At 61.2% G+C, this 57,671-nt stretch carries 43 protein-coding genes and 1 pseudogene (1 of these 44 running past the window's edge); 24 read left to right on the top strand and 20 right to left on the bottom strand.

Translation table 11 applies throughout. The annotated features are described in order from the left end of the window. Positions 1–5, top strand: the 3' portion of a protein-coding gene (locus HOP59_RS21430; RefSeq protein ID WP_234255542.1) for a DUF294 nucleotidyltransferase-like domain-containing protein. Its footprint begins 1,120 nt before the window's first position; the window shows 5 of its 1,125 coding nt (coding positions 1,121–1,125); the start codon falls outside the window, past its left edge; its stop codon occupies positions 3–5. Positions 6–35: 30 nt separating this feature from the next. On the opposite strand, the gene HOP59_RS21425 is transcribed toward HOP59_RS21430, so the two are convergent. The 7 genes from HOP59_RS21425 to HOP59_RS21395 form a co-directional block, all read right to left on the bottom strand. Further along, positions 36–1,259 carry an EAL and HDOD domain-containing protein gene (locus HOP59_RS21425; protein WP_234255541.1) on the bottom strand — a complete coding sequence of 408 codons (1,224 nt, stop codon included), beginning with the start codon at positions 1,257–1,259 and terminating at the stop codon, positions 36–38. 175 nt (positions 1,260–1,434) lie between these two features. Continuing rightward, positions 1,435–3,432: a methyl-accepting chemotaxis protein gene (locus HOP59_RS21420; protein WP_234255540.1), complete on the bottom strand. Its 1,998-nt coding sequence runs from the start codon at positions 3,430–3,432 to the stop codon at positions 1,435–1,437. 294 nt (positions 3,433–3,726) lie between these two features. Continuing rightward, complete coding sequence (locus HOP59_RS21415; RefSeq protein WP_234255539.1) at positions 3,727–6,492, bottom strand: sensor histidine kinase; 2,766 nt, start codon at positions 6,490–6,492, stop codon at positions 3,727–3,729. A 4-nt stretch (positions 6,493–6,496) separates the two neighbouring features. Continuing rightward, on the bottom strand, positions 6,497–6,703 hold the full coding sequence (locus tag HOP59_RS21410; protein ID WP_010628859.1) for a hypothetical protein: 207 nt from the start codon (positions 6,701–6,703) through the stop codon (positions 6,497–6,499). After that, positions 6,694–8,757 (bottom strand): 3'-5' exonuclease, encoded by a 2,064-nt coding sequence (locus HOP59_RS21405; RefSeq protein WP_234255538.1) that lies wholly within the window; start codon positions 8,755–8,757, stop codon positions 6,694–6,696. Before HOP59_RS21405 ends, HOP59_RS21410 begins: the two co-directional genes overlap by 10 nt. After that, positions 8,757–9,128, bottom strand: a complete 372-nt coding sequence (locus tag HOP59_RS21400) for a response regulator transcription factor (RefSeq protein WP_010628857.1) — start codon at positions 9,126–9,128, stop codon at positions 8,757–8,759. Before HOP59_RS21400 ends, HOP59_RS21405 begins: the two co-directional genes overlap by 1 nt. A 147-nt stretch (positions 9,129–9,275) precedes the next feature. After that, a complete protein-coding gene (locus HOP59_RS21395; RefSeq protein WP_010628856.1) occupies positions 9,276–9,563 on the bottom strand; it encodes a hypothetical protein in 288 nt (95 codons plus the stop codon). Positions 9,564–9,858: 295 nt separating this feature from the next. Here HOP59_RS21395 and HOP59_RS21390 point away from each other — a divergent pair, with 295 nt between their 5' ends. The 5 genes from HOP59_RS21390 (at position 9,859) to HOP59_RS21370 (ending at position 14,422) form a co-directional block, all read left to right on the top strand. Then, positions 9,859–11,535: a carbon starvation CstA family protein gene (locus HOP59_RS21390; RefSeq protein ID WP_010628855.1), complete on the top strand. Its 1,677-nt coding sequence runs from the start codon at positions 9,859–9,861 to the stop codon at positions 11,533–11,535. 15 nt (positions 11,536–11,550) lie between these two features. Further along, positions 11,551–11,853, top strand: coding sequence for a cory-CC-star protein (locus tag HOP59_RS21385; RefSeq protein WP_010628854.1), 303 nt, complete (start codon positions 11,551–11,553; stop codon positions 11,851–11,853). 36 nt (positions 11,854–11,889) lie between these two features. Beyond that, on the top strand, positions 11,890–12,897 hold the full coding sequence (locus HOP59_RS21380; RefSeq protein ID WP_010628853.1) for an ArsA family ATPase: 1,008 nt from the start codon (positions 11,890–11,892) through the stop codon (positions 12,895–12,897). A 182-nt stretch (positions 12,898–13,079) separates the two neighbouring features. Further along, positions 13,080–13,490, top strand: a complete 411-nt coding sequence (locus HOP59_RS21375; RefSeq protein ID WP_234255537.1) for a ketosteroid isomerase-related protein — start codon at positions 13,080–13,082, stop codon at positions 13,488–13,490. After that, positions 13,490–14,422 carry a carbon-nitrogen hydrolase family protein gene (locus HOP59_RS21370; RefSeq protein ID WP_234255558.1) on the top strand — a complete coding sequence of 311 codons (933 nt, stop codon included), beginning with the start codon at positions 13,490–13,492 and terminating at the stop codon, positions 14,420–14,422. The genes HOP59_RS21375 and HOP59_RS21370 overlap by 1 nt, the downstream gene beginning before the upstream one ends. A gap of 13 nt (positions 14,423–14,435) precedes the next feature. Here HOP59_RS21370 and HOP59_RS21365 read toward each other — a convergent pair whose 3' ends face one another. The 5 genes and pseudogenes from HOP59_RS21365 to HOP59_RS21345 form a co-directional block, all read right to left on the bottom strand. Next, positions 14,436–15,185, bottom strand: coding sequence for a YdcF family protein (locus HOP59_RS21365; protein ID WP_234255536.1), 750 nt, complete (start codon positions 15,183–15,185; stop codon positions 14,436–14,438). A 4-nt stretch (positions 15,186–15,189) separates the two neighbouring features. Then, on the bottom strand, positions 15,190–16,251 hold the full coding sequence (locus tag HOP59_RS21360) for a hypothetical protein (RefSeq protein WP_010628849.1): 1,062 nt from the start codon (positions 16,249–16,251) through the stop codon (positions 15,190–15,192). 161 nt (positions 16,252–16,412) lie between these two features. Next, positions 16,413–16,736 (bottom strand): annotated as a pseudogene (locus HOP59_RS21355) (endonuclease III); the annotation flags it as partial. 49 nt (positions 16,737–16,785) lie between these two features. Then, a complete protein-coding gene (locus HOP59_RS21350; protein ID WP_234255535.1) occupies positions 16,786–17,349 on the bottom strand; it encodes a GlxA family transcriptional regulator in 564 nt (187 codons plus the stop codon). Positions 17,350–17,465: 116 nt separating this feature from the next. Continuing rightward, complete coding sequence (locus HOP59_RS21345) at positions 17,466–17,822, bottom strand: type 1 glutamine amidotransferase family protein (RefSeq protein ID WP_234255534.1); 357 nt, start codon at positions 17,820–17,822, stop codon at positions 17,466–17,468. Positions 17,823–18,500: 678 nt separating this feature from the next. Between HOP59_RS21345 and HOP59_RS21340 the strand changes: the two genes are divergently transcribed. From HOP59_RS21340 to HOP59_RS21315, 6 genes are all read left to right on the top strand, one after another. Then, on the top strand, positions 18,501–19,526 hold the full coding sequence (locus HOP59_RS21340) for a TRAP transporter substrate-binding protein (protein WP_234255533.1): 1,026 nt from the start codon (positions 18,501–18,503) through the stop codon (positions 19,524–19,526). Beyond that, positions 19,526–20,038, top strand: coding sequence for a TRAP transporter small permease (locus tag HOP59_RS21335; RefSeq protein WP_234255532.1), 513 nt, complete (start codon positions 19,526–19,528; stop codon positions 20,036–20,038). The genes HOP59_RS21340 and HOP59_RS21335 overlap by 1 nt, the downstream gene beginning before the upstream one ends. Positions 20,039–20,064: 26 nt before the next feature. Beyond that, positions 20,065–21,369 (top strand): TRAP transporter large permease, encoded by a 1,305-nt coding sequence (locus HOP59_RS21330; protein ID WP_234255531.1) that lies wholly within the window; start codon positions 20,065–20,067, stop codon positions 21,367–21,369. Between the two features lie 198 nt (positions 21,370–21,567). After that, on the top strand, positions 21,568–22,641 hold the full coding sequence (gene dctP / locus HOP59_RS21325; protein ID WP_234255530.1) for a TRAP transporter substrate-binding protein DctP: 1,074 nt from the start codon (positions 21,568–21,570) through the stop codon (positions 22,639–22,641). Positions 22,642–22,703: 62 nt separating this feature from the next. Continuing rightward, complete coding sequence (locus HOP59_RS21320; protein WP_234255529.1) at positions 22,704–23,207, top strand: TRAP transporter small permease; 504 nt, start codon at positions 22,704–22,706, stop codon at positions 23,205–23,207. After that, complete coding sequence (locus HOP59_RS21315) at positions 23,207–24,493, top strand: TRAP transporter large permease (protein WP_234255528.1); 1,287 nt, start codon at positions 23,207–23,209, stop codon at positions 24,491–24,493. Before HOP59_RS21320 ends, HOP59_RS21315 begins: the two co-directional genes overlap by 1 nt. Positions 24,494–24,903: 410 nt before the next feature. Here HOP59_RS21315 and nth read toward each other — a convergent pair whose 3' ends face one another. The 4 genes from nth to metG all read right to left on the bottom strand — a co-directional run bounded on the left by nth (position 24,904) and on the right by metG (position 30,310). Further along, complete coding sequence (gene nth / locus HOP59_RS21310; RefSeq protein ID WP_010628848.1) at positions 24,904–25,542, bottom strand: endonuclease III; 639 nt, start codon at positions 25,540–25,542, stop codon at positions 24,904–24,906. Between the two features lie 28 nt (positions 25,543–25,570). Beyond that, complete coding sequence (locus HOP59_RS21305; protein ID WP_234255527.1) at positions 25,571–26,353, bottom strand: RnfABCDGE type electron transport complex subunit B; 783 nt, start codon at positions 26,351–26,353, stop codon at positions 25,571–25,573. A 139-nt stretch (positions 26,354–26,492) separates the two neighbouring features. Further along, positions 26,493–28,079: a sensor domain-containing diguanylate cyclase gene (locus HOP59_RS21300; protein ID WP_234255526.1), complete on the bottom strand. Its 1,587-nt coding sequence runs from the start codon at positions 28,077–28,079 to the stop codon at positions 26,493–26,495. Between the two features lie 188 nt (positions 28,080–28,267). After that, a complete protein-coding gene (gene metG / locus HOP59_RS21295) occupies positions 28,268–30,310 on the bottom strand; it encodes a methionine--tRNA ligase (RefSeq protein ID WP_234255525.1) in 2,043 nt (680 codons plus the stop codon). Between the two features lie 232 nt (positions 30,311–30,542). On the opposite strand from metG, the gene HOP59_RS21290 reads away from it, so the two are divergent. From HOP59_RS21290 to HOP59_RS21275, 4 genes are all read left to right on the top strand, one after another. Continuing rightward, the gene (locus HOP59_RS21290; RefSeq protein ID WP_010628844.1) at positions 30,543–30,815 is read left to right on the top strand and encodes a hypothetical protein; all 273 of its coding nucleotides are present in this window, start codon (positions 30,543–30,545) and stop codon (positions 30,813–30,815) included. A 326-nt stretch (positions 30,816–31,141) separates the two neighbouring features. After that, a complete protein-coding gene (locus HOP59_RS21285) occupies positions 31,142–32,287 on the top strand; it encodes an alpha/beta hydrolase family protein (RefSeq protein ID WP_234255524.1) in 1,146 nt (381 codons plus the stop codon). A gap of 77 nt (positions 32,288–32,364) precedes the next feature. After that, positions 32,365–33,168 (top strand): penicillin-insensitive murein endopeptidase, encoded by an 804-nt coding sequence (gene mepA, locus HOP59_RS21280; protein ID WP_234255523.1) that lies wholly within the window; start codon positions 32,365–32,367, stop codon positions 33,166–33,168. A gap of 40 nt (positions 33,169–33,208) precedes the next feature. Next, positions 33,209–35,611 carry a DNA polymerase II gene (locus HOP59_RS21275; RefSeq protein WP_234255522.1) on the top strand — a complete coding sequence of 801 codons (2,403 nt, stop codon included), beginning with the start codon at positions 33,209–33,211 and terminating at the stop codon, positions 35,609–35,611. A gap of 10 nt (positions 35,612–35,621) precedes the next feature. Here HOP59_RS21275 and HOP59_RS21270 read toward each other — a convergent pair whose 3' ends face one another. Then, positions 35,622–36,761 carry an LBF_2804 family protein gene (locus HOP59_RS21270; protein WP_234255521.1) on the bottom strand — a complete coding sequence of 380 codons (1,140 nt, stop codon included), beginning with the start codon at positions 36,759–36,761 and terminating at the stop codon, positions 35,622–35,624. A gap of 199 nt (positions 36,762–36,960) precedes the next feature. Between HOP59_RS21270 and HOP59_RS21265 the strand changes: the two genes are divergently transcribed. The 3 genes from HOP59_RS21265 to HOP59_RS21255 all read left to right on the top strand — a co-directional run bounded on the left by HOP59_RS21265 (position 36,961) and on the right by HOP59_RS21255 (position 41,654). Then, on the top strand, positions 36,961–37,236 hold the full coding sequence (locus HOP59_RS21265; RefSeq protein ID WP_010628839.1) for a hypothetical protein: 276 nt from the start codon (positions 36,961–36,963) through the stop codon (positions 37,234–37,236). 259 nt (positions 37,237–37,495) lie between these two features. Continuing rightward, entirely contained in the window at positions 37,496–38,551 is a 1,056-nt protein-coding gene (locus HOP59_RS21260) for an efflux RND transporter periplasmic adaptor subunit (protein WP_234255520.1), read from the top strand. 13 nt (positions 38,552–38,564) lie between these two features. After that, on the top strand, positions 38,565–41,654 hold the full coding sequence (locus HOP59_RS21255) for an efflux RND transporter permease subunit (RefSeq protein ID WP_234255519.1): 3,090 nt from the start codon (positions 38,565–38,567) through the stop codon (positions 41,652–41,654). On the opposite strand, the gene HOP59_RS21250 is transcribed toward HOP59_RS21255, so the two are convergent. From HOP59_RS21250 to HOP59_RS21240, 3 genes are all read right to left on the bottom strand, one after another. Continuing rightward, a complete protein-coding gene (locus tag HOP59_RS21250; protein WP_234255518.1) occupies positions 41,594–44,815 on the bottom strand; it encodes a transglycosylase domain-containing protein in 3,222 nt (1,073 codons plus the stop codon). The genes HOP59_RS21255 and HOP59_RS21250 overlap by 61 nt on opposite strands. Positions 44,816–44,909: 94 nt before the next feature. After that, positions 44,910–46,385: a tRNA uracil 4-sulfurtransferase ThiI gene (gene thiI / locus HOP59_RS21245; RefSeq protein WP_234255557.1), complete on the bottom strand. Its 1,476-nt coding sequence runs from the start codon at positions 46,383–46,385 to the stop codon at positions 44,910–44,912. 157 nt (positions 46,386–46,542) lie between these two features. Beyond that, positions 46,543–46,827, bottom strand: a complete 285-nt coding sequence (locus HOP59_RS21240) for a hypothetical protein (protein WP_010628834.1) — start codon at positions 46,825–46,827, stop codon at positions 46,543–46,545. Positions 46,828–47,269: 442 nt separating this feature from the next. Between HOP59_RS21240 and HOP59_RS21235 the strand changes: the two genes are divergently transcribed. The 5 genes from HOP59_RS21235 to HOP59_RS21215 form a co-directional block, all read left to right on the top strand. Continuing rightward, positions 47,270–49,525: a TolC family outer membrane protein gene (locus HOP59_RS21235; RefSeq protein ID WP_234255517.1), complete on the top strand. Its 2,256-nt coding sequence runs from the start codon at positions 47,270–47,272 to the stop codon at positions 49,523–49,525. 111 nt (positions 49,526–49,636) lie between these two features. Continuing rightward, entirely contained in the window at positions 49,637–51,808 is a 2,172-nt protein-coding gene (locus HOP59_RS21230) for a type I secretion system permease/ATPase (protein ID WP_234255516.1), read from the top strand. Then, the gene (locus tag HOP59_RS21225; protein WP_234255515.1) at positions 51,808–53,259 is read left to right on the top strand and encodes an HlyD family type I secretion periplasmic adaptor subunit; all 1,452 of its coding nucleotides are present in this window, start codon (positions 51,808–51,810) and stop codon (positions 53,257–53,259) included. The genes HOP59_RS21230 and HOP59_RS21225 overlap by 1 nt, the downstream gene beginning before the upstream one ends. After that, positions 53,259–53,870: a response regulator transcription factor gene (locus HOP59_RS21220; RefSeq protein ID WP_035591373.1), complete on the top strand. Its 612-nt coding sequence runs from the start codon at positions 53,259–53,261 to the stop codon at positions 53,868–53,870. The genes HOP59_RS21225 and HOP59_RS21220 overlap by 1 nt, the downstream gene beginning before the upstream one ends. Before the next feature lie 249 nt (positions 53,871–54,119). Then, positions 54,120–57,671, top strand: a 3,552-nt coding sequence (locus HOP59_RS21215) for a retention module-containing protein (RefSeq protein WP_234255514.1), incomplete at its 3' end; no start/stop codon positions are given.

Here is a 57,671-nt window from a genome sequence, read left to right as displayed (position 1 = left end):
GATAGCGGCTGGCACCGAGGTGGCGAATCTCTGGCTCACCTCACCGCGGCGAGTGTGGCAAGCAGCTCGAAAGCGGTGTTATGGGCGTGGCAATATAACGTCATCAGCTGATCCTTTTCACCGGAAAGCCCTGATTCACGCATGGCAAAGTGGCGCTCCGTCGCTTCGATGCGCTGCAAGACGCTCCCATAGTCTCCCTTGCGATGCACAATGGCCTCGGTCGTTGCGGCATCCAGCTCGAGGCATTCGAGAAACTCTTCCCGGGAAACACCGAGCAACAACTCTGCCGTGGATATCAGGCCGATGAAATAGGCATCCTGTTCTCGCAGTGCATCCTGTTTCGCCAGCATTTCGCACGCTTTAGCTCGCGTCAGCGCCAACTCGGCATGTTCCGACTTTGCATCACCGAGTAATCCGAACAAGGCGACCCAACTGGTCAACTGACGTAAGCCCAGGTGCGTAACGACACCATGCAATGAATTGATAGGAGCACGAGGGCGATAGAAGGCACTGTTAGCCACCCGGGTCAATTTGAGAGCCAACTCCGGGTCGGCCTCTACCAGTGCGATGATTTCATCGATGCCGGGTTCCGGTTGGTGCAGGACGTGAAGCAAGGCGGTCGCGTGGAGCGAGGCGGTAGGAATTTTCTTGCCATATACCGGAGTGGGGCGCGCATAGTAATATCCTTGAAAGAGATCGAAACCCAACTGTAGGTAGATATCCCGCTCTTTCAGGGTCTCGATGCGTTCTGCCACCCATTTGAGATTCAGGTGGGAAAGTCTCTCTTTATGTCGCTTTACTTCTGCTGGTGCTACGGACGAGATATCGACCTTGATGTAGGAGGCCATGCTGATCAGGGGCTCCCAGCTGGGTTTGAAGGCAAAATCGTCCAGTGCGAACCGATACCCTCGAGCATGGAGACACTGTACGGCTTCGATCAACTCCTGGGTGGGCTGCAGGCGCTCTACCAGCTCGACCACGATATGGTTGGGCGTTAGAGGCAGGAAATGTGGCGACAATAGAATCTCAGCGGATACGTTGACGAAGGCAGGCACCTTGAACGCATTGACTCTCTGCGTGATGGCGGTGCAGAGCTGATACACCACTTCTGCAGTTGCGACATCCTCGCCGACATCCGCCACGCTAAGCCCGGTTTCGCTGCGGTACAAGAGTTCGACTGCATTTATCTTGCCATGCCGGTCGAAGATCGGCTGTGAGGCCAACAGAAGGCTAGTTGCACTACCGGTTCCCTGTGTCATACCCATGCTCTCGGATTGCCGCTCCTCCTGATGAGATCGGCTGAAATGAATTTTTCTTTAACTCAGGTTAAGAAAATATGACCCTTTGTGAAAAGCTGGTTCGGCCAGCGTGGCAGCCAAGTCTGCGGGAAACGGGCGGCAGGTCTAACTGCGACGACCTGCCGTCCGGCAGGTGCTAGAAGGTTGCCCACTCCTCTTCGGATTCCTTCTCACGCTTCCGGGGCTGTGGCTTCGGATCCGCCGGCCGTGACATGGCGGAGGAAGGTGCCGGAAGTGCGCTGCGTGATGGGGCACGAGGCGTCGCAGTGCTGCAGGCAGGCGCATCGCCCAGGACGAAAGTGGACATCAGCTCGTCGAGCAGGCGTGCATTCTCGTGCATGGTGGCTGCCAGGCTGGCGCTCTGATTGACCATGGCGGCGTTCTGCTGCGTCATGGTGTCCATCTCGGCCACTGCCGTATTCACCTGGTCGATGCCCGCGGTCTGCTCCCGCGCGCCGGCAGTGATCTCGCTGATCACATCCGAAACCTGAACCACGCTCTGGCGCAGCTCCATCATCCTCTCGACGACCTCTTGTACGATCTTGCCGCCCTCCTGGGTGTGCTTGACCGAGGTGTCGATCAATCCGCGGATGTCCTTTGCCGCATCGGAGGAGCGACTGGCCAGGTTGCGCACTTCCTGTGCCACCACGGCGAAACCGCGTCCGTGCTCGCCGGCACGAGCCGCCTCCACTGAGGCGTTGAGGGCCAGAATGTTGGTCTGGAAGGCGATGGAGTCGATCAGGCCAATGATGTTGCTGATCTTGTTGGCCGATTCATCGATGGCTGCCATCTTGCTTCGCATTTCGGTCATGGCCTCGTTGCCGCGTTCGGCCACGCTCGCTGCATTCACGGCCAGACCATTGGCCTGTTCGGAGGCCTGAGCCGTATGCGACACGGTGGAGTGGATCTCTTCCATGGAGGCAGAGGTCTCCTGAAGATTGGCCGCAGCCTGCTCGGTACGCGATGAGAGTTCCTGAGTGCCATCGGCGATGTCGCCTGCGCCGGCCAGCACCGTGCGAGCGTTCTCGCGTACTTGGAGCAACGTATTCTGCATACGTTCGACGAAGGCGTTGAACTGGTGGGCGAGCTGACCCACTTCGTCCTTGCTGTCTACCTGCAGGCGCTGAGTCAAATCGCCCTTGCCCTGGGCGATGTCGGCCATGGCCAGCGTGGTCCGGCGGATGGGAGCGAGCACCTTGCGCGCCGAGATCGCGACGATGGTCAACAGCAGCGCCAGCGTGGCCACACCGGCGAGCAGCAGCGAGAAGAGCAGATTGCTGCTGACACGGGTGAAAACGGTATTGGGAATGGCGGCAGCCAGCACCCAGCCATCGGTTCCGTCTATGGGATGCCACACCATCGTGACGGCACCGCCGAAGGGCGAGATGACCCGGCCGATACCTGGCTCGCCCGCCATCATCTGCTGGCCCAGCGCATTGGCTCCCGTGAATCCGGCCTGGTCGGCTTCGGTAACTCGTAGCTCCATACGAACTTCGGGATCCGGGTGGGCAACCACCACGCCTGTGCGGTCGACCATGTAGCCGTAGCTGCCTTCACCAACGTCGATGGCTGAGGTGATGTCGGAAACCGCCGCCATGGAGAGAGTGATGCCAAGCAACCCGATACGGTTGCCGCGGGCATCGAAGATCGTCTCGGCGATGATGGCCGTCGGCTTGCCGCTGACCAATGAGAGCACCGGGTTGCCGAGCAGCCGGTCAGCCGTACCGTCGACGACCAGATCCTTGAAGTATCCGCGCCCGGAGATGTCGGCCCGGGCGCCGGTATGGGTAATGGTGTCGCCGGTGGCATCGGCAAAGTAGAACGACTCGATAGTGGCATCGCCCGGGTGACGGGACTTCAGCCATTCGAGATGCGACTCGACGTTGACGGGTACGGCCAGGCGTTCGTCCTTGGCCAGCCCGCTCAACAGGGTGCGGTAGCCGGCGATCCAGCGTCCGATCTCATCGGCGCGGGCTTCCACCTGGCGCATGCTGGTGTTCTCCACCATCGGCGGAATGGTGGCGTTGAGCTGGGTATGGACGATCACGCCAAGGGCCAGGAAAGCCGCCAGCAGCGGCAGGCCGATGGCGCCGAGCAATTTTTGCGTAAGGGTCAAGCGGGACAATGCTCTCATTTAGGGCTCTCTTGCAGGCTCTTTTCTTTGGTCGGGTCCCGTTCCGTCGGCGCAACGATTGCGGTGGCGCGCGGCCGCCTTCCACCCTGGGGTGGGGAGGTGCGCGGAATCGGTTTGATCTGTTTTTGTTATGGAAACGCGAGGAACGGTCTGGGTGAGAGAGGCCGAAGCCACTCTACACGGACGCTATCGGCTAAAGCCTAAGTAACTTTAGGGATCGGTAAGAAAACTGTCATGAAAATCCAAGAAGCCTCTTGGACTGCTGACGAACAAGGCGCTGGCCCCTGAGGCAATTCAGTCGCAGCCTTGCACTTCTCTGGGCTTGGCTTCCGTGGCTGCTATAGGCAGTTCCATGACCAGGCAGGCGCCCTTCAGCGTGGTGGCGTCGTCGACCCATAGCTGGCCACCAAGATGGCTGATGATGCCGCGGCTGATCGGCAGACCCAGCCCGCTGCCGCGCGGGCGGCCGCGGGCCTTGCCGCTGGCGCCGCCATAGCGCTTGATCTGATGGAACTTCTCGAACACCCGCTCGCGCTCCTCGGGACCGATGCCCGGTCCGTTGTCCTCCACGCTCATGCGGAAGCACTGGTCGTGGCGGGTCAGGTGAAGGCGCACTCTGGGGGTGTCGTCGTCGGCGAACTTGCCGGCGTTGTCGAGCAGATTGATGATCACCTGCTCCAGGCGGTCGGGGTCGCCGATGATGGGGGCCTCTTCGAGTTCCAGGTCGACCTCGAGGGAAACGCCGCGGTCCTCCTGCAGCCGGTGCACGGCATCCACGCTATGGCGTATCAATGCCACCAGGTCGAGACGCTGGGGGCTCAGCGTCAACCGTCCGCTCTCCAGACGTGCCAGATCGAGGATCTCCTCGATCAAGCGCGACAGGCGCTGACTCTCCAGCACCACCACCTCGAGAAAATGCACGCGCTTCTCTTCGGGAAGATCCTTGCCGTCGCGCAGGATCTCGGCGAAGGCGCGTATCGAGGTGAGCGGGGTGCGCAGTTCATGGCTGACCATGGCCACGAATTCGTCTTTCAGCCGATCCAGTTCCCGCAGGCGCTCGTTGGCGGCGCGTAGCTCCTCGCCGATCCGTGCCAGTTCGTGGGACTTCTGCTCCAGGCGACGGTTGTACTCCAGAGTCTGGGAGGTGGTATCGAGAATGCTGAGAATGGACTCCAGGTCCAGCGCCTCGCCGCGTACCACCGAGTTGATCAATACCCGTGCGGAGGCGCTGCCCAGCGCCCCCGAAAGGGCCTGCTCAGCGCGGGCGATCAGGGCCGGAGGGGCAGGAGCATCGTCGGCGAGGTTGCCGTGCTGGTCGGCCAGGATTCTGCCCGTGGCGCTGGCACCCAGGTAGCGGCTGAGCAGGCTCTGCAGCTCGCCGCGTGTGGTCTGGCCGCGCCACAGCGAAGTGTGCTGCAGCCCCGGATTCATCGCCTCGGTAAACAGCGCCGCCTGGGTCTGTTCCACCGGGCTCTGACGGGTGAACAGTGAAACCCCTACCAGCAACCCTACGTTGGCCAGCAGGCTCCACATCAGCGAGTGGCTGTAGATGTCGAAACCCTCCAGGCCGAACAGCGCATAGGGGCGCAGCCACGCCTGACCCAGCAGGCCCTGTTCCAGGAAGGTAGCATCCAGCCATCCCGACTGGGCGAAGCCCGGCAGCAGCAGGGTGTAGAACCAGATGATGAAGCCGGCCAGCAGGCCCAGCGTGGCTCCGGCGCGGGTCGCTCCGCGCCAGTACATGCCGATCAGCATGGCCGGGGCGAACTGGGCGGCGCCGACGAACGAGACCAGGCCGATGGTCACCAGGCTGTAGGAGTCGCCGATCAGCGCGTGATAGAGATAGCCCATTAGCAGAATCAGCACGATGGCCACCCGGCGAATACCGAGCAGCCAGCCGGCGAGCTCCCCCTGAGAGCTCAGATGCAGCCGCTTGGAGCGCAGCAGCAGCGGCATCATCAGCTGGTTGCTGACCATGGTGGAGAGCGCGATGGTTTCCACTATTACCATGCCAGTGGCGGCTGAAAGCCCGCCGATGAATACCAGCAGAGGGATACCTTCGATGCCCGCCGAGAGCGGCAGCGTGAGCACAAAGCTGTCTGGGTCGCTGTTACCCACCGGCAGCAGCAGTCCCGCCATGGCAATGGGAATGACGAAGATATTGATCGCCACCAAGTAGAGAGGAAACAGCCAGCTGGCGCGTTCCAGGTGGCGCTCGTCGACGTTCTCCACCACCAGCACCTGAAACTGGCGGGGCAGGGTGAGGAAGGCGAGAAAGGCGAGCACCAGCGTGCCCACCCAGCCAATGGCGCCACCGGGCACGGCATCGAGCCCCAGTACTCCGGAGAGCTCGGGGCTGTCCGCTACCTGGCGGAACAGATCGCCCGGGCCGTTGAACAGCACGAAGACCACGAACACCCCTACCGTGAGGAAGGCAACGAGCTTGATCAGCGACTCGAAGGCGATGGCGGCCACCATACCCTCGTGGCGCTCGCTGGCGTCCAGGTGTCGGGTGCCGAACAGAATGATGAAGACCGCCAGCACCAGCGCTACCCAGAACGATTTGTCGACCCAGAAACTCTCGTCGGTAAGGCGGAATTCAGCGGCATCGGGGTAGTTGACCAGCACCGCGTGGCTGAGGGTGATCGCCTTGAGCTGCAAGGCGATGTAAGGCGTGATGCCGATCAGGGCGATGATGGCCACCAGTGCACCCAGGCCGGAGCTCTTGCCATAGCGGGCGCTGATGAAGTCGGCGATGGAGGTGATGCGCTGGGTGCTGGCGATTCTGACCATCTTGCGGATCAGCATCGGCGCCATCAGCATGGCCAGGGTCGGTCCCAGGTAGATCAGCAGGAAACTCGGGCCGAATTCCGCTGCCCGCCCTACGCTGCCGTAGAAGGTCCAGGCGGTGCAGTAGACGGCGATCGACAGGGCATAGACGGTGGGCGAGCCGATGATGGAACGGCCTTGCTCGGCGCGCCGGTCGCCCCAGGCGGCGATCACGAACAGCAGTGCCAGGTAGCCGAAGGCGACCGTCAGCACCGTCGGATCGGTTCTCATCGTGTCAGTCGTCCTCCCGACGATGCTCCATCAGCCAGGCAGCCAGGGCAATCACCAGCAGCCAGGCCACGAAAATATAGAGAGGCAGCCACGACAGGGTGGCAGCAGGAGAGCGGTCGAAGATCAGCACCAGCGGTGGCGAAAAGAGCAATAGCGCCAGGCCGATCAGCGCCATCAGCCGGGCCCGCGGGGTGGAGGAGTCTATGTGCATGCGTCCTCCTTGTCGAAGGCGGTGGCCTGCAGTGCCAGTACTTGCTCCAGGGTATCGATGCCACGCGCCTCCAGCCGCGGCAGCAGCGCAAGCCACAGCTCGGCCGTCACGCGAGCATCACCGAGGGCCGTATGGCGCGTGCCCGGCGGGAAGCTAAGGTCGTAGCGTTCGGCCAGGGTGTCCAGGTCGTGCCCGTCCAGGCTTTCGTCCAGCGCCCGCGAGAGCAGCAGGGTATCGAGCACCGGCATCTCGAGCGCGGCACCGCTGCCTGGCGATTGCAGGGCCAGCAGATCGAAGGCGGCATTGTGGGCCAGAATCACGGCATCGCCGATGTAGTCGCGAAAGCGGGGCAGTACGACCGGCAGCGGCGGAGCGCCCGCCACGTCGTCGTCGGTGATGCCGTGTATTGCCGTACTGGCGGGTGGGATCGGCTTGCCGGGGTCGACGCGTACGTCGAAGATGTCGCTGGCCAGCAGTCGCGCGTTGACGATGCGGCAGGCGCCGATGCTGATCACGGTGTCGCCCCGGCGCAGCTCGAGGCCGGTGGTTTCGGTATCGAAGGCGACGATTTCAAGCGTGCGCAGAGTGCGGCGTGCCAGTTCGGCATCTGGCGGCGGCAGGTCGGCAATACCAAAGTCATGGAACTCCGGCCGCGGCGGCAACTGGCTGGGTGGGGCGCCGACGCGCTCCATCGCCGGCAGTGGCAGCCGTAGCCGGGCATGCTTGCCGTCAGGGTCCGCCAGGCTCCAGGCATCGCTGGCGTGCTGGCGCAGCAGGTCGCCGACCCTCGGCGAGAGCGGCAGCGTCTCCAGGCGCTGAGAGCACCAGACCGACAGCTCGCGCTGCGACAGCGGGCGTCCGGGCCAGATCAGGTCGAGATAGACACGACGGTTGCCGAGCAGCATTTCGGCTTCGAAGTCGGTGGTACCGGTATGCTCGCTCAAGCGCTCCAGCAGGGACTCGAGCATGACCAGCAGCGCCGGGGCGTCGCCCTTGAACCAGGCCGGCATACCGATGGGCAGCACTTCGATGGGATTGTCGCCGAGCCGCTCGTTGAGCGATTGCCACAAATCGTTGGACCACAGCGGTACCAGGCGCTCTCCCTGTTGCTGCATGTCGTCGATCAGGCGGCCGAGGTTCTCGATCTCCTGGCCGAGGGCGAGGCTCTCTTCCTCGATGACCGCTTCGAGGCGCTGACGCAGTGTCTCGTCGATGTGCCTGGCATGACGCACACTGCTCAGCGCTTCGGCGGCACTGGCCAGGCTGGCGCCGTGGCGGCGCAGCGGTGCCATGTGCTCCGCCAGGCCGGCACGGGCACCCATTTCACTGGTCCAGGCAGCGGTGGCATCGGTGAGAGTCAGCAGTGTCTCGCCGTTGCTCTGCGGGACGCGGCGCATGGCGACATGCAGCCAGCGCTCGCTGCACGGCATCAGCAGTTCCCGCGGCGAGCCGTCGTCGGGTAGCTGGGCGAGAGAATCCTGCAGGCTCGACACCGGCAGCAGCGCATCGAGCCGCTTGCCCAGGCCAAGTCCGGGGTGCCCTGCGAACAAGGCCTCGGCCGCCTGGTTGAAGAGCAGCAGGCGACGATGGTGATCGCACAGCAGCAGGGGGGTGTCGAGCACCTGCAGCAGCGTTTCCAACTCCTGACGTATACGAGCGGCGCTGCGTGCGCCTTCGGCATGGGCCGTGGCGAGACGCGTCCGGTCGCTGCGCCAGGCTTCGCGCACCCGCATCAGGTCGGGCCCCAGGCCGCGCAGCCAGCCTTCCGGCGGGTAGTCCTCGCGGGCGTCCGGGTTGGCTACCAGGCGCGCCAGTTGGACCTGCAGATGGCGCAGCGGGGTGAACAGCATGCGCTCCAACAGCAGCCCCACCAGGAAGATGGTGCCACCGCCGGAGAAGCAGCCCAGCCACAGCACCAGCCGGGCCAGTCCCTCAGGCTGAAACAGACTATCCAGCCAGGCGGCGAAGATGGCCCCACCCAGCAGGCTGATGCCGCTGAGCAACAGCCACAGGCCGATCAGGCGCTGACGCTTGGGCAGCTTGCCGCCCTTCATCAGGCATCCTCGGCCAGCAGGGATTTGACTTTCTCCACCAGGGCCTGGGTCGAGAAGGGCTTGGTGACGTAGTCGTCGGCGCCCAGCGCCAGCCCCTTTTCCCGCTCCACCTCACGGCCGTGAGCGGTGAGCATGATGATGGGAAGCCTGGCGTGGCGAGCGTCCTGGCGCAGCTGTTCCAGCACGTCGAAGCCGCTGATGCCGGGCAGGCTGATATCGAGAAGAATCAGGTCGGGTGGCGACTCCTCGACCTTGGCCAGGGCACCTTCGCCATCCTCAGCCGTGTCCACGTCGAAACCGGCCTGCTGCATGAGGAACTCCAGCGACAGGACGATGTTGGGCTCATCGTCCACCACCAGTACCTTGGCCATTCATCACTCCTTGGAACGTATTTATGTCTTGTTAATCACCAGTCTAGTGCGCATACCGAGGGCAGCAAAGACGACCTTGGCAGAAGGCGTTCGGTATTGCCGGGAAAGGGATGTCAGGCAGCCGGGCAGGAGCGAGGGCGAGCCTCTTCAGCGGGGCTCGTCGCTATCCTTTCCGAGATGACGGAATTTCGGTCCCAGGGGGCCGAGCCACAGCCACACCTGCACCAGCACCAGCACCGGCAGCAGCCAGGGCGGGGCGCCGGTGGTGCGGGTCAGGACATGGAAGATCAGGTAGGCGGTGATGCCAGCAACCAGCCCCACCAGGGAGAAAGTGAAGGCGCGCGCCTGACCAGGACGGCGGGTGACCCGAAACAGCAGACCGATGAAGGCACCGAAGGCACCGGCCATGGCGAGTTGGAGCAGGCTTTCTGACATGGGTCTCATCGCTTTACGTCGGGACTTTCCTGGCAGCGTAACGCGCACCATCGCATGAAGCTGTACGACCTTGGATCAAGTTGATGATCCCGGCTTACGGTCATGTCCGCTGCGCCCGTTTGCTACGACTTTAGGGTAAGAAAATGGACTGATTCAGGCCTGAAAGTGGACTTGTCGGCTCGCTCTGCTCATCCTTATCCATTCAGCGCACATGTGCTGAACTGTTTCATGAATCGCGAAACATGCGAGGCAACAAGAAAGAAAAAGAACCTTCCTCAAAAAGGAGCCGATCGGAATGAGTGCTATCGTTCTGCTGATCCTGGGTCTAGGCGGAATGGCAGCGGGGTACTTCCTCTACTCACGCTTCATTGCCACCAAGATCTATCGTCTCGATCCCGACTTCAAGACGCCTGCTCACGAATACGAAGACGGGGTGGATTTCGTCCCCACCAATCGATTCATCCTCTGGGGTCATCATTTCACCTCGGTGGCCGGTGCCGCGCCCATCGTCGGGCCTGCGATTGCGGTCATCTGGGGCTGGCTGCCGGCCTTTCTGTGGGTCGTGCTGGGCACCATCTTCTTTGCCGGGGTGCACGATTTCGGCGCGATCTGGGCCAGCGTGCGCAACAAGGCCAAATCCGTCGGCGCCCTGACCGGCGATGTGGTCGGCAAGCGCGCCCGCAGCATCTTCATGATCGTCATCTTCCTCGTATTGCTGATGGTGAACGCGGTATTCGCCGTGGTCATCGCCGGCTTGATGATGAATTTCTCCACGGCAGTGGTACCGGTATGGGGCGCGATCCTGGTGGCGCTGATCATCGGTCAGCTGATCTATCGGCGCATCCTCAGTCTGCCGGTCGTCTCCATACTCGGGGTCGTTGCGCTCTACGTGCTGATCTTCATCGGCCCTGCGGTGCCGGTACAGATGCCTGCCGAGGTGGGGGCGCTTTCCGGTAACGCCGTATGGATCCTGATCCTGTTCGGCTACGCGGCGATTGCCTCGCTGTTGCCGGTGTGGGTGCTGCTCCAGCCCCGCGACTACATCAACGGCTTGCAGCTCTTCATCGGTCTGATCGTGCTCTATGGCGCGATTCTGTTCCTCAATCCGACCCTGGTGGCGCCCGCTATCAACCCGGACGTGCCGGCGGGAACACCTTCGATGATACCGCTGCTGTTCGTCACCATCGCCTGTGGCGCCATATCGGGTTTCCATGGCCTGGTCTCTTCCGGCACCACATCCAAGCAGCTCAACAAGGAAACCGACGCCCGTTTCGTCGGCTACTTCGGTGCCGTGGGCGAGGGCATGCTGGCGCTGGCCGCCATTCTTGCCGCTACCGCCGGTTTCGCCACCTTCGCCGATTGGCAGGCCATGTATACCGCCTTCGGCCAAGGCGGTGTCAATGCCTTCGTCGAGGGCGGCGCCTACATGATTCACAACGGGCTGGGCCTCAACGAAGTGACTGCGGCCACGCTGCTAACGGTCATGGCGGCACTGTTTGCCGGTACCACCATGGACACCGGCCTGCGTCTGCAGCGCTATATCTTCCAGGAGTGGGGCGACATCTATAACCAGCCGTGGATGAAGAAGAGCGCCCCGGCGACGTTGCTGGCGGTGGGTAGCTGTCTGCTGCTGGCCTTCGGTGCGGGCGGGGCGGACGGTACCGGAGGCATGATCATCTGGCCGCTGTTCGGTACCACCAACCAACTGCTGGCCGGCCTGACGCTGCTGGTCATCACGGTGATGCTGGTTCGCCTGCGGCGTCCCATGTGGTACACCCTGGTGCCGCTGTGCTTCCTGCTGGTGATGACCATTGCCGCACTGCTGATTCAGCTGCGCGCCTTCTTCGCACAGGGCAACTACTTCCTGCTGATCCTCGACATCGTGGTGCTGATTGCGGCGATCCTGGTCGCCATGGAGTGCGCCTCGGCGCTCAAGCGCTCCAGGGCGGAGATGGCCGAGCAGCAGGAGTGAACCGCGGAGGACGACATGCACGACGATCATGACGATTCGCATGATCCTCGTCTCGAAAGGATTCGGGCCTGGCTCAGCCAGGCCCGTTTCTTCGCCGAGGAGGTCTACTCCTCGCGCTATCGCGGGGCCATCGCCCGGGCCCGCCGTGACGAGGACGACCTGTTCATGCTGCTGGTCTTCTCGGAAATGATGGGCGTGCCCAACCCGGCCGCCTATTACACCCTCGAGCTGCAGCCACTGCTGCTGGAGCGCTTCCATGACTGGCACAAGCGTATGGGCATGGAGAGGTCGCCATTGGATCACTTCAAATGCTGTTGAGAATCCTGGCAGGACGCTCGACACGTAGGATTCTGTATGAAGGATTTACTTGATAAACGCCTGCTCTGGGTAGGCGGCAAGGGGGGCGTGGGCAAGACCACCGTGGCTGCATCGCTGGCGGTACTGGCGGCGCGACGGGAGCGGCGCGTGCTGGTGGTTTCCACCGATCCGGCCCATAGTCTGGGCGACGTCTTCGACCGTGAGCTGGGCGACGTGCCGCGGCGCCTGCTGCCCAACCTCGATGCCATGGAGATCGACCCGGATGCCGAGGTGGAGGCGCATCTGGCGCGGGTCACCGAGCAGATGCGTCGCTTCGCGGCACCGCAGATGATGGCGGAGCTGGAGCGCCAGATGCGGCTGACCCGCCAGTCGCCCGGGACCCAGGAGGCGGCGCTGCTGGAGCGGCTCTCGCGGCTCATCACCGCCGAGGATCCCGAGCACGACCTGATCATCTTCGACACGGCCCCTACCGGCCATACACTGCGCCTGCTCAGCCTGCCCGAGGCAATGGCGGCCTGGACCGACGGCCTGCTGGCCCATAATCGCAAGTCCGAAGAGTTGGGCAAGGTGCTGTCGCATCTGACCCCCAAGCGCGGACGCGACGTGGCCACCCCCTTCGACGACCCACAGGAGGACCCGCTCAGCGAGCTCGACGAGCGCACCCGGGACGTGGCACGCACCCTGATCGAACGGCGCCGGCTCTTCCACCAGGCGCGGCGTCGGGTGGAGGATCCCGAGCGCACCGGCTTTCTCTTCGTGCTGACCCCGGAGCGGCTGCCGATCCTCGAGACCGCCCGCGCCGTGGCGGCACTCGAGGCGGTGAAGATCCCGGTGGCTGGCACGCTGGTCAACCGGGTGATCCCCGATGAGGCCGATGGCGACTTCCTGCGTGCTCGCCGTACACAGGAGGCCAGCTATCTGGCGCGTATCGACGCCGAGCTGGGCCATCTTCCGCGCCCCCGGTTGCCCTGGCTGCCCACCGACGTACAGGGCCTGGCCACCCTCGAGGAACTGGCCGATCGGCTGGAAGCGATCGGGTTCTGAGAAGGGGGCTATTTCTGAGAAGGGGCTGTTTCTGAGAAGGGGCTGTTTCTGGGCAGGGGGCCTGAGAACCTTTCGATTACTGTCGTGGAGCAATAGTCTCGTGTCGGGCACGTGGTGTTCCGAAAGCGCCACTCTGGCTACACTGGCGCCTTTCGAACCACCGGTGATTTGCAGGAGAGACCATGTCCGACAGCGTGCAACTGATTCAGCAATACTACGCGGCCTTCAACCGCGGCGACTGGGAGGCAATGCTGGCCTGCCTCGACGAGGCGGTGGTGCATGATCTCAACCAGGGTGAGCGGGAGTGCGGTCGCGAGACCTTCCGTGCCTTCCTGGCGCGCATGGACCGCAGCTATGTGGAACGCCTCGAAGATGTCGTCGTTATGGCCACGCCCGACGGCGCGCGGGCGGCCGCCGAATACGTGGTGCACGGCGAGTACCGCGCCACCGATGAAGGGCTGCCGCCGGCTCAGGGCCAGCGCTACGTGCTGCCGGGCGGTGCCTTCTTCGAGGTACGCGACGGCAAGATCACTCGGGTTACCAATTACTACAACCTGCAGGAGTGGCTGCGCCAGGTGGGAGCCGAGGCGTGATGCGGGTAGCGGTAGCCAAGTATCCGATCGGCATGCCAGCGGACTTCGACGCCTTCGCCCGTCGCCAGGCGGCCTGTCTGGCCGAGGCCAAGGCGCTGGGTGCCCGCATCGCGGTGCTTCCAGAGTACCTGAGCCTGGAACTCGCTGCCGGTTTCGCCACCGAGGTGCGCAGCGACCTGCACGCCTCCCTGGCAGCGCTACAGCCGCTGCGTCAGGCCTGGTGCGACCTCTACCGCCGCCTGGCACGAGAGCTCGATCTCCATATCGTGCCGGGCAGCTTCCTGCTTGAGGTGAGTGAAGGCCGCTACCGTAACCGCGCCGACTGGTTTGCCCCGGACGGCCTGCACGGCTGGCAGGACAAGCTGCAGCTCACCGGCTACGAGAAGTCCAGCGGCGTGATCGAGCCGGGCGATGCGCTGCACGGGTTCGACTGCAATGGTCACCGGGTGGGGATCGCGGTCTGCTATGACGTGGAGTTTCCGCTGCCGGTGCGGGCCCAGTACGAGGCCGGAGTGCGCCTGCTGTTGGTGCCGAGCTGCACCGACACCGCGGCCGGTGCGACCCGGGTGCGGGTGGGTTGTCTGGCCCGGGCGCTGGAGAACCGTTTCTTCGTGGCCCAGGCGGTCACGGCGGGCGAGGCGGCCTGGAGCCCGGCGCTGGACGTCAACACTGGCGAGGCGACCCTCTACGCACCCATGGATCACGGTTTCCCCGCCGATGGGGTACTGGCCGCCACCCACGGCGAGACGCTCTGGGCCTGCCACGAACTCGATCTGTCGGCCCTGGAACGTAGCCGCGAAAGCGCCCAGGTGGCCAACGATCGCGACTGGCCCGCTCAGCTTGCCGCCCCTCTGCGCCCGTGGGAGGAGGCGATGCCCCGGCCCCTGGCCGATGGCATGCCGGAGTTAGACCAAGTACCGGAGACGGCCTGAGCCGATAGGGCCCTCAGCGCCGCAGCAGCTGCCTGCGCACTGCCTGTTCGCCGCGCCCCAGCCACTCGTGCAGCGCCCGGGTACTCTGATTGAGGTGGTAGGCTCGGGGCAGCCAGGCGACAAGCCCCTCGGGCGGGGGGCTGGTGAACTCGGTGGGCGCCGGTACTACGCTCAGGTCCTGGGCCTCGAACTCCGCCACGGCACGCGGCAAGTGCCAGGCCTGTGAGACCAGCGCCACCCGGGCGATGCCATCGGCGCGCAGCATCTCGGCGCTCAAGCGCGCATTCTCGGCGGTGTTGCGGCTGGCGCCCTCCAGCCAGCGCACAGGCACATCGAACACGTCGCGCAGGGCGGCTGCCATCAGGCTCGCTTCGGCACTGTGTTCGCCATGCACGCGACCGCCACTGACCAGAATTGGCAGTTCGCTCTGGCGGTGCAGATGGGCGCCGTAAGCCAGGCGGCGCCAGGTGGGGTTGGCCGGTGCATCGCCCCAGCCGAATTCGGGGGCCTCATAGTCGCGCCCACCGCCCAGAATGACGATGGCCTCGGCAGTCTCCAACTGGCTTGGCGAAGGCGGCGAGTAGGGCTCGAGCCCCTGACGCAGAGCGTGACTGGCCATGGGCGTGGCCAGCAGCAGCAGGCTGGCCAGCCCCAGCGTGACCAGCAGAGCGCCAGATAAGCGCCGGATGCCGAGCGCGAGGCCCAGCAGGATGAGCAGCGCGTTGAGCGTCGGGGGCAGCAGTAGAATCTTGAGCTCGCTCATGCGATCACGCCTGTGTCAGGAGTTCCAGTCGGCGGCTAGGCCAATGCACCACCGCGGTTCGCGACAGCATGCTGGCGGCCAGCCGCGGATGTTCCCGGGAAATGACCCGAGCGGCGAACTCCGACAGGAAGCGCGACTTTAGCTCGGCGCGGGCGCGATCCACGCCGATCGCCTCGTAGGGCGTCGAAGCCAGCAGCAGGAAGCCATCGTCGGGGATGCGTCCGGCCTTCATGTTGGCATCGATGATGGCGGCAGCCGTCGCGATGGGTTCGGAAAGGTCGGGGCTGTAGGGGCCGACGATCAGAGCGGTATTGGGCAGGTGCAGGAAGTCGAACCCACGCCCGATGCAGATGACCCACTCGCGATGTTCGATATCCAGCTCGCGGGCGGTACCGCGCAGGGAGTCGACGTGCTGCAGGTTGCCCTGCAGCAGCGGCAGCAGGTCGCGGCGGATGTCGCCGGGCATGTCTGGGCACACCTGGGCCACGCGCTGGTCGAGTTCGGCGCCTTCGGCAAGCGACAACTCGCCGATGTCGAGGGTGGCGCCATCGCTGCCGTGGACGATGAGAGAGTCGGTATCGGTCTCGAAGCCGCACACCAGCGGGTAGACGTTGCGATGATCGCGACCGAAGACCTGCTCGGCCTGACGGCGTATCTCGTTGGCGTGAGCCAGGGCGGCCTCGGCGTCACAGGCGAAGCCGGCACAGCCGCGAGCAAGATCGCCACGAGAGAAGTGATAGCTGATGATCAGCAGCACACCGTTGCCGCCATGAATGGCCGCGTGCACGGCATCGGTGAGCATCTCGCCGAGATAGGGCCAGCCCAGGTGGAAGATCCCCCCCAGGTTGCGGAAGGGGGTGATGATGCCCAACGGAGTGCGGGTGGCATGGGGCAGATGTATCCGTCCATCCATGCACTTCATGGCCAGAATCCGTGTGGGGTGCTTGGCCAGATAGCGCTCGCGGGCCAGCCATGCCGAGGGGCTGCAAAAGGTATCGGCATGCTCGCGAGAAAGGGCAAGCAGTGCCTCGATGCGCTCACCGATGGGGCGGTCGTGTAGTGGCATGGGTCGGCCCGGCTTATTGTTTTATTGTCGTTTCCGCTTCATCGTCCCTGACTGTGCCAAATTATGCAAAACCCTCATTCGTCTAAGGCGGAGGGCTACCGCGCAACGCAGCGGTTCGCACGCGTAGGAATTTTTGCAGTGTTTCCCGAATGTGACGACACTCAAATATCCACCTTCTCTTTATACTCGCACAGATCCTCGATCACGCAGCTGCCGCAGCGTGGGCGGCGGGCCACGCAGGTGTAGCGCCCGTGCAGGATCAGCCAGTGGTGGGCGTCGTGCAGAAACTCCTTGGGCACATGGCGCAGCAGCTTCTGTTCGACATCGACCACGTTCTTGCCCGGGGCGATACGGGTGCGGTTGGACACCCGGAAAATGTGCGTATCCACCGCCATGGTGGGTTGTCCGAAGGCGGTATTGAGGATTACGTTGGCCGTCTTGCGCCCCACGCCGGGGAGCGCCTCGAGGTCGGCGCGGGTGCTGGGGGCCGCAGTGTGTTTGGCAACGCATCAATGTTTCTTGGGTTGTCAGTTATTAGTTAATAAAGTCGCCGCGATAATTTTTTCTAAAATGGCTGGCGGATATGTTAAATAGTTGATGAAAACAGCGACGAAAATGAGCGATGTTGTTGAAGCCCGTTGCAATAGCGATATCCGTGATCGACTTGTTGGTCAGTTGTAGTAGCTGTCGTGCATGTGTTAGGCGTAGTTCGAGATAATAACGTGAAGGGCTGGTCTTGATGTGGGTTGTAAAAATCCGTTCAAGCTGGCGTCTGGAAATATTTGAATAAGAAGCTATTTCTTCAATGCTGAGAGGTTCCTCAATGTTTCTTCCCATTAGTTCTAATGACGTTTTTAAAGCTTGGGGCAGTGTGGGGTCATAGTCTATATTTTCAGTTGAAATGTCGAGTGTTTCTCGTTTCTTGTCGCAGCTCAAGACTTCTTCTATGGAGCTAACAAGCTCATCGCCTAGCTCATCCTTTATCATCATTAACATCATATCCAAGGAGCTGCTTGCCCCTGCGCAGCTAATGCGATTACGGTCTTTGATATAGTTGCGGTTAGAAATTGTAACGTTTGGAAATTCCTCGGTCATCATGGCTCGTCCATCCGGATGGTAGGCGCACTCATATCCATTAAGGAGACCTGCCTCAGCTAGGAAGTAGGTACCATTCCATAGGCCACCAAGTGTTACACCAGCAGAGCTTGCAGATTTTATTTTTTTCTCAATAACGGATAAGCCTGTAGTTTGACTCTATAACCACCACATAATAGCATGGTGTCTAAACTCTTTTCATCCAGTGTTGAGAGCTGTATATCTACTGATATTTCTATCCCTAGATCGCTAATAACAGTCTGGGTGTTGCCGACTACTATTACTTCAAAAGCTGTTGGTGGTTTCATTAGATTGGCTGTTACAAGGGCGTCTACGGCTCCTGTGAAAGCCATCATTGAAAAGTTTTCAAACAAGACAAAAGCAATGCGCTTTGATTTTCTTTCTTCGTGGTTGACGATGCTCTTGATGTATGCTGCGTTTTTGCATTTTAAGGGGCTTTCAAAATTAGAGTTCATAGATTATCCCTTGATCTAAGATGGTTTATAAGCTTAGTTTTCATCTGGCTGATCGGGTGTAAGTTTTTAATTTGATTTTGGAGGTTGTGGAACAACGGAAAAGCATGAAAAAGAATAAGTGGATGAAAATAATTAAGCTTTCCTTTGTCCGTGGCAATTAATGCTCTCCTTGCATGATCTATAACATGTTTTTATTCTCGCGTAAAGTGGTCCGACAGCTCTCTCCCTATGACCAGTGAGTTCAAGATGCGGCAGCCGATTCCAGGAAACACCACGGCAATGATCTAGTCGCCGGAGATCACGCACCAAGCCATTAACGACTTGCACGCAGGGTGGTCTGGCCTGTTCGTAGCGTTGGTATTCAAGCGCCCTCCTCGTGGCCACAGATAGGCAGCATAGTCCATCTCGTCGAGTACCAGCTCCTTGGGGAATTAGCTTCTAAGCTGGTGATCCATGTGCTTTCCTGCCGTGAGCGTACCAGGGTGCTGACCAGTCGGTATAAGTTTGTGAACAATACGCGGTTGCAGAACCGGAGCCTGAGTTCACTTATGTGGCTATGGCATGAGTTAATTTAGGAAAGTCGGCTATACGAAGCCATGGCGGCGACCAATGGCGCAAATTATGTCAAAAATGTCGCAAAATGTGACGTTTTGATGTCGGGTAAAGAACATTATGGTGATGTCTGTCTTTTTATTAAAAGTGAGTAAGAATATGAAAATAAATAAAAGAGCTTTGATTTGTTCAGCTTTCCTTGGCGCTGGCTTGATATCTTCGCAGGCATTTTCTCAAACTGTGAGAATGGATTTTTCCAATGAGTACAATGCCAACTCCATTCACGCTCAGGGTGATGCTTATTTTATCGAAAGAGTCAAAGAGCTGAGTGGTGGGAGCATAAATATTACCTTGCATACAGGGGGGGCGCTGGGATTTAACTCAGGCGATCATTTCTACGCTGTAGCCGATGGAGCAGTAGAAATCGCTGATACTCTCTCAGGTACCATGAGTGGCATTGACCCGATTTTTCTGTTGTCATCCTTGCCATTTGTAGTAAACGGAGTTGACGAGGCGCGTCGTCTATACGAAATTGCCAAGCCTTATTATGAAGCGATATTCGAGGAAAGCGATCAGATTTTGCTGTATGCTTCTCCTTGGCCACCAAGTGGTGTCTGGTCGAAAACTGCTATTGATAGTCAAACAGATCTTCGTAATCTTAGAATTCGCACTTTTGATAGAAATGGTACGGAAACTTTCCGAAACGTGGGAGCCTCACCAGTCAGTTTGTCTTGGGGAGACGTGGTGCCCCAGCTCGCGACCGGGGGGATTTCTGCCGTGCTGACCTCGGCTGAGGCTGGTGCAAATGCCAGTTTTTGGGAGCATCAGAATTATTTTTCAGCTATTCAGTATGCCATTCCTCTAAATATGGTGCATATGAATAAAGACTCGTTCGAGAGGCTGAGTGACGATGAGCAAGCAGCCATCATGGAAGCGGCAAGACTAACCGACACCCATAACTGGGCGGCAGTCGAAACGCGAACTGAAGAGAATTATCAAGTCCTCAGTGAATACCAGGTTACCCTCAACGATCCGGTCTCTGATGAACTTATTGAAGCCTTGTCCGAAGCGGCTGCGAGTGTCGTCGAGAACTGGCTAGAGTCTACCGGGGAAAGAGGTATGACTATTCTCAGCCAGTTTCGAGGTGAGTAATGACCTTGCTACTCATAGCTGAGCGTATATCCAGACTCATGAATCGTATTGGAGCAATCGTTGCCATTTTGTTGATCCTTTATATGTTGGGCCACATTCTTCTGGAGATCTTTCTGAGAATGTTTGGTGGGTCGACCTTCATAATGGATGAGTATATTGGTTATGCGGTAGCAGTTATGACATTCATGGGCTTACCTTACGTCTTGGAGAAAGGGGGGCTAATTCGGGTCTCCCTGCTTCTCGAACGCATCCCCGAAAAACATCATTGGCCATTAGAGTTCTTTAGTAGTGCTATCACTGCTGCATGCTTTATCTGGATGTCTCTTTTCTGGTTTCGGAATGTCCAGAGAAGTTATACCCGAGGAATTATAAGTGATACCTTGGCTGAAACGCCTATTTGGATACCCGAAGGGGCAGTTTTATTGGGTATGTGGCTAATTGCCTTGACGCTAGTCCTGCGTGCACTGAAGGTTTTGGCATATCGCCAAGAGTATCTCGTCAAGAAACAATAAACTATAAACATAGTAGGGAAAGCTTCATGGATATACTCTGGATTGCAGTCGGCGTGGCTGTACTACTACTGTTTTTCTTGTCGATGGGTACTTGGATATTCGCCTCCATGCTGGCCGTCGCCATCAGCTCCTTGTGGTTGTTGGGTGATTTCAATCCGGAGCGCATTGGCCTGATTTTTTCCCGTATTCTCTATCGTGCCAGTAATAGCTGGGAGCTTTCCGCGATTCCTTTGTTTATCCTGATGGGGGAGCTGATTTTTCGATCTAATCTGTCAGAGCGTCTTTTTAAGGGTTTGGTTCCGCTCACCAGTCGCTTCCCGGGTGGAATACTACATACCAACGTGCTGGGCTGTACCTTATTTGCAGCCGTTAGTGGTTCCAGCGCAGCAACAACCGCAACTATAGGTAAAATCACCACCCAAGAGCTTAAGGCGCGCGGCTATAACCGTGATCTCTCTATTGGCTCTTTGGCAGGTGCTGGTAGCTTAGGTTTGTTGATTCCCCCTTCTATTGTCATGATTGTCTATGGCGTTCAGGCTGAAGTTTCAATTAGCCAACTATTCATGGCCGGAGTAGTACCGGGTTTGCTGATTGCGTCTCTGTACGCTGGCTACATCATGGTACGTTCAGCTTTGAACCCTGGACTAGCCCCTCAACAGAAAATTCCCAGCCAGACGATGCTCCAGTCCATCCTGCTGCTGGCACCAATTCTGCTATTAATCTCCATTGTCATCGGTTCTATTTATACCGGTATTGCGACACCTTCCGAAGCTGCAGCGGTTGGTGTAGCTGCTACGCTAGTTCTGCTGGTCGTCGAGCGGCAGCTTTCCATCAATCTGCTGGTTCACGCTTTTCGTGGGACACTAATCACTACCATCATGGTCTGTAGTCTTCTTGTGACAGCGATGCTGCTTTCAACTGCCATGGGATATCTCCACCTGCCGCGTGAGCTAGCTGAGTGGATCGCAAGTCTGGATCTTAGTCCGATGATGTTGCTGGCCGTTCTGGCGCTTTTTTACATTCTCTTAGGTCTGTTTCTTGATGGAATCTCTATCACGGTTATGAGCTTGCCGATCACCTTACCTATTGTGCTTCTTGCAGGTTTTGATCCCATTTGGTTTGGCATTTTCCTAATCATTATGATTGAATTAGGCATGATAACACCTCCAGTTGGCTTTAACCTCTTTGTATTACAGAGCCTGACAGGTGAAAGCATAAGTCGGGTTGCTTGGTCGGCTCTTCCATTTTTCCTGCTAATGTGCGTAGCCGCCATCCTTATTAGTATCTGGCCGGAAATTGTGCTTTGGCTGCCAAATTCTTTGTCGAGGTAGCTGGTGTGTGTTTTATTGCTTTCTCTTAGCATGGTTGTGATAGGCCTGATGGGTAGGGGACTACGGATAATTCACTGTCAAGTAGTTGTCTTTGTCGCAATTGGAGTCGAAGATGTCGCAAAACATGCCGCGCGGGCATGTTTTGCAGATCACTATGATAATGCAGCTCTTATTACTATAGCGAAAGAGGGAAGAAACATGAAAACTAATACAAGAAAAGATGGATTGAAGCTGGCTACAATTGCGGTTATGTTTGGCCTTGGTGCAACAATGGGCATAGCGCAAGCAAGTTCTATTACTTTGAACTTTCATAGCGGTCTCGCCCAGTCGCGCCCCGAAGCCGAGCATCTTGACCGCTTTGCTCAGTTAGTAGAAGAAAAGTCCGGTGGCGAGTTGAAAATTCGGGTCAGCCATGCTGGTGCATTAGGCTTGAGAGAAGCAGACATCTTGCGGACATTACAGCGTGGTATGGTGGATATGGCGCTGTTGTATGGTGAATACTATACTCGTGATGCACCTGCACTTGCGTCAGTCTATGCGCAAGGGGCTATAACTGAAGCAGAGCAGCATCTAGAAATTTTGCCAGTTATAAAAGAACTTTATGATGACGGATTTAGTAAGTGGGGTATTCATACTGTTGGTGGAGTGATTGCCCCCATATTTGATGTTGGTCTACATTGCAAAGATCCTGTCAATTCGTTGGAGGATTTGCAAGGAAAAAAAGTGCGCGTCTGGTCTCGGCATCTTGTGGATACGTTTGATCAACTGGGTGTGTCTGCACAAGTCATCCCGCAGAATGATATGTACATGGCCCTCCAAACGGGTGTAGTAGACTGTGCATATTACCTTTCTACAGTAGCCAAGACAGTTTCTCTCCATGAGGTTACTAAATATGAGTCTTACCTGCATCCCTGGGCAGCTGCTCCCTGGATCTTTGGTATTAGTGAAAGGGCGCTTGGTCGGCTCAATGATGCTCAGCGGCATGCTCTTGAGGAGGCGGGCCAAGAGGTTTGGGAAACGACTCTAGAGCTTGCGGTGAGTCCCGAGCGTGAAGCGCAAGCCCGCGAAGAGCGCGAAGCATTGGGAATCACTATCCTTCCGGCATTTTCTGAGGAAGATGTAGCCATTTTTGTTGCTGCGGCATGGAACGCTTGGGAATCTATGGCTAAACAGGCAGGCGAAGATGGAGAGCGTTATTATAACACCGTAACTCATGCGCTTGATGATATTTTAGATATTTCAAAGCTTGAAATTTCTGAACATTCCGATTAATAACAGACTGGGGCTGTCATCTGTTGGTGGCCCCTTTTTGTTTGTGCATTGGTGATGGAAATATGCGCAAAATAAGTATTCTTGTTGAGAGAGCGGCATACGGCGCCTTTCTAGTAGGTGTGTCCAGCGGCGTGGTGATGACAATGCTCATATTCATCAGCACTTTGATGCGTTATTTGGGTGGGCGGCCTTTGCGATTTTCCGATGAGTTGGCAGGTTTGCTGTTTCTGACACTCACTTTTCTATGTCTTCCACACGTGCTAGATAAGGGACGGCACATTCGCATTGAAATATTGATGAAAGTGGTGTCAGCACCAGTGGCAAGGATAATGGATGCCGTTGGTGCTATGACTCTCATTGTCTTCTGTATAGCATTTGCTTATGAGGCCCTCGACTTCGTTGAATTCGCCAAGTCTATAAGCTCGCGAGCTGATATTAGTGGTATTTTATTGTGGCCGTGGATGGCAGTCATGCCCTTTTCGATGTTGATGTGCATTTTGGTACAATTCAGGCATGGTGTACATCAGCCTGCTCCGAATAGGTCAATTGAAGAGGATGTGATCTGATGAGTTGGCTATTGCTTAGCGGGAGCCTAATTCTTCTACTGTCAAGTGGGGCAATACTAGGCGCGGCATTAGGCTTGACTGGAATGCTGCTTTTACATTTCCAAGCGCACGGCGCGACTCCACTTGCTATAACAGCCTCTTGGAATATGCTGACTGATTTCACGCTTAGCGCTGTGCCATTGTTTATTTTCCTAGGCGAAATCTTGTTGGCAAGTGGTATCTCTAAGCGCGTCTATAATGGACTTACGCCTCTGTTTTCACGGGTTCCAGGACAGTTGCTTCACACTAATATTGCAGTCTGTACCTTGTTTGGCGCTGTAAGTGGTTCCAGCACTTCTACGGCCGCTGCAATAGGTTCGGTAGGTTATCCCGAGCTAAAACGACGTGGATATAAACCTAGCATGGTTGTGGGGACTTTAGCTGGCGGGGGAACATTGGGGCTTTTAATTCCCCCGAGTCTCGCATTGATCATCTATGGTGCTACGCAAAATGTTTCAATTGGAAAATTGTTCCTTGCAGGAATACTTCCAGGTATCATGATTGCCTTTGCGTTTTCATTGTGGATAATTGTTCGTTCAAAATTTGGCGATTCTGTGACGCCGATAGCGAAAGATAGAATGGACTGGAGTGAAGTACGGCGAGGGTTGCTGGAAATTTGGCCGCTACCAATTCTTATTTTCTTCGTCTTGGGTACCATCTATCTGGGTATTGCTACTCCCACTGAGGCTGCAGCCTTGGGGGGTGTTGCCAGCGTTGCTCTGGGAATGACATGGGGGGACTTGAATTTTCCCCGACTATGGCAAGCGTTCAAACATGCCTCTATAATGTTTGCCACTATAGGTATGATTCTGATCGGCACAGTGATTCTATCTCAAGCAGTCAGTCTGTTGGGTATACCGAGAGCCGCCGTGGAGGCAATTAGCGGATTTGGTCTCGGGCCTTATGGTATCTTGCTGCTGATAATAGTGGTTTATATCGTCCTGGGTTGCTTCTTTGATGGGATATCCCTGTTGCTGATGACGTTGCCTATTACCTTCCCTATGGTGATAAGCTTGGGTTTTGATCCTATCTGGTTTGGTATTATCGTAACCCTTCTGATCGAGATAGGGATGATCACTCCTCCAGTTGGGCTCAATCTTTTTGTCATCTCTTCAATATCGAATAATGATGTCGATCTGACATCTGCTGCCAAGGCTTCTCTACCTTACTGGCTGATTCTGCTGGGATCTGTGGCGGTTTTCACAGCTTTCCCAGGCATGATTCTATGGATAACGCAACTGATGTAAGTGTCTAACCAACGATCAGAGCTATAGAAACACATTGATAACAACTGGCCGCGCCTATGTAATATGTTGCAAGGCGCGGATCTCTATTGGTCAATTGTTACTAATCGTGATTGCGAGGTAGTTGAATAGGATCAGCTGCTAGCTCGGTCTGTGCACCATAATCGGTCTCTAGATCATGCGCTTGGCCAGCCTGTGAGCGATTCAGCTCTCGAAAGCAGCTAGGAAGCTCGATTCAGCTTGCTCTGGACATGGCCGCCATCCATTTGCCTCAATGCTGCGTGGTCGCCAGCAGCACACCATTTTTCGTGGATGCGCCACGCCTGCATGATAGCGGATCGGAAAGGTCCGGCTATAGGGACTGACGAACAGTGTAGTGTGGGACAGATGCAGAAAGTGAAGCAGCCCCACGCTCAGCCGATATCCACCTTCTCCTTGTACTCGCACAGATCCTCGATTACGCAGCTGCCGCAGCGTGGGCGGCGGGCCACGCAGGTGTAGCGCCCGTGCAGGATCAGCCAGTGGTGGGCGTCGTGCAGAAACTCCTTGGGCACATGGCGCAGCAGCTTCTGTTCGACCTCGACCACGTTCTTGCCCGGGGCGATACGGGTGCGGTTGGACACCCGGAAAATGTGCGTATCCACCGCCATGGTGGGTTGTCCGAAGGCGGTATTGAGGATTACGTTGGCCGTCTTGCGCCCCACGCCGGGGAGCGCCTCGAGGTCGGCGCGGGTGTCGGGTACCTCACCGCCGTGCCGCTCGACCAGGATCCGGCAGGTCTTCATCAGGTTTTCGGCCTTGGTGTTGTACAGGCCGATGGTCTTGATGTGCTCCTTGAGCGCATCGAGGCCGAGATCGAGAATCGCCTGGGGCGTGTTGGCCACCGGAAACAGCCGTGCGGTGGCCTTGTTGACCCCCACGTCGGTGGCCTGGGCGGAGAGCAGTACGGCCGTGAGCAGCTCGAAGGGAGTGCTCCAGTCCAGCTCCGTGGTGGGGTTGGGGTTGTGCTCGCGCAGGCGGGAGAAGATCTCGTAACGTTTCTGGGCGTTCATTGGGATAACCGGTTCGTGACGGCAGGGTTCATTGTGGCGATTGCGATGCCAGGGCGGCACGCGCCTCCTCGAGCAGCGCGTTGGCTCGTTCGAGCTGTGACTCGGCCAGACGGCAGGCCACCCGGTCATCGCGCCGCTGGGCGCTCTCGAACTGCATGCGAGCCCTGCGCACCGCCTGCTCGGCCGCCTTGACCGCCATTTGCCGCTGGCGATGCTGAGGCGTCGTGCTCGCAGTGCCACGTGAGCTTTGCGATTCACGGCGGATCATGCGCCGCTGCCGCTCCAAGCGCTTCTCCCGCTCCAACCGTGCCAGCCGTTGCCGGCGGGCGTCATGACGCCTGCGACCCAGCGCTGCGCGATGTGCCAGGTAGGCCTCGCGCTCGGCTTCGTCGCTGGCCGCCTGCCACTCGGGATGCGGTACCAGATCGATGCAGTCGACCGGGCAGGGCGCAACGCATAGTTCGCAGCCGGTACACTCCGTCGCGATCACGCTGTGCATGCGCTTGCTGGCGCCAAGAATGGCGTCCACCGGACACGCCTGAATGCACTTGGTACAGCCGATGCACTCCGCTTCGCGAATCACGGCGGCCTGCGGTAGCTGGGCCGGCTGATCGAGGGGGGGCGGAGCACGACCGGTCAGCTCGGCCAGCCGAACGACGGTAGCCTCGCCTCCGGGCGGGCAGCGGTTGATCGCCTCGCCCTGGGCAATGGCCTCGGCGTAGGGAAGGCAGCCCGGATGCCCGCACTTGCCGCACTGGGTCTGGGGCAGTAGGGCATCGATGGCCTCGATCAGCGTTGCGTCGCGGGTCACGTGCACTCCTGTTGGGCACCGGTGAATCCAGGAGACGTATTATACACGCCTCGGATTGCCGCCGGGCACGGCGCTCCGCGTTGCAACGTGGGGTGAGGGCGGCCTTGTCATCGGCAACCTCTGGCCTGGAGGCGTCGCGTCAAGGTTCGATGGCAGTGGTCAGGTCGGTGCACTCGAAGGCTGCAACCCGGTTGCGTCCGTTGGCTTTGGCCTGATATAGGGCCTGGTCGGCGGCGCGCATGATATCGCCCGGTTCCATCGTGTTTGTATGCTGAACGGCAATACCGATGCTGACGGTCACGTGGCGACTGGTGGGCGAGGTTTCGTGGTCGAGTCCCAGCGCCTCGATCGCTTCGAGTAGCTCACGGGCAAGCTGTAGTGCATCTTCCTGCGAGGTGTGCGGCAGCAGCACGCTGAACTCTTCACCGCCGGTGCGAGCGACCAGAAACCCCTGCGGTTTTAGCTGTGCTTCCATGTGTTGGGCCAACGTGACCAGGCAGACATCCCCCGCCTGATGGCCGTAATGATCGTTGTAAAGCTTGAAATGATCGATGTCGATCATCATAGCGGCATGGTGCTCAGAGGCGCGGCTGTCGTTGAGTACTTCGGTCAGACGCTGGTCGAACAGCCTCCGGTTGGCGACCCCGGTCAGAGGGTCGTGCAGGGTCAGGTCACGCAACTGGTCGGATTGCTGGCGCTGATGCTCTAGTAAATGGCGAAATTCACGTGAAAGCATGCCGATCTCGTCCTGCCGGCACAGCAGAGTCGCAGGCATGGCGGGGGGCACCGTTTCCTGGTGAAGGCGCTGAGTGAAGGTAGCCAGTTGGCGTAGCGGGGTGAGCACCATGCGCTCGAGCAACCACAGTACGATGAGCAGCGTAGCGATCAGCACGCCACTGGTCCAATAAAGGGCAAAGCGGAAGGTCTCCAGGCTGGCCTGATAGCGTTGGCGCGGCAGCGAGGCATCGATACGCACAGCGTGGCTCGAGGGCAAGGCCGGTATGAGACGACTTGCCGTCATCTGGGTGGGTGAGGTGCGCTCGAGAATCTGCTCGGAGCCTGCCTGAACCGGCACGCGACTCAATTCCAGCTCGACGCCGGTGGTGTCGCGCAGTTGCTCGATCCAGGGCTCGCTGAGCGGGCGTACCATGGCCAACCAGCCGCCGGCGAGGGACTCCTGCCGGCTCTGATGAATCGGTGATAGGCCGCCTAAGGCGAGCGCCGAGGCGGCCAGCAGCGAGGTACGGGTGGTATCGTCCTGGGACTGTTCCGTGTAGCGACCGAGGAAAGCCACGGCGGTGCTGGCCCAATCGCAGGGTGGCATCATGCCTGGGCAGGAGGTGAACTCACCTTGAGCATCGTAACCCACTATCCAGTAGGGTTCGCTGTCGGCATCGAGGAAGATCATCATCTCGAGATCGAGGGTCTCGAGAGTTGACTCGTAGAGGTTGGAATCGACGTACTGCGGCCGCTCACCCTGGATGAAATCGTAAGTGTCGTCCCAGTGTGCCCAGTCTTCCACCAGCCGCCGCATGTGATTGAGTTCGGCGCCCAGCGCACGTTCGATCCGGTCGAGCTCGGCGTCGGCGTATGCCTCTTCGTCTTCCAGTAGGATCGGCATGATCTGAAAGCGCGCAATGGTGACGAGAGCAAGCAACGCCAGGCACAACACTGCGGCGAGAGACAGAAGAAAGCGATTTCGCAGTGAGCCTTTGAGAGCCGTCATCAAGCCTGCCTGTGTTCTGTGCCGCTGGTATGGCCATAAATGGCAGCGGTACTCTGTAGGTAATTTCTTACATCACTATCGGCTTCGGACGACAAATCTTGAGAAAAATTAGCCTTGCAATGCGGTTGAAAGCACGGCTCGCCGGTATGCTTTCAACCGCTTCGACTACTTTTTAACCGTATGCGGCCTTACCGGACGCGCTGGCCGGGCTCGGCACCGGAATCCGGCGAGAGCAGGTAGATGCCGTCGTCGTTGCCTGCTGCCAGTACCATGCCTTCCGACATGCCGAAGCGCATCTTGCGCGGAGCCAGGTTGGCGACCATGACCGTCAGGCGGCCTTCCAGGGCTTCCGGCGAGTAGGCGGAGCGAATGCCGGCAAAGACATTGCGTGTTTCGCCGCCCAGGTCCAGCGTCAGCTGCAGCAGTTTGTCGGCCCCCTCGACATAGTCGGCCTTGGCGATCCGGGCGATGCGCAGATCGACCTTGGCGAAATCGTCGAAGGCGATCTCGTCAGCAATGGGATCTTCGGCCAGCGGCCCCTTGGCCGCCTCCTTGAGTTTCTGTTCTTCCACCAGGTCCTCCTTCGATGCCTCGATCATGGCATCGATCTTGTCCCGCTCGACGCGGGTCATCAACGGCTTGAACTTGGCGATCTCATGTCCCAGCAATACCTCATGGCGGCTCGCCCAGTTGAGGGATGGCAGCCTGAGGAACTCGCGCGCCTGCTCGGCCATGGTCGGCACCACCGGGGCCAGATAGACCATCAGCTGGCGGAACAGGTTGATGCCCACCGAGCAGATCTCCAGCACTTCCTGCTCGCGCCCTTCCTGCTTGGCCAGTACCCACGGTTCCTTGTCGGCAATGTAGGTGTTGGCCTCGTCGGCCAGCTCCATGATCTTGCGCACCGCCCGACCGAACTCGCGGGCCTCGAAGTCTTCGGCAATGGCGTCGCCGGCGGCGATGAAGCGTGCCACCAGCTCCGGTTCGGCGCAGTGGGAGGAGAGCCGGCCGTCGCCCAGCTTCTTGACGAACCCGGCGCAGCGGCTGGCGATGTTGACCACCTTGCCCACCAGGTCGGCATTCACCCGGGCGGCGAAGTCGTCCAGGTTGAGATCCAGGTCGTCGACCCGCGAGGTGAGCTTGGCGGCGAAGTAGTAGCGCAGGTACTCGGGGTTCAGGTGCTCGGCGTATGTCGCGGCCTTGATGAAGGTACCGCGAGACTTCGACATCTTGGCTCCGTTGACGGTGACGAAGCCGTGGCAGTTCACCGCCGTGGGCGTGCGGAAGTCGGCGCCGTGAAGCATGGCAGGCCAGAACAGCGCGTGGAAATAGACGATGTCCTTGCCGATGAAGTGATAGACCTCGGCTTCGGAGTCCTTCTTCCAGTAGGTGTCGAAGTCGAGGCCGGTACGGTCGCACAGGTTCTTGAAGCTGGCCAGGTAGCCTATCGGCGCATCGAGCCAGACATAGAAGTACTTGCCCGGTGCATCGGGGATCTCGAAGCCGAAGTAGGGGGCGTCGCGGGAGATGTCCCACTCGTTGAGCCCCGACTCGAACCACTCCTGCAGCTTGTTGCCGATCTGCGTCTGCACGTGGCCGCCGCGGGTCCACTGCTTGAGGAAGTCGGCAAAGTCGGGAAGCTTGAAGAAGTAATGGGTCGAGCTGCGCACCTCGGGCGTGGCGCCGGAGATGGCCGATACCGGATCGATCAGCTCCGCCGGCGTGTAAGTGGCACCGCACGCTTCGCAGTTGTCGCCGTACTGGTCGGCGGTCTTGCACTTGGGACAGGTGCCCTTGATGAAGCGGTCGGCCAGGAACAGGCCCTTCACCGGATCGTACATCTGCTCGATGTCGCGGGTGGCAATGTGACCGCGGTCGCGCAGGCGGGTGTAGATCAGCTCGCTGAAGTAGCGGTTCTCTTCGGAATGGGTCGAATGATAGTTGTCGAAGGCCACGCCGAAGGTGGCGAAATCGGCCTGATGCTCAGTCGAGACACGTTCGATCAGCGCCTCGGAGCTGATCCCCTCCTGCTCCGCACGCAGCATGATCGCAGTGCCATGGGCATCGTCGGCGCACACGTAGTGGCACTCGTTGCCGAGACTCTTCTGGAAACGCACCCAGATATCGGTCTGGATGTACTCCAGCAGATGGCCGAGGTGGATCGAGCCGTTGGCGTAGGGCAGGGCACTGGTGACCAGGATCTTGCGCGGGGCGCTTGCGTTGTTCGACATATCGGCTCGGATATTCCCAGAAAAAACAGACCCTCGATTGTAGCTGTCTTCCTATCTCGCTGCATCTGCTGAGGCCCGGGATTGGCCTGCCACGGGTCGCTTGGGGTATCATGAATGGTATCCACCGCTGTTGGGCCAATGGATGGGCCGCTGCGGCAGGACTCAACGCATGCCCGTTACGCATCATCCAAAAAACGAACGTATGACGTTTCACTTTCGTGAGGATGATACGATGAAACTGCGACTTTCCGCTCTGCCCCTGTTTCTTGTAGCCACTTTGCTGGTGGGCTGCGGCACCAATGCCGTGGCGCCGCGCTATACCAGCGAGAACCCCGACATCATGCGCATCGGCAACGATCGCCCCGCCGACCCGGAACGCCGCGTCGAGGATCTCGGCACCTACTGCGTCGAGGTCACCGAGACCTGGAACTCCCATGGCAGAACGCCTGACGGTCAGACCCTGTGGGCCAAGGACACCCGGCGTGCCGTCGTCCCCTGTGATTGAGAGCGCCCTGCGATTGAGGTGCCCTGCGATTGAGGTGCCCTGCGATTGAGGTGCCCTGCGAATAACAGTCCACCGTGACTGAGTCAGGCCCTGTAACCGGCCCGCGCCAATGGCGCGGGCCGGTTCGTTTCGTCTTGTGTTCGAAGCACGGCCCAAAGATCGCTTTGGCTGCGGCTGGCAGGCCTCGCTCCGACGACTAGACTGAGGGGCACAAGCAAAAGGAACCTGCTGACAGGAGAGCCGCCATGGAACGCATAGGCCATCGTTCACGTCTTCGCACCCGTTTCCCCGTTGAATCCCGCACGTCGGTTTGTGAACCGCGTACCTTGCCAGTCCCGCAACCGCTCACTCGTCGGCGTGTCGGCGGGCTGACGTTGATGACGGGCACCGCCTTGGCCCTTGCTCTGGCCGGCCTGGCGGAAGTCCAGGCACAAGAGCCCGGCTCGGAGAGGCTGATGGGCCAGGAGGCGGAAGCCGAGGAGTCAGGGCTCGAACACCCGAGCGAGTATCTCGTGGTAACCGACTTTCCCGGTGAGCTGACCGACGCCGATCTTGCCACCTGGCAGGAGCACGTACCCGACATTCAGGACGTTGAAATCCCCTCTTCGGCGGACGACTACCAACAGCCGGCATTGTTCTTCGCGCCCGAAGGGGAAGAGGAGCGGCCGCTGCTGATGGTGCTGCACAGCTGGAGCACCGACTACCAGCAGAACATCGATATTCCTCTCGCCGAGTTCGCGGTGGCCAACGACTGGGCGTTCATTCATCCCGACTTCCGCGGTGCCAATGACGGGGAGCCCGAGTCGACGGCTTCCGAGCTGGTCATCTCCGACATGGAAGATGCGCTGGAATATGCCCGGGAGAACGCCAGCGTCGACGAGTCGCGCATCTATCTGCTGGGCTACTCGGGCGGGGCCATGAATGCACTGCACCTGGCCAGCCGCCAGCCCGATACCTTTGCCGGCGTGGCCGCCTGGGTGCCGGTCTACGACCTGATCAGCTGGTATGAGTTTCACGAGGGAAGCGCCGAGGATTACGCCGAGCAGATCGAGGGCGCCTGCGGGGGTGTGCCGGAAGAGGGCAGCGAGGCTCATGACGAGTGCGTCGCGCGCAGCCCCAAGGCCCACGTACCCGATGCGGCAGGCGAGATGCGGGTCGTGATCGCCCACGGTATTCACGATGACATCGTCCCTGTCGATCAGGCGCTGCACGCCTACAACGATCTGGTCGAGGAAGAGGCGCGCCTCTCTCCGGAGCAGATCGAGGCGATCGAGGAGAGCCGGGAAGTGCCGAACGACTTGGCCGAGCGCTCGCTGCATCAGGAGCGCGAGTACCCGCACTTCGATGCCGCCGAGGCTGCGGTGCTGCTGCATCTGCAGTCCGGTCCGACGGAGCTGGTGCTGTTCGATGGCGAGCACGACATGCTGTATCGCCCCGGTCTCGAATGGCTTGCCAAGCAAGAACGTGAATGAGGATATCGCCCACCCAGCAAGGATGAGTCATGCTTTGCAATGTTCTACTTCGACGCCCACGCAGACTGGGCGTCATCTTGTTTGCCTTGGTTACCCACCCCGTTTTCGCAGCCAGCCCACCGGCGGGCAGCGCACCGCCTACCGCACCGGGAGACTGGTCGGAGGTCGAAGCCCCCGTTCCCGGTCCGCCTCGGGTCATCGGGCCTTTCGATGGCGGCTGCATCGCCGGCGCCGAGCGCCTGCCCGAGGAGGGCATCGGCTACCAGGCGGTGGATCTCGAGCGTAACCGCCACTACGGCCACCCCTCGCTTCTCGACTATGTCGAGCGGCTGGGGGAGCGCGTCAATCAGGCCGGGTTTGGACCGATCCTGGTCGGCGACATGGCGCAGCCCCGCGGTGGGCCGATGCCCTATGGACATGTCAGCCACCAGACGGGGCTCGACGTCGACATCTGGTTCCGCCTCGACCTGCCGTTCCTCGAGCGCAGCGAGCGCGAAGACCTCGAGCAGCCGATACTGGTCGATCCGCGCACCAATCGCCTCGATGAACGCTGGACCGACGAGCATGCCGAGTTGATTCGCCTGGCGGCGGACGACCCGCGCGTAGCACGGATCTTCGTCGACTCCGCTGTCAAGCGCGACCTGTGCGAGCGGGAATGGGACGACCGCTCCTGGCTGCGCCTGATTCGCCCCTGGCACTCCCATGACGAACATCTGCATATACGGCTAAGATGCCCACCCGACCAGCCGGAGTGCATCGACCAGCCGCCACCCCCGCCCGGCGACGGCTGCCAGGCGCTTGCGCCGACGCCGCGCCCCGATGTCTATCCCTCGCCGAGTCGTTCGTTGCCGCCTGCGTGCAGGGCGATACTCCAGCAATAGCTGTAACGACAGCCTCTTGCCTGCCCGGTAGAATGGCCGCATGACGGGGAGGCGAGAGGTGGCGGTGGAACGGCAGGGTTTCGTGTTGACGCGGCACTGGCGGGATACACCCGCAGGCTGCGAGGTGAGCTTCTGGCTGGCGACCGATGCCGGCCCCTGCCACGTGCGCCTGCCACCGCAGCCTTCGGTGGCGTTCCTGCCCGCCGCTCGGCGCCAGGAAGCGGAACGCCTGCTGCGCGCCGAGCCCGGCATCGAGCTCAAACCCCTCGAGCTGCGCGATTTTCACCTGCAGCCGGTGGTCGGGCTCTACTGCCGCCAGCAGCGTCAGCTGCAGCAGTGCGAGAGGCGGCTGCGCGAGGGGGGTATCGCACTCCTCGAGGCCGACGTGCGCCCGCCAGAGCGCTATCTCATGGAGCGCTTCATCACCGCTCCGGTACGCTTCAGTGGCGAGCGCGAGGCCGACGGCGTGTGGTCCAGCGCTCAGCTCAGGCCGGCAGAGCACTATCGCCCCCGTCTCAGGCTGGCGTCGCTGGACATCGAGACCAGTGAGCGGGGGGAGCTCTACTCGATTGCGATTGCCTGCGACAAGCAGCGCCAGGTGTTCATGCTCGGCCCGCCCAACGGCCAGAAGGGCGAGGCTGAGCGTGAGCGGGACTTCGCTCTCGAATACTGCGATAGCCGCCAGGCGCTGCTCGAGCGCCTCAACGACTGGTTCGCCGAGCACGACCCCGACGCCATCATCGGCTGGAACCTGGTGCAATTCGACCTGCGTCTGCTGCAGCGTCACGCCGAACGACTGGGCGTGCCACTGCGCCTGGGGCGGGGCGGCGAATCACTCGGCTGGCGCGCGCATGGCAGCAATGCCAATCACTTCTTCGCCTCCGCGGCAGGACGATTGATCATCGACGGCATCGAAGCCTTGCGCCAGGCCACCTGGCAGTTCGCCTCGTTCAGCCTGGAGCACGTCGCCCAGGAGCTGTTGGGCGAGGGCAAGGCCATCGACAACCCCTACCAGCGAATGGACGAGATCAACCGCATGTTCGCCGAGGACAAACCCGCGCTTGCCCGCTACAACCTCAAGGACTGCGAGCTGGTCACGCGGATCTTCGACAAGACCGAGCTGATCGACTTCCTGCTGGAACGGGCCAGCGTCACCGGCCTGCCGGCAGACCGCAGCGGTGGTTCGGTGGCCGCCTTCAGCCACCTTTACCTACCGCGCATGCACCGCCTGGGGTTCGTGGCGCCGAACCTGGCCCAGCCGGGAGAGCGAGAGGGCGACGATAGCCCGGGCGGCTTCGTCATGGACTCCCGGCCGGGGCTCTACGACTCGGTGCTGGTGCTCGACTTCAAGAGTCTTTATCCGTCGATCATTCGTACTTTCCTGGTCGATCCGGTGGGGCTGGTGGCGGGCCTGGAGGAACCTGAGTCGCAAAGTGTGCCGGGCTTTCGCGGCGCGCGTTTCTCGCGTACCTGCCATGCGCTGCCCGAGCTGGTCGCACGCGTGTGGCAGGGACGGGACGCCGCCAAGCGCGAAGGCAACGCGCCGCTGTCACAGGCGCTCAAGATCATCATGAACTCCTTCTACGGCGTGCTCGGTTCACGGGGCTGCCGCTTCTTCGATCCGCGCCTGGCATCGTCGATCACTCTGCGCGGCCACGAGATCATGCGTCGTACGCGCGAGCTGATCGAAGCCGAGGGCTACACGGTGATCTACGGCGATACCGACTCCACCTTCGTCTGGCTGGGTAGCGCCCATGAAGAGCCCGAGGCCCATGCCATCGGTCAGCGTCTCGCGGCACGGGTCAATGGTTGGTGGGAGGCGCATCTGGCGGCGGAGTATGGCCTCACCAGTGCGTTGGAACTGCAATTCGAGACCCACTATCGACGCTTCCTGATGCCCACCATCCGCGGCGCGGAAGAGGGTAGCAAGAAGCGCTATGCAGGACTGGTGCGCGATGCGCAGGGCGCCGAGAGTGTGGTTTTCAAAGGGCTGGAGACGGTGCGGGCCGACTGGACGCCGCTGGCCAAGATCTTCCAGCAGGAGCTCTATCGGCGTATCTTCGTCGGCGAAAGCTATCGCGACTTCGTGCGCGACTACGTGGCCCGCGCCCTGGCCGGTGAGTTCGACGAGCGCCTGGTGTATCGCAAGCGGCTGCGTCGTCGGCTGGATGAATATCGCCGTAACGTACCGCCCCATGTGCGCGCCGCACGCATGGCCGACGCGCTCAACGACCGGCTGGGCCGCCCGCGACAGTACCAGCAGGGCGGCTGGATCCGCTACGTGATCACCGTGGCCGGTCCGGAGCCGCTCGAAGCCCGCCGCTCGACCGTCGACTACGATCACTATCTCTCGCGTCAGCTGCAGCCCGTAGCCGATGCCATACTTCCTTTTCTAGGCGACGATTTCGCCACACTGATCGACCGCCAGCTCGGCCTCTTCTAGCCCAGGAGATTTATTTACTGTTCGCTTCGGCGCTGCCAAAGGTTTGGCCGTTCATGAACTGGCGGCGCCAAGTGCGAACCTTCTCATGGGGGTAAGCCATGTTGCAGGCCTCGAACAGCTCCTCGAGGAAGCGCTTGCGCTTGCCCTTGCATCTGCCGGCGAACACGGTAGCCGCGATCAGTAGCTCGAGCACGCGGTGCTTCTCTGCCCGTTCCAGCCGGCTGAGCGCAAAGCGCTGCCCGGGCCAGTCCACATCGATCTCGTGCTCCTGATGGTGGAAGGCGTCGAGCAAGCGGGAGAGCAGATAGACATGGTTGGGGTGCGCATCCTGGTTGGCCATGATCAAGGCGCCTACGGCATGCAGTGAAACCCGCTGTGCACGCTCACTCAGAGGGTCTTGCGACAGCCTGGTGATCATCGCTTCGATGGCGAATGGTCCCAGTGCCTGTTCGCGGGCCTTGATCATGATCCGCCAGGTGATGATGGCGTTCCAGGCGGCATACAAGGGACCGGTGACCAGCGGCAGCAGGCCGCGCAGCGCCACGCGGCCCAGCACCCGGCGCAGGAAAACGCGCAGCAGGAAGCTGGTCACGCCAACCTTCAGGCGATACATCACCGACATGGTAATGAGCCGCCAGCGGCTCAGGCAAGCGTAAGGGTCGATGCCGTAGATCCGGTGCCTGGGGCTGGGAAATTCGAGGGCTGCACGGCTCAGGCCCAGCAAGGTCAGCTCGGCAAGAGGGCTGTCGTGCAGCGGTGCGCCGGCCAGTCGGCTAGTGGTAGCCACGCCACGCAGGGCGTTCCAGTAGAGGAAGGCGATTTCCAGCGCACTGACCACCCCGGCAACGGCAAAGAAGCCGGTCCAGTAGGGCAACTGCTCCATCAGACTCATGTCCTGCATGCCATCGAGCATGCCTTGGCGCATGTACCACTCCATGCCACCGATGATGCCGCCGGAAACGATGCCGGCCACGATGGCCCAGGCGACGCTGGCGTAAAAGGCGCGCTCGATTCCCTTGAGTTCGTGGTGCCGACGCGCTTGCCTGGGAGTGGCCCGGCGGCGATTGTGCTGCTGCAGAAAGCGTCCTGCCCAGCGCTCGAAGATGCTGGGTTGGGGGGCGTATTCCAGGTCCGGTCTTGTTTCTGCCATGAAACCCTTGCCATGTCCTTGGTTCTGGTTGTTATCCATCAGCGTAGCGTTGCCACAGTATTACGACGAGCCATACGCCCGTTCGATTCGCAAGCGAACGGTGTTCGAAAAAGATTGACGCTGCGCTGGGGCAAATGATATTTAGCGCTACCGGCAATGCCTGCCGGAGTGAAATCGACATTCTTGAGGGTTTGTGAACATGCCTTTGCGCCGCTGTTTGCCCGTAGTTCTGGTCGCCGCTGCCCTGGTCGCCGGCTGTGCCAGCAATTCCACCATTGCGCCTCGCTACACCACCGAAAATCCCGATCTGCTGCGCATCGGTGGCGAGCGCCCGTCCAACCCGGACGTGCGTACCGAAAACGCCGGCTCCTTCTGCATGGAGATCACCGAGCGCTGGAACGACCATGGCAGGACGCCGGATGGCCAGACCTTGTGGGCCAAGGACACCATGCGTAAGGTAGTGCCCTGCCAGTAAGCGACGACATTCTCGTACAAGGCCCGGTGTGCACAGCACCGGGCCTTGCCGTTTATGGTTTGTCGCGAATGGCTTGTCACGAGTGGCTTGTAGAGAGGGGCTTGCGGTGATTGGCGTGACTCTGTTTCAAACGTATGATTGAATATTCAGCGTGCCTTACATTCAGGCTTGCATGGTCTATGGTTAGTCGTTCAGGGAGCCGACGGCAGGCGCGAGAGGGCAGATACACGCGGTAGGGCAAACACAGGGAGGTCGTTCGATGAAGCGGGCAGTGGGGCTCATGGCGATGGTTGCGCTGGCGTTGGCCGGGTGCAACGGAGACCAGGCTGCAGAGGACGAACCTGCGGTGCGTGTGGTGAAGCTCATGGAAGTGGGGGAACACACGCTGGTGCCGAGCCGACGCTTCGTCGGCAGAGTGGAGGCCCTGCGCACGGTAGACCTGTCGTTCCGAGTCGGCGGCCAACTGATCGAGGTGCCGCCGCGCCAGGGCGAGACCATCCCCGAGGGCGAAAGCGTGGCTCGCCTCGACCCGACCGACTTCGAGCTGGCCGTTCGGCGAGCCGAGGCCGAATATCAGCTGGCCAGGCGAGAGATGGAGCGTACCCGTCAGTTGCTGGAAACCAATGCCATCTCGCAGTCGGCCTTCGATGAGGTGCGCACCCAGTACGAGCTTGCCGAAGTGCAGCGCGACAGCGCGCGTCAGGACCTCTCCTATACCACCATCGAGGCGCCCTTCGATGCCATGGTGACCCGCCGGCTGGTGGAGAATCACAGCAACGTGCAGCCCAATACGGCCATTGCGCGGGTGCAGGACGTAACGGAGCTACGGGTCAGAATCAACGTTCCCGAGACCCTGGTGCGCAACGTCGTGAATCCGGAGCGCTTCGAGGTCGAGGCCGAACTGCTCTCGGTACCTGGCGAGCGCTTTCCCCTCGAGTACCGCGAGCATGTAACCGAGCCCGATGACGTCGCCCAGACCTACCAGGTGGAGTTTGCCATTCCCGATCATGAAGCCGTCGGAGCGATGCCGGGCATGACGGCTTCCGTTTCGGTGTCGTTGATCGATGCCATCGAACATGGCGCGCTGCGCATCCCCGTGGCCGCGCTCGATACGGACAACGAAGGCAACTTCCGGGTCTGGGTCTATCGCGCCGACGACCAGCGCGTCGAGCCGCGCCAGGTGATGGTTGGCCAGCTGCATGGCGACACAGTACCGGTACTGGCGGGCTTGCAGCCCGGTGAGCGGATCGTGGCGGCAGGGGCCCATCTGCTGCATGAAGACATGCGTGTTCGCCCCATGGAAGAGACTCTCTAGCCAGGAGCAGGATATGGATATCGCCAAGTCGTCCATCGAACGGCCGGTCATCACCTGGCTCATCGTCGTCGTCTGCCTGCTTGGAGGCATCTGGGGGTTCAACAACGTCGGCAAGCTCGAAGATCCCGATTTCACCATTCCCAATGCCATCATCAACACCCAGTACCCCGGCGCCACTGCCCAGGAAGTGGAGGAGGAGGTCACCGAGCGCCTGGAGATGGCCATCCAGGAGCTGCAGCAGATCGATGTGATCGAGTCGCTCTCCATGCCGGGGCGTTCGGAAATCGAGGTGGAGGTGGCCTCCACCTACCGTAGCCATCAGCTGCCGCAGATCTGGGACGAGCTACGGCGCAAGGTCAACGACGTGCAGGGCTCGTTGCCGGAAGGCGCTTCGGCCTCGCAGGTCAACGACGACTTCGGTGAGGTCTACGGCATCTTCTACGCGGTGACGGCGCCGGGCTACGGCCACGACGAGATTCGTGACATCTCTCGCTTCCTGCAGCGGGAGATGCTGACGGTGCCCAATGTGGCGCGGGTCACCACGGCGGGGGAGCGCGACGAGACCATCTACATCGAAATCCCCAATGAGCGTCTCACCACGCTTGGCATTCCCGTCGACCATGTGATCAACACCATCCAGACCGAGAACCAGGTCACCGATGCGGGATCGATGCGCATCGGCGACGACCACGTGCGCATCGTCGCCCGCGCAGGAGTGGACAGCGTGGCCAATATCGAGGCGATTCGCATCGGCCGACCGGGCACCACCGAGCAAATCTCGCTGGTCGATATCGCCAGCGTCTATCGTCAGCCGTTGGAAATCCCCAACCACCTGATCCGGCACAACGGCGAGCCGGCCTTCACGTTGGCCGTGGCCGGGGTGGCGGAGGCCAACATCGTCGAGGTGGGCGAAGCGGTGGAGCGTCATCTCGAGGCACTGGAAGCGCGCTTGCCGCTAGGCGTCGAGTTGCATCCCATCTATGAGCAGCATCGGGTGGTGGATGAGGCCATCAACGATTTCCTGGTCAACCTGGCCACCTCGGTCACCATCGTCATTCTGGTGCTATGCCTGTTCATGGGCTGGCGGGTCGGTGTGGTGGTAGGGGCGACCCTGCTGCTGACCGTGCTCGGTACGCTGTTCTTCATGTGGATGTTCGATATCGAGATGGAGCGGGTCTCGCTCGGCGCGCTTATCATCGCCATGGGCATGCTGGTGGACAACGCCATCGTGGTGGCCGAGGGCATGTTGATCAACATGCAGCGCGGCAAGTCGGTCAAGGAGGCGGCCAGCGAGGCCGCCGGGCGTACCCAGATACCGCTGCTCGGCGCTACGGTGATCGGTATCCTGGCCTTCTCGGGCATCGGCTTGTCGGATGACGTCACCGGCGAGTTTCTTTTCTCGCTGTTCGCCGTGATCGCCATTTCCCTGCTGCTGAGCTGGGTCCTGGCCATCACTGTCACGCCGCTGTTCGGCTACTACCTGTTTCACGGCCGGCAGCTCGGCAGCGACAAGGACCCCCACGGCGGTCTGTTCTATCGTATCTACGCTCGCTTTCTCACCCTGGCGCTGCGCCTGCGGGTGCTCTCGGTGGCGCTGCTGGTGGGGATCACGGCGCTGTGCGCCTGGGGCTTCACCTTCGTTTCGCAGTCGTTCTTTCCCGACTCGAATACGCCGCTGTTCTACGTCAACTACGAGCTGCCCCAGGGTAGCGACATCCGTGCTACCCAGCGCGATGCCGAGCGCATTGAGCATTACTTGCTCGACCAGGAGGGGGTGGAGAACGTCGCCACCTTCGTCGGCCGCGGGGCGACTCGCTTCATGCTGACCTACGCCCCGGAGCAGCCCAACCCGGCTTATGCGCAGTTCATCGTGCGGGCCGAGAGCCTGGAGCGCATCGATGAACTCGATCCCCACGTCTATGCCGAGCTTCAGGCCGCGTTTCCCGAGGCGCGGGTACGCACCGAGCGTATCCAGTTCGGCCCGGGTGGGGATGCCCAGATCGAGGCACGCTTCCAGGGCAGCAACCCGGCAGAGCTGCGTCGCCTGGCGGATGAGGCACAGCAGCGGATGCGGGCCAACCCGGCGGTGATCGACGTGCGTCAGAATTGGCGCGAACGAGAGGCCGTCGTGGTGCCGCTGTACAACGAGGAGCGTGCCCGCATTGCCGGGGTCACCCGCGACGAGCTGGCGCAAACCCTGCAGTTTGCCGCGTCGGGGGTACGCGCGGGTACTTACCGCGAGGGGGACAACCTGATACCCATCGTTGCCCGTCCGCCGGCGGACGAGCGCGGCGACGTCTCCCTACTGGCCGACCGCATGGTGTGGAGCAACGCCGAGCAGCGCTTCATTCCCATTGCCCAGATCGTCGACGGCTTCGAAACCCAGAGCGAGGAGTCGCGGATCCATCGGCGCAACCGCGTGCGCACGCTGACGGTACAGGCCGACCCGGCGCCGGGCTACACGGCTGCGGCGGCCCATTCAGCCGTGCGTGAAGAGATCGAGGCCATGGCGCTGCCGCCTGGCTATGCCATGGCGTGGGGCGGTGAATACGAAGACTCGGCCGAGGCCCAGGCCTCGCTGGCGCAACAGCTGCCGCTGAGCTTCGTGGCGATGCTGGTGGTATCGATCCTGCTGTTCGGCAAGCTGCGCCAGCCGTTGATCATCTGGCTGGTGGTGCCGATGTCGATCTGCGGCGTGGTGATCGGGCTGTTGCTAACGGGGCTGCCGTTCTCGTTCACGGCCCTACTGGGCATGCTCAGCCTGTCGGGGATGCTGATGAAGAATGCCATCGTGCTGGTCGACGAGATCGACGCCCAGATCGAGACGGGCAAGGAGCGCCTGGTGTCGCTGATCGATGCCAGTATCAGCCGTCTGCGACCGGTGCTGCTAGCAGCCGGCACCACCATTCTGGGCATGCTACCGCTGCTGTTCGATGCCTTCTTCAGCAGTATGGCCGTTACCATCATGGGCGGGCTGGCGTTTGCCTCGCTGCTGACGCTGATCGCGGTGCCGGTGTTCTACTCGCTGTTCTTCGGCATTCCCTATCGCAGGGCAACCGAGAGCGATGAGGAAGAGTCGTCGTCGCTCTCGGCCGGCGGTTGAACCGCCTCACCGTCATCGGCGAAATGGTACTCCGTTTGTGGCGGCGGACAGGTGCCGACACCTGGCACCAGATAGGGGCGCAGGATCGGCTCCATGCCCTTCAGCACCTGAACAGGCAGGGCCGAGGTGAAGCGGAAGTCGTCCGAGGCGCTGCCCGCGACGAAAGCGGTCAGGGTGCCGAAGTGATCCTCGCCGAGGTAGAACACGAAGGTGGCCGTGCGGTTGCGTGCCCGCGAACTTGTCACCTGGCCGCTGCGGCCGACCGTCTCGATGCGATTGTTGCCGGTGCCGGTCTTGCCGCCCAGCACTAGCGGCGAGCCGTCTTCCAGGGTGAAGCTGCCCTGTAGCCGCCGGGCGGTGCCCCCCTCGACCACTTGCGACAGGGTTTCACGCAGCACCGCGGCCACCTCCGGCCGCATGACCCGCTGGGCCTGCGCGTAGGCGGGGACGAAGCGTGTCTCGTAGGGGGTGTCGGCAGCGAAGTGAAGCTCGTCGATACGCAGGGTAGGCAGCTTGACCCCATCGTTGAGAATGATGCCCATCAGTTCGGCTAGCGCCGCCGGGCGGTCGCCCGAGGTGCCCACGGCGGTGGCCAGCGAGGGTACCAGGTGGGCGAACGGATAGCCCAGGCGCTGCCAGCGCTCGTGGATGTCGAGAAATGCCTCGACCTCCAGCATCGTGCGAATGCGTACGTCCCTGGCGCTGCGGTGTCGGGTGCGGAACAGCCAGCCATACACCTCCTGACGCTCCTCGGCACTGGCCGCTACCGCTTCGCCGAAGCTGGCTTCCGGGTAGTCGAGCAGGTAGCCCAGCAGCCACAGCTCCAGCGGGTGGACGCGAGCCACGTAGCCCTGATCGGTCAGGGTGAAGTTGCCGGGCGCGTAGCGCTCGTAGAGCGACGCGACCTCGCGCTCGCTGAGCCGGCTGGCGTTGGGCAGCCAATCGACGAGGAACGCATTGAACGTCTCCAGGTCGGCCTCGGGGAACAGGTAGCGATGCACGGCCGCCAGGCGCGGTGCGGAGACGTTGAGCCCCTCGAGGAAAGTGACGAGACGCGCTTCGCTGTCCTGGTTGCGATACTTGCGCCAGAAGCGCTGCAGGAAGGTGCGTCCCTCACGGTCGGCGAACAGCCGCAGATACTCCTCGCGTCTTGGGTCGCTGTCGTTTTCCAGCACTGGCGAACGGTGCTCGGCATGGTGAGTGCTGTAGCGCACCAGTTCTCGCATCAGCCGAATGAACGGAAGGTTGAGCGATTCGCGCATGGCCTCCGAGAGAGTCGGATTGCGCCCGTTGTCCTCGCGGCGGAAATTGCTGAAGGTATGGCGTCCGCCGCCGGTGAAGAAGGCCTCGGCCGGGCTCGCCGAATAGCGCCGCTCCATGGCCATGCCAAGCAGCGCATCGAGGCTCAGCTCGGGATTCTCGATGAGACGGTCCAGCACCCAGCGGCTGAGCGTGTCCTGACGGTCGGTTTCGATGGCGCGTAATGCCTCTACGCTCTTGCCGGCATGACGGCCGTGCACCTCGGTCACCATTTCGAGGTAGGTGGCGAGCACTCGCAACTTGGCGGTGGAGCCCAGCTCCAGTTTGCTGCTCTGATTGATGTCGAACGGCTGGTCGGTATTGTCGGTCTGCACGCGAACCCGGAAGCCATCCTCGCTGCGCTCGAACAGGGTGAAGCTGTAGTGCACGTCCTGGGTCCGCTCCCGTGACAGCAGGCGATCTCCCAGCAGGCCGACTTCGGCGGCGAAGTCCGGGTCCGCCAGGCGATGCAGATAACGGGTCACGTCCCGCTGCAGATCGGCATGCAGCGTGGTGCTGGTTCTGAGGTCGAGCCGATCGAGATCGTAGAATGACATGCCGAGCATGCCCCCCAGGCGTTGACGCGCCATCTGGATGCCCTTGTCGGGCTCATTGCGCAGGTCGAACGGGGCCGTGCCGAAGATACGGAATGACAGGCGCTGCTCCAGAGCCGCCTGGGCGAGATCGTACGGCACCACCCCTTCCTGCCTCAGCAGGCGCAGATGGCTGTCGGTCAGCTCCTCCAGGGCCTGCTTGCCATTGGTCAGATACCAGGAGGGGCGTCGTTGAGCGATCATCAGGGCCACCACCTGGCGCAGTGCCAACCCCGTCCCTGCGCGTTCATCGACGCCATCGAAGCCGATCGCCAAGCGCCGGTTGAGGGTGTCGAAGTCGGCGCCGAACCAGACCCACAGGCCGTCGCCGAGTCCATGTACCTCGCCGTAGCCAGGCGCCGCGGAAAGCGGCACGGTATTGAGGTAGTCCAGTGCCACGTCCTGGCGAGCCGTCATGGTTTGCGGGCCCTGGCGATAGCTACGCACGCTGGCGGAAACCATCTGGCGCAACTTTTCCATCGGCGAGTAGGTCAGCCCCCGCGGCGAATGCCGATACTTCTCCACCTGGGTAGCCAGGGTGCTGCCACCTGCGGACTGCTCCGAGATGTCCAGGGCGCGGCCCACCTGGGACATGGCCGCTCGGGTGAAGCGTGGCCAGTCGACGGCAGGGTTGGCGTAGGGGGTGCTTTCGTTCAGCAAATGGCGGTTCTCGATGAACAGCAGCACCTGCAGTATCACCGGTGGAATGGCCTCGAAACTGGCGTATTGACGCTGAGGGTGGCGGAACTCGTAGAAGGTGTCGCCGCGGCACTCCTCGATGGTCAGGCCGGCCTGGGTTTTCTCTCCGAAAGGCGGGAAGAAGCCGCGCCGTGTGTAGTCGAGCAGGGCGGGCGTGAAGCGGGCCTGCTCGGCGATCTCGTAACCGCGATTGTTCAGGCGGGATTCGAATTCCGGCAGCAGGGTATAGCCCAGGCGTTGATCGAAGGGGCCGTGTTGAGGAAACAGGATCTGCGTGCTGCGACCGGCTTCTACCGTGTAGCGCAGGGTAGAGGCGTAGCGGGAGAGCTCCTGGGCCTGAAAGTGGGACGTCTTGGCCTCGGCAACGAGCAGCGTGGCCAGAGATACCCCGAATACCAGCAGCAAGAGAGCCAGTGTCAGGTAAAGCCAGCGGCGCGACGGCTCCGGCCGAGGAGCAGGGGCGATTCTCGGTTCTTCAATGAACGGCGAACGCCTGGGCAGCGAACCGCCGTTGTCGCGCCACGCCACGGTAGGCGAATCCCGGCGTGACGAAGTACCGCGCACACTCATACGTCACCCCACTCGACCGCGACTCATACTTTTTGTTTTAGCCTAGTCCGGTGAGGCAATAAAGTGGTTGCTAAAAAAGAAATTGTAACCTGCGCTAATTTCCGCGATAGACGCCGAAATGGGTCAATCCGCGATCATGAAGATGCATGGCCTGCATACGACTCATCACACCTTGAGCGCAGTAGAGCAGATAGCGACGATCATCAGGCAGCGCTTCGGCACGCGACTGCAACTCGAAGAAGGGGATTTCCAGACACTCGACCTGGGAAAGCGATAGGGGCGCCGCTTCGCGTTCCGCAGGCGGGCGAATGTCGATTACGCTGACGGCGGCGTCGTTGGCTGCGGTCTGTAGATCGGTGATCACCTCGAGTTCGGTCGCTGCTGTTTGGGCTTGCTCCAGCAGTTGATCGGAGCGCGTCAGTACCGCTCGTTGGACGGCGTCGTCCAGCACGCTGAAGTCGAAGTTTTCCTCGGCGGCGATCACTTTGTCTTGGCGTGCCTGGGTGTTGGGCCGCTGGGAAACGGCGCCGCAGACCTCGGGCATGGTTTCGGCATAGGTGGCGGTACCGATCTGGCGTGCGGTATCGATGATGGTTTGCTTGTCTTCGGCGATCAGCGGACGCAGGATCGGCACGTCGCTGGCCTCGTCCATCAGTACCAGGTTGGTCAGGCTCTGGCTCGAGACCTGAGCGATGGCATCGCCGGTCACCAGCATCGGGATACGTGCACGGGTGGCAATGCGACTCGCGGCGCGCACCATCATGCGCTTCAGCGCCACGCCGATTAGACCATCGGGAATGCTGCGCTGCAGTTCAGCCACCACGCCTTCGAACGGCACCGCAATGAATTTCACGCGATGTGAGCGGGAGTAGCGATGCCACAGATGGTGTGCCACTTCGCGTACCGCGGCCTCATGGCCGGCGCCGCCGAGTTCGAAGAAGAGGAAGTGGGTCTTGATGCCGCGGCGCATCATCTTCCAGGCAGCCACCGGGGAGTCGTAGCCACCCGATATCAGCGTCAGGGCCTGGCCCTGCAGACCCAGGGGGTAGCCGCCAAGGCCGGGCCAGCGCTGGCGCACCATGCGCAGCCGGCTTTCGACCACGTCTACCCTGACGTCCACGTCCGGTTCCTTCAGCCGTACCCTGGCATCGGGCGCCGCATCCAGCAGCGCCCGGCCGAGGTGGCGCTCGAGCTGTTCCGAGCTGAAATCGTGCACCCCACGGCGTTTCACCGTGATGCGAAAGGTGCGGCCGGCGATGGCGTTCCGCCACACGGGCAGCAGCCGTGCGGTGGTGTCCTCGAAGGAGACGAAAGGGACTTCCTCGACGCACTGCACCTCATGCACGCCGGGAATGTCGCACAAGGTCTCCTGTATCTCGCGATACCAGTCGGGTTCGGCATCGGTCGGCACGAGCACCTTCAGTGCATCCCATCCGCCCTGAACGTCTATCGTCTCGCCCAACGGACGCAATACGTTGCGTATGTTACCGACCAGGCAGCGAGTCATCTGGCGGCGCACCGAACGTGACTTGATGGTGATTTCCGGAAACAGCTTGAGCAGATAGTACATGGGCAAGGGATTTGTAAAGGTATTGGAAAACAATTGCTTGCCATTATACCAGAGAGAGGTAAGCGGGGGGCGGATTCTCGTCTCGAAGCCATTCGGGGAGCCAGGGCGCCTTGCGGCGCCCGCCTATCGAGTCATGCCGTTGCGTTGATTGAGTGATTCAGTAGAGCGCCTGCTCCTCACTGATCACTTCCTTCAGCAGTTCCAGGAACAGTTTGTCGGCTTCGGAATGTTCCTGCGGATCTTCGGGGATGTGCACGCTGGTGGTATCGGAAATTTCATTGGCGATACGGGCGGCGGCATCTTCGGGCTTGCCCTCGCTGTAATGACGGCGGGCAATCTCCAGTGACTGTTCGAGGATACGCGGGTCCTGTAGCAACTTCTTGATGAAGCCGCGCAGCTCATTGATAACGCGTGTTTTCTGAATTTCAGATGAGGCTGACATGTCACGTCTCCTTTTGCTGATAGCGCCGGCCATTCATGTGGCTGACGATACCATGTTTGTCGGCAAGCGGGAGAGCGCCGTCAATGCCTGACGGCTCAGCCTCGCGCCCGGTTCCCGGCGTTAGGCAGTCTCATGCTAAAGGTTGAAAAAACGACGAAGGAATCTATTGGACAATCGGATAACCTCGGTTACGCTTACTTACAAAAAAGGGTTGACCTTTCCTGGAGGCGTGCGACGAGGAGTATCAAAGGTAACTCAATGTATCCCGTTGATGCTCATACTGCGGCGTGGTTCAGGCAAATCAGCTTTCGAAAGGGAATCGGGAAAGGATGCACCGTCCGGCTTGGTCCGGGTGAGCCCCGTAATAACAAGAACATGTCTTCACAACTCGACGGATCGCCTGTGCAGACGGGGCGATCGATATCATGAAAAGGGAACTCCCATGAAATATGCCACTGACTTCTCTCGTACCCACAAGCTGGCCAAGGCCGCGCTGGTGGGGTCTTCGCTTGCGCTGCTTCCCCTGACGGCCGCGGTGGCCCAGACCCTACCGCCCGGCCTGGCTGCGCCGGGGTCGTCGGATATTCAGCAGGTCGTGCGCCAGGCGCTGGTCACCAATCCGGAAGTCAAAGCGGCCTGGAACGGCTTGAGTGCCGCGGGCCATGATGTCGGTGTGGCACGCGGCAACTACTTGCCCAGCGTCGACGTTGCGGCCGGCGTCGGTCGTGAGGATCGTCAGGGCGATGGACGCGGCAGCTACGATACCGACTTCGCCGAGCTGCGCCTGACCCAGATGATCTACGACGGTTTTGCCACCCGCAGCGAGGTCGAGCGACTCGATCGTGCCAAGCTGGTGCGCTACTACGAGCTGCTCGGTGCCAGCGAAAACGTCGCCCTGGAAGCCACTCGTGCTTACCTCGACGTGCGCCGGTACCGTGAGCTGGTTCGTCTTGCCCAGGACAACTATGCCGACCACCTGCGCGTGTTCAACCAGATCGAGGACCGGGTACGCTCCGGTGCCGGTCGCGGTGTGGACCTCGAACAGATCAGCGGTCGCCTGGCACTGGCCGAATCCAACCTGATGACCGAGGCCTCCAACCTGCACGATGTCACCGCGCGCTACCTGCGCATCGTCGGCAGCCTGCCCGCCGAGAACCTGGCCCCGGCGCCGCAGCTCGACAATCGCCTGCCGCCTTCGGTGAGCGAAGCCGTCAATCTGGCCTTCCAGGGCAATCCCGACTTCCACGCCGCCATCGAGAACATCGAGGCGGCCCGGGCCGAGCAGGCCGGCACCCGGGCCGGGTTCCAGCCGCGCCTGGATCTGCGCGGTCGCACCGGTACCAACAACAACGAAAGCGGCTTCGATGGCTTCGGGCGGCGCGACCGTCACAGCATCGAACTGGTCGCCAGCATGAACCTGTACCGCGGCGGCAGCGACCTGGCGTCGTTCCGTGCGGCCAGCGACCGTGTCGAGCAGGCCATCGACCAGCGTGACCTGGCCTGTACCAACGTGCGTCAAACCACGCAGATCGCCTACAACGATACCCAGCGCCTGCGCGAACAGATCCGCTACCTCAACGAGCATCGCCAGTCCATCGACCGTGTTCGCGGCGCCTATCAGCAGCAGTTCGACATCGGCCAGCGCACCCTGCTCGACGTGCTCGACAGCGAGAACGAGTACTTCGAGGCCAGCCGTGCCTATGCCAACGCCCAGTACGACATCGCCCTGGCCGATGCGCGCACCCTGGCGGCCATGGGCCAGTTGATGCAGGCACTCGGCGTCATGCGTGACGACATGCCGAGCCTGGCCGAACTGGGCAGCGACGGCGTGGCGCTCGACCCGAGCGTGCTGTGCCCGATCGACGGTCCCGGCGGCTTCACCCTGGCCGACTTCACCCGGGGCATCAGTGCGCCGGCGCCGACCCGTGCACCTGACGTCACGCTTTCCGCCGACGCTCTGTTCGCCGTCAACAGCGCCGAGCTGGGCCCGGATGCGCGTCAGGAACTCGCTGACCTGGCCGGCCAGATCCGTGGCCGTACCGATCTGGCGCGAGTCTTCATCGCCGGCCATGCCGACAGCACCGGTAGCCATGCCATCAACGATCCGCTGTCGCAGCGTCGTGCCGACAGCGTGGCGGATTACCTGGTCGGTCAAGGCGTCGATCGCGGCCTGATCCAGACCAGCGGTTACGGCTCACGCCGTCCAGTGGCGAGCAACGACACGGTAGAAGGGCGCCGTCAGAACCGCCGCGTGGAAGTCACTCTCGAGCGCGTGGGTGAAAATCTCGACATGTCGTCCGCGCAGCAGTGGCCGGCTATCGGCACTCAGGAAACGGAGCACGCCACTCAGCTGAGCGTGGCCGAATTCTGGGCCCAGCAGCAGCCCGTTGCCAGCGTCTATCGCGAAGTTCAGGGCGAGGTTCATGGCGAGCTGGCCGTTGCCAGTCAGGCAGAGCCGCAGGCGGTGGGTGTCGAGCAGGGCGCCTACCTGCAGGTGGCGGCGCTGAGCGATGCGGGACGAGCCCAGCAGCTCGGCAGCCAGCTCAGCGATGCCTTGGCCAGGCCGATGCGCCTGGTCAGCTCTGCCGCACTGCATCGGATCCAACTCGGCCCCATCGGCGATCCGGGTGAACTGGCGGCACTACGTGGCGAGCTGAAGCGCTTGGGTTATGCCGACAGCTATGTCGTGCAGGGCTGAACGACCCGGGGTAAAAGCTGTCTGTGCTGCGTTCGCACGGACAGCGCCGTAATCGTCATCTAGCATCAACCCGCCCGGATCAGCCGGGCGGGCCTCATCCCCGAGGTCCACGTGACACAGCAAGAAGTGTTGTATTCCGCCCAGGAGGCCCCTCGCTCGGCAGTTCGTGACGAGCTGCTCGAGTGCCTGCAAACCGTTGCTCTGGCTCATGACCATGCGGTCACGCCCGATGCATTGACGGCGGGCCTGCCGTTGGAAGAAGGGCGCCTCACACCCGGTGTCTTTGCGCGGGCTGCTGCGCGGGCCGGTATGACGGCACGTATCGCCAAGAGTCGTCTGGTGCAACTCAACCCGGCACTCTTTCCCGCCGTTTTGCTGTTGGAACCGGGGCGTGCTTGCGTGCTCGTGGGGCTGGACCTCAAGTCGCGCCGGGCACGGGTGATCTTTCCCGAACTCGGCGATGCCGTCACCGAAGTCGATCTCGATGGCCTTACCGAAAGCTACAGCGGTCAGGCCATTTACGTGCGACCGCGCTTTCGCTTCGATGCGCGGGGCCCGGAAGTCGACAAACAGCGCTCCCGCCACTGGTTCTGGGGCGTCATCCGCGAGAACCGTCGCCTCTATCGCGATGTGATCGCCGGCTCGGTGGTCATCAATCTTTTTGCGGTGGCGATGCCGCTGTTCGTGCTCAATGTCTACGACCGTGTGGTGCCCAACCATGCGACCGAGACGCTGTGGGTGCTGGCCGTCGGTATCTTCGTCGTGCTCTGTTTCGATCTCGCGCTGCGCCTGATGCGCAGCGCTTTCGTCGACCTGGCGGCAAGCCGGGCCGACGTCAAGCTTTCATCGCGAATCATGTCCCAGGTGCTGGGGCTACGCATGGAGGCCAAACCCGCCTCTACCGGGTCATTCGCCTCAACCTTGCAGTCCTTCGAGTCGGTGCGCTCGTTCATCGGCTCGGCCACGGTGGTGGCGCTGGTCGACTTGCCCTTCGTGCTGCTGTTCGTGGGCGTGATTGCCTTGATAGGGGCACCGCTGGCCTTACCGGTTCTGGCCGGTATCGTCTTGGTACTGCTCTACGCCTTGGCCGCCCAGGGCAAACTGCATGAGCTTTCCGAAACCACGTGGCGGGTCAGCGCTCAGCGCAACGCCACGCTGGTGGAATCGCTGTCGAGCCTGGAGACGGTGAAGTCGCTGCGGGCCGAGAGTCGTATTCAATCGATCTGGGAGAAGGCGACCGCGTTTCTCTCGCGCACTTCCGCCCAACTGCGCCTGGTCAGCACCTCAGTCTCCAACGTCGCCATGTGGGCTCAGCACACCGTGGCCGTGGGCGTCATCCTGATCGGCGTTTATCTGATCATCGATGGCAATCTGAGTCAGGGTGGGCTCATTGCGGCCTACATGCTGTCGTCCCGGGCCATGGCCCCCATCAGTCAGGCGGCGGCGTTGCTGGCCCAATATCACCAGTCTTCCACCGCGCTCAAGTCGCTCGACGATGTCATGCAGCGACCGGTGGAGCGGCCCGAAGGCAAGGCGTTCATCTCGCGTCCGGTGGTCCGTGGCGAGATTCGCTTCGACAAGGCGTCGTTGCGCTATCCCGACGAGGAGCGCGATGCGCTGCGCGATGTCTCGCTCAAGATCGAGCCTGGTGAGAAGGTGGCGCTGCTCGGTCGCGTGGGGTGCGGCAAGACCTCGCTCAACAAGCTGCTGCTGGGCCTTTATGCGCCCACGGCGGGAGCGGTCATGCTCGATGGGGTCGATCTGCGCCAGTTCGACCCCATCCAGCTGCGCCGCCATATCGGCTACGTACCCCAGGACGTGAGCCTGTTCTTCGGTTCGCTGCGCGAGAACATCGTAGCCGGTGGTGGCAGCGACGGCGTCGATGACGACTCGCTGCTGCGTGCCATCAAGCTCAGCGGGCTGGAGAGCCTGGTGAACGGGCACCCCCACGGCGTCGACCTGCAGGTGGGCGAGCGCGGCCAGATGCTCTCCGGCGGCCAGCGTCAGGCCGTGGCCATCGCCCGGGCCATGGTCCACGATCCGCAGATCCTGCTGCTCGACGAGCCGACCAGTTCGATGGATCACGCCAGCGAAGAGGCCTTCAAGACCAATCTGAAGCAGTACGGTGAGGGCAAGACGCTGATCGTGGTAACCCACCGTACCTCGCTGCTGTCACTGGTCGACCGCATCATCGTCATCGATGCCGGTAAGGTCGTCGCCGACGGTCCTCGCGACAAAGTGGTCGAGGCCCTGCGCAAAGGCCAGATCGGGAGGGCCAACTGATGACCGTCATGTCTTCCCCCAAGGCCAAAGGCAAGGGCAAGAGCGCCGAGCAGCAAGGTTTCGAAGCGATCGGGCGTTTTTCCGAAGTGGGCGGCAAGCCGTTTCGCCCCTTCATCGACCGTCTGTTCTCCAAGCGCGTCACGGCTGCCCATCTCAATCGCGACTGGGCCAGCGATGCCGATTGGGCGCGCATGCAGCAGGACCCCATCCGGGCGAGGATATTCCTGTATACCGTTCTGCTCGCCGTCATCGCACTGATCGTCTGGTCTTACTTCGCCTCGATCGACGAAGTCACCCGCGGCACGGGGCGGGTGATCCCCTCCAGCCAACTGCAGAAAGTGCAGTCCTTCGATGGCGGCGTGGTGCAGGAGATCCTGATCCGCGAAGGTGAACTGGTCGAGGCGGGGCAAGTGCTCATGCGCATCGATCCCACTCGCTTCATCGCCAACTTCCGCGAAAACCGGGCCCAAGCGCTGGCGCTGCGTGCTCGTGCCGAAAGGCTGCGTGCCCTGGCCACTGACACGCCCTTCAACCCCGATGAAGAACTGCGCACCGAAGCGCCGGACATCGTGGCCCAGGAGCGGGAGGTCTACGAGAGCCGGCGCGAGGAGCTGCGCGAGCAGGAGAGCATTCTGCGCGACCGCATCCGTCAGCGTGAAGAAGAGCTCAACGAGGCCAAGGCACGGCGGGATACCGCCCAGCGCGAGGCCAACATGGCCAGCCAGGAGCTGAACCTGACGCGGCCGCTGTTGCAGTCCGGGGCGGTTTCTGAAGTCGACATACTTAGGCTGGAGCGCGAAGTGTCCCGCGCGACCGGCGAGCGCAACCAGGCGGCAGCCTCGGTTGCTCGACTCGAGGCCGCCGTGGAGGAAGCGCGCACTCAGCTACGCGAGCTCGGCGCCGAGCGACGCAGCAACTGGCGCAACGATCTGGCCCAGACCATCGGCGACCTCGGTGCGCTCGATGAATCCAGTGCCGGCCTGCAGGATCGCGTGCGCCTGGCTGAGGTGCGCTCACCGGTTACCGGCGTCGTGCAGCGTCTGGGTATCACCACCTTGGGTGGCGTCGTGCAGCCCGGCCAGGACGTGGTGGACATCATACCCAGCGACGATCAACTGCTGGTCGAGGCGCGTATCGCCCCGCAGGACATCGCCTTCCTGCGCCCGGGTCAGCCGGCCACGATCAAGCTGACCGCCTACGACTTCGCCATCTTCGGTGGGCTGGAGGCCGAACTGGTACATATCAGCGCCGACACCATCACCGACGACAACGACAACACCTTCTATCTGGTGCGTGTGAGAACGCTGGAGGGAGAAGATCTGGGTGGCGACATCCAGGTCATTCCCGGCATGACGGCTCAGGTCGACATCCTGACCGGCAAGCGTACCGTGATGCAGTTCTTGCTCAAGCCCGTGCTGAGAGCATGGAGCGACTCCATGGGAGAACGATGATGACAGCTCTGTTCATCAGCCAGAAACGTGCAGAAATTCCACGGCTGCGCAGTGCCTTTCCCGACGTCCGCCAGGTCGATCCTGAACGGGTACTGCGACTGACGAAGCGTGGCGACCAGATCTGGCTCATGACCGATCATGCCGAGTGGCCTGCCTTGACCACGGCTTTGGCCGCGCAAGGATGTACCATCGTGGTAATGACTCTGGTGCCGAGTGAAGCCGAAGCGCTTCAGGCGCTGCAGGCAGGCGCCAGGGGCTACCTGCATGCGCTCTCGCCACCTGAGCTGCTGTCCCAGGCCGCGCTGGTCACTGGCAATCAAGGGGTATGGGTACCGGCTGAGCTGTTGAGCAAGGTGCTAGGTGCAGCATTCACCACGCTTGGCGGGCGTGAGAGCCTGCCAGTGGATAGCCTGGCCATACTGACGGAGCGTGAGCGTGCTGTGGCCCTGGCCGTGGCAGAGGGGCGCAGCAACAAGGAAGTCGCTCGTCTGCTCGACATCACCGAGCGTACGGTCAAGGCGCATCTCGGCGCAGCGTTTCGCAAGCTGGGGGTGCGTGACCGCATGCAACTGGTGCTCAAACTCTCTCGTCAGGACGAGAATATCGTCTGAAATCTTGGCGCTGTGCTTCTGTTCTAGCCGGCGTGTCCATCAAATGGCTTGCTGTTTTTCCAGCAAGCCTTTGTTTTTATAGTTTTTATTAAATTTATTTTCGCTAATTTCAAACACTGTCCTTCGGTCCAATATTTTTGTTTCGAAACGTAATCTAATGTGTATCGTCAAGGAGTCCGGTGTGCGCACACCGTGCGCCAGAAGAAAACCAAAAAACGGTAACACTTAGACGAAACAGGGAGTCAGGTCATGGCCAATGCCACCATCATTTCGATCACGGGGCGCGCCTGGGCGCGAGATGCAGACGGTAACGTTCGCGAGCTGAGCGTTGGGGACACGCTCCAGGAAGGTGAGGTGCTGGTGACCTCCGATAACGGAAGCGCCCAGCTCGACTTCGGCGATGGCCAGGATCCTGCCCTGATCGAAGGTGGCGAACAGGTGGCCATGACGCCCGAACTCGATGCCGACGAAGTCGTCGATGCTTCCGAGTTTGCGGCTCTCGATGAGGATCTCGAGGCACTGCTGGCCGCACTGGACGACGACAGCATCGACCTGCTCGACGTGCTCGATGCCACTGCAGCCGGGGCCGGCCCCGGTGGCGCCGCCGATGGTGGCCACAGCTTCGTGCGCCTTGCCCGTATTGCCGAAGATACGACCCCCCTGGCGTTCGAATATGGCCTGGGGCTGGGCAGTGAGCTGCCCGAGATCGAGGGCGCCGCTTTTACAGCAGCTTCGCCGGAAGACGAGGTCATCGCTCCAACTGCCGGAAGCTTCGACGCGTCGTTGAGCGATGCCGATGTCCTCAGTGAATCCGGCTCCGTCGTGACTGGCACTCTGCCGTTCTCGTTTGGCTCCGGCGGATCCGGAAGCATCAGCTTTGCGGCCATGGATGGTGTCGAAACCCAGGTCGGTCAAGAAACCATCGTGTATAGCTGGGATGCCGGCAGCAATACGCTGACTGCCTTTTCGCCCGGTCGTGAGCTCAACATCTTCACCATCGAGCTCAATCCCAGCACCGGCGCTTTCACCCTTACCCAGTTGAACAACCTGCTGCATGAAGAGGGCACGGACGAGGCGGTTACAGGCCTGGTCTACACCGTGACCAGCAGCAGCGGTACGGCTACCGGGACGCTGAACATCACCATCCTGGATGACAGCCCGAGCGTGGAGGTCGGCAGCGTTGAGCTCGGCCAGATCGCCTTGATTGTCTACGACAAGGAAACCGTTGGCGATGTCTCCGTGGCCACCGGTAACGTATCCAGTGCCTTCGAGTCTGCCGTCAGCGTCAATTACGGCGCTGACGGCGCGGGCAGCACCGTGGTAGACGACTACGGCCTGACTCTGGGCGAGGTCGAGCACGACCTGACCAGCGGCGGTGAGCCGATTGTATTCACTCTTGAGGATGGCATCGTCATCGGCCGTGCCGGTGATACCGAAGTGCTGCGTATCGAGATCGATGCCGACACCGGTGTCGTGACCCTGACTCAGTCCGCTCCGGTGGATCATCCCGAGCAGGGTGTGGATAGCGTTGGCCTGCCGGCTGGCCTGGTCGGCGTGGTTGCCACGGTCACCGTGACCGATGCCGACGGTGACGTGGTCAGCGATAGTTTGAGTGCCGATTTGAGTGGCACCATCAGCATCGTCGATGACATGCCGAGCATCGACCCCAATCCGGGTGACCTGGCGGAGCTCGAGGTCGACGAAAGCGCCTTCGGTGAGCCGGCAACCGTCGATTTCTCCGGGGCCTTTACCGTTGTCTTCGGGGCCGATGGCGAGGGTAGCGTCAGCTATAGCTTGAGCGTCGAAGGCGATGGCAGCACAGGACTGACGACGACCGACGGCGGTCATGCCATCACGCTTGTCGAGGAGAACGGCACGATCATCGGCCGAGATGCCGATGGCCGGACGGCCTTTACCATTAGCGTCAATGCCGCGACCGGTGAAGTCACCCTGACTCAGCATCTGGCGCTGTCTCACCCGGATGGCTCCAACCCGGCAGACGTGCTGAGCCTGGCCGGCAGCGGCCTCTCGCTCAACGCCACGGTAGTCGATGGCGATGGCGACACGGTTTCGGCCAGTATCGACCTTGGCGGCCAGCTCAGCTTCGTCGACGACGGCCCGGTAGCCAACAACGATCTGGCCCTGGTTCGTCTGGGTCGGTTCGAGAAGTCCGGCAATGTGATGGCCAATGACGTGGAAGGCGCAGATGGCGCCGAGGTTACCCATGTTCAGTTCGGCGATCAGCTTGTCGCATTGGAAAATGGTGTCGCCACGATCAACGGCGTACATGGGGTTCTGACCATCTATTCCAACGGCGACTTCATTTACGTGCGTGGTGACACGCCTAATCATCAGGGGGTGTTCCTCGACAGGTTCACCTACACCCTGACCGATGGCGATGGCGACACCGATACAGCCACGCTCACCGTCAAGGGCTTCGACTCCCCGGTCGGTATCGTCAATCTGCCGCCCTTCGGCCAAGGCGCGCACCTGGTCGTCAACGAAGCGAACCTGGAGAACGGAAGCAGCCCCAATGAGGGAGCGCTGACTCAGGGTGGTAGCTTCCTGGTCAACGCAATCGATGGCCTCGCTCAGGTGACCATCACCATCGGCGAGGGCGACGACCAACTGACGTTGACCGTCACACGCAACGCGGATGGCAGCTTCAACTATGAGAATGCAGCCATCGACGTACCGGACGGCTACAAGCTCGAGATCACCGGCATCACACAGCTGCCTCTTGGCAACTATCGCGTCAGCTACGAATATACGCTGCAGGGCAACAAGGACCACTCCGCGCCGGGTGAGGACGATGCCTTGATTCGCGACTTCACCATTACGGTCACGGACCGTGATGGCGATACGGCCAGCAGCAACCTCACGGTAAAAGTCATCGATGATGCGCCCGACGCCAACCTGGGTGGCCCCCGCTGGGCCACCGAAGGGGGCGATGCCGTTACCGGCACCTGGAACACCGAGACCGGTGCCGACAGCGAAGGGGCGCAGCAGCTCATTTCCCTCAACGGTGGCGCCGAGCAGGCCTTGCAGATCGGCCATGCCTACGCGCTGCCTGAAGGCACCCTGACCTTCAATGCCAATGGCACCTGGACCTTCGTGCCGGGCACCAACCTGGATCACAACGACAAGCAGTCGATTCGCTTCGAGCTGATCAAGGTCGACGGTGACGGTGATCGCGCCACGGACACCCATCGCATCAAGATCAAGGATGGCGAGGGTCCGACCCCGGGCGATGCGAATGGCGAAGGCGGCAGCGTGACCTTGGCCCTGGCCGATGCTGAAACCGTGGGCGGCAGCCACGTCATTAGCGATACCCTGGCCTTTACCGCCGGCAGCGACGACATCGTGAGCTTTGCCTTCGGCGATACCGGCAACATTCAGGTCACCGGCCTCGACGGTGAGCTGAGCTGGTCGCTGGACAACGACGGCAACCTGATCGGCCGCCTCGATGGCGAGCCGGTGCTCAAGCTGAGCCTGAGCGGCACCGATCCGATCGCCGCCCAGCAGAGCGGTACCATCACCATCACGGCGGAGCTGCTGGCCGCACTGCCGCACGACGTCAACGTCGACGACCTGACCATCACCGGTATCACGGTCGTCGCCAGCGACCAGGATGGCGATAGCGCCACTGCGGGCATTACCGTCGAAGTGGCTGACGACCTGCCCGACGCCAACCTGGGTGGCCCCCGCTGGGCCACCGAAGGGGGCGATGCCGTTACCGGCACCTGGAACACCGAGACCGGTGCCGACAGCGAAGGGGCGCAGCAGCTCATTTCCCTCAAC

The organism is Billgrantia aerodenitrificans (genome assembly GCF_021404405.1).
In the GTDB taxonomy this organism is placed as follows: domain Bacteria; phylum Pseudomonadota; class Gammaproteobacteria; order Pseudomonadales; family Halomonadaceae; genus Halomonas; species Halomonas aerodenitrificans.
Note: the sequence above shows the minus strand (reverse complement) of the source record. Positions and strands in the feature narration are given on the sequence as shown.

Excerpts from the sequence above, each read along its gene's own strand:
- HOP59_RS21390 (WP_010628855.1), top strand. The coding sequence starts at position 9,859 with ATGAGTGCTATCGTTCTGCTGATCCTGGGTCTAGGCGGAATGGCAGCG.
- HOP59_RS21340 (WP_234255533.1), top strand. The coding sequence starts at position 18,501 with ATGTCTGTCTTTTTATTAAAAGTGAGTAAGAATATGAAAATAAATAAA.
- HOP59_RS21405 (WP_234255538.1), bottom strand. The coding sequence starts at position 8,757 with ATGAAGGGCGGCAAGCTGCCCAAGCGTCAGCGCCTGATCGGCCTGTGG.
- HOP59_RS21370 (WP_234255558.1), top strand. The coding sequence starts at position 13,490 with ATGCGGGTAGCGGTAGCCAAGTATCCGATCGGCATGCCAGCGGACTTC.
- HOP59_RS21315 (WP_234255528.1), top strand. The coding sequence starts at position 23,207 with ATGAGTTGGCTATTGCTTAGCGGGAGCCTAATTCTTCTACTGTCAAGT.
- HOP59_RS21250 (WP_234255518.1), bottom strand. The coding sequence starts at position 44,815 with ATGAGTGTGCGCGGTACTTCGTCACGCCGGGATTCGCCTACCGTGGCG.
- HOP59_RS21425 (WP_234255541.1), bottom strand. The coding sequence starts at position 1,259 with ATGACACAGGGAACCGGTAGTGCAACTAGCCTTCTGTTGGCCTCACAG.
- HOP59_RS21385 (WP_010628854.1), top strand. The coding sequence starts at position 11,551 with ATGCACGACGATCATGACGATTCGCATGATCCTCGTCTCGAAAGGATT.
- HOP59_RS21350 (WP_234255535.1), bottom strand. The coding sequence starts at position 17,349 with ATGATGACCGAGGAATTTCCAAACGTTACAATTTCTAACCGCAACTAT.
- HOP59_RS21400 (WP_010628857.1), bottom strand. The coding sequence starts at position 9,128 with ATGGCCAAGGTACTGGTGGTGGACGATGAGCCCAACATCGTCCTGTCG.
- metG (WP_234255525.1), bottom strand. The coding sequence starts at position 30,310 with ATGTCGAACAACGCAAGCGCCCCGCGCAAGATCCTGGTCACCAGTGCC.
- HOP59_RS21375 (WP_234255537.1), top strand. The coding sequence starts at position 13,080 with ATGTCCGACAGCGTGCAACTGATTCAGCAATACTACGCGGCCTTCAAC.
- thiI (WP_234255557.1), bottom strand. The coding sequence starts at position 46,385 with ATGTACTATCTGCTCAAGCTGTTTCCGGAAATCACCATCAAGTCACGT.
- HOP59_RS21300 (WP_234255526.1), bottom strand. The coding sequence starts at position 28,079 with ATGACGGCTCTCAAAGGCTCACTGCGAAATCGCTTTCTTCTGTCTCTC.
- HOP59_RS21330 (WP_234255531.1), top strand. The coding sequence starts at position 20,065 with ATGGATATACTCTGGATTGCAGTCGGCGTGGCTGTACTACTACTGTTT.
- nth (WP_010628848.1), bottom strand. The coding sequence starts at position 25,542 with ATGAACGCCCAGAAACGTTACGAGATCTTCTCCCGCCTGCGCGAGCAC.
- HOP59_RS21365 (WP_234255536.1), bottom strand. The coding sequence starts at position 15,185 with ATGAGCGAGCTCAAGATTCTACTGCTGCCCCCGACGCTCAACGCGCTG.
- HOP59_RS21235 (WP_234255517.1), top strand. The coding sequence starts at position 47,270 with ATGAAATATGCCACTGACTTCTCTCGTACCCACAAGCTGGCCAAGGCC.
- HOP59_RS21410 (WP_010628859.1), bottom strand. The coding sequence starts at position 6,703 with ATGCACATAGACTCCTCCACCCCGCGGGCCCGGCTGATGGCGCTGATC.
- HOP59_RS21345 (WP_234255534.1), bottom strand. The coding sequence starts at position 17,822 with ATGAACTCTAATTTTGAAAGCCCCTTAAAATGCAAAAACGCAGCATAC.
- dctP (WP_234255530.1), top strand. The coding sequence starts at position 21,568 with ATGAAAACTAATACAAGAAAAGATGGATTGAAGCTGGCTACAATTGCG.
- HOP59_RS21290 (WP_010628844.1), top strand. The coding sequence starts at position 30,543 with ATGAAACTGCGACTTTCCGCTCTGCCCCTGTTTCTTGTAGCCACTTTG.
- HOP59_RS21255 (WP_234255519.1), top strand. The coding sequence starts at position 38,565 with ATGGATATCGCCAAGTCGTCCATCGAACGGCCGGTCATCACCTGGCTC.
- HOP59_RS21395 (WP_010628856.1), bottom strand. The coding sequence starts at position 9,563 with ATGTCAGAAAGCCTGCTCCAACTCGCCATGGCCGGTGCCTTCGGTGCC.
- HOP59_RS21220 (WP_035591373.1), top strand. The coding sequence starts at position 53,259 with ATGACAGCTCTGTTCATCAGCCAGAAACGTGCAGAAATTCCACGGCTG.
- HOP59_RS21240 (WP_010628834.1), bottom strand. The coding sequence starts at position 46,827 with ATGTCAGCCTCATCTGAAATTCAGAAAACACGCGTTATCAATGAGCTG.
- HOP59_RS21260 (WP_234255520.1), top strand. The coding sequence starts at position 37,496 with ATGAAGCGGGCAGTGGGGCTCATGGCGATGGTTGCGCTGGCGTTGGCC.
- HOP59_RS21335 (WP_234255532.1), top strand. The coding sequence starts at position 19,526 with ATGACCTTGCTACTCATAGCTGAGCGTATATCCAGACTCATGAATCGT.
- HOP59_RS21275 (WP_234255522.1), top strand. The coding sequence starts at position 33,209 with ATGACGGGGAGGCGAGAGGTGGCGGTGGAACGGCAGGGTTTCGTGTTG.
- HOP59_RS21420 (WP_234255540.1), bottom strand. The coding sequence starts at position 3,432 with ATGAGAGCATTGTCCCGCTTGACCCTTACGCAAAAATTGCTCGGCGCC.
- HOP59_RS21270 (WP_234255521.1), bottom strand. The coding sequence starts at position 36,761 with ATGGCAGAAACAAGACCGGACCTGGAATACGCCCCCCAACCCAGCATC.
- HOP59_RS21380 (WP_010628853.1), top strand. The coding sequence starts at position 11,890 with ATGAAGGATTTACTTGATAAACGCCTGCTCTGGGTAGGCGGCAAGGGG.
- HOP59_RS21320 (WP_234255529.1), top strand. The coding sequence starts at position 22,704 with ATGCGCAAAATAAGTATTCTTGTTGAGAGAGCGGCATACGGCGCCTTT.
- HOP59_RS21265 (WP_010628839.1), top strand. The coding sequence starts at position 36,961 with ATGCCTTTGCGCCGCTGTTTGCCCGTAGTTCTGGTCGCCGCTGCCCTG.
- HOP59_RS21225 (WP_234255515.1), top strand. The coding sequence starts at position 51,808 with ATGACCGTCATGTCTTCCCCCAAGGCCAAAGGCAAGGGCAAGAGCGCC.
- HOP59_RS21360 (WP_010628849.1), bottom strand. The coding sequence starts at position 16,251 with ATGCCACTACACGACCGCCCCATCGGTGAGCGCATCGAGGCACTGCTT.
- HOP59_RS21415 (WP_234255539.1), bottom strand. The coding sequence starts at position 6,492 with ATGAGAACCGATCCGACGGTGCTGACGGTCGCCTTCGGCTACCTGGCA.